Source organism: Aquabacterium parvum (genome assembly GCF_001447195.1).
Taxonomy (GTDB): Bacteria; Pseudomonadota; Gammaproteobacteria; order Burkholderiales; family Burkholderiaceae_C; genus Aquabacterium; species Aquabacterium parvum.
Window position 1 is genome coordinate 1 of record NZ_LFRI01000247.1, and the last position, 47,941, is coordinate 47,941.

Annotated in this window: 44 protein-coding genes, 2 tRNA genes, 2 pseudogenes and 1 riboswitch; of the genes and pseudogenes, 26 read left to right on the forward strand and 22 right to left on the reverse strand. The window is 64.9% G+C overall.

Features of this window, described 5'->3' with window-relative positions:
* Positions 1 to 261 precede the first annotated feature (261 nt).
* From ABG80_RS09380 to ABG80_RS09430, 11 genes are all read right to left on the reverse strand, one after another.
* Positions 262 to 337: transfer RNA gene (locus ABG80_RS09380), tRNA-Asn, on the reverse strand.
* A 152-nt stretch (positions 338 to 489) separates the two neighbouring features.
* Positions 490 to 2,769 carry a TonB-dependent siderophore receptor gene (locus tag ABG80_RS09385; RefSeq protein ID WP_058087456.1) on the reverse strand — a complete coding sequence of 760 codons (2,280 nt, stop codon included), beginning with the start codon at positions 2,767 to 2,769 and terminating at the stop codon, positions 490 to 492.
* Positions 2,770 to 2,910: 141 nt separating this feature from the next.
* A riboswitch (TPP riboswitch) is annotated at positions 2,911 to 3,013 on the reverse strand.
* A 15-nt stretch (positions 3,014 to 3,028) separates the two neighbouring features.
* Positions 3,029 to 4,156 carry an NAD(P)/FAD-dependent oxidoreductase gene (locus tag ABG80_RS09390; RefSeq protein ID WP_235513806.1) on the reverse strand — a complete coding sequence of 376 codons (1,128 nt, stop codon included), beginning with the start codon at positions 4,154 to 4,156 and terminating at the stop codon, positions 3,029 to 3,031.
* Between the two features lie 38 nt (positions 4,157 to 4,194).
* A complete protein-coding gene (gene fdxA, locus ABG80_RS09395; RefSeq protein ID WP_058087457.1) occupies positions 4,195 to 4,518 on the reverse strand; it encodes a ferredoxin FdxA in 324 nt (107 codons plus the stop codon).
* Positions 4,519 to 4,580: 62 nt separating this feature from the next.
* Positions 4,581 to 5,408: a uroporphyrinogen-III C-methyltransferase gene (cobA, locus tag ABG80_RS09400; protein ID WP_058087458.1), complete on the reverse strand. Its 828-nt coding sequence runs from the start codon at positions 5,406 to 5,408 to the stop codon at positions 4,581 to 4,583.
* A 30-nt stretch (positions 5,409 to 5,438) separates the two neighbouring features.
* Positions 5,439 to 6,779 (reverse strand): sulfate adenylyltransferase subunit 1, encoded by a 1,341-nt coding sequence (locus ABG80_RS09405; protein ID WP_235513807.1) that lies wholly within the window; start codon positions 6,777 to 6,779, stop codon positions 5,439 to 5,441.
* The gene (cysD, locus tag ABG80_RS09410; RefSeq protein WP_058087459.1) at positions 6,779 to 7,732 is read right to left on the reverse strand and encodes a sulfate adenylyltransferase subunit CysD; all 954 of its coding nucleotides are present in this window, start codon (positions 7,730 to 7,732) and stop codon (positions 6,779 to 6,781) included. Before cysD ends, ABG80_RS09405 begins: the two co-directional genes overlap by 1 nt.
* 33 nt (positions 7,733 to 7,765) lie before the next feature.
* On the reverse strand, positions 7,766 to 8,560 hold the full coding sequence (locus ABG80_RS09415; RefSeq protein ID WP_058087460.1) for a phosphoadenylyl-sulfate reductase: 795 nt from the start codon (positions 8,558 to 8,560) through the stop codon (positions 7,766 to 7,768).
* A 27-nt stretch (positions 8,561 to 8,587) separates the two neighbouring features.
* Positions 8,588 to 9,094: a DUF934 domain-containing protein gene (locus ABG80_RS09420; protein WP_058087461.1), complete on the reverse strand. Its 507-nt coding sequence runs from the start codon at positions 9,092 to 9,094 to the stop codon at positions 8,588 to 8,590.
* Between the two features lie 26 nt (positions 9,095 to 9,120).
* Positions 9,121 to 10,830, reverse strand: coding sequence for a nitrite/sulfite reductase (locus ABG80_RS09425; protein ID WP_058087462.1), 1,710 nt, complete (start codon positions 10,828 to 10,830; stop codon positions 9,121 to 9,123).
* A gap of 77 nt (positions 10,831 to 10,907) precedes the next feature.
* On the reverse strand, positions 10,908 to 11,882 hold the full coding sequence (locus tag ABG80_RS09430) for a sulfite exporter TauE/SafE family protein (RefSeq protein WP_058087463.1): 975 nt from the start codon (positions 11,880 to 11,882) through the stop codon (positions 10,908 to 10,910).
* Positions 11,883 to 12,119: 237 nt separating this feature from the next.
* Between ABG80_RS09430 and ABG80_RS09435 the strand changes: the two genes are divergently transcribed.
* Positions 12,120 to 12,926, forward strand: coding sequence for a patatin-like phospholipase family protein (locus tag ABG80_RS09435; protein WP_321166051.1), 807 nt, complete (start codon positions 12,120 to 12,122; stop codon positions 12,924 to 12,926).
* A 44-nt stretch (positions 12,927 to 12,970) separates the two neighbouring features.
* Here the strand turns inward: ABG80_RS09435 and ABG80_RS09440 are convergent, their stop codons facing one another.
* Positions 12,971 to 13,414, reverse strand: a complete 444-nt coding sequence (locus ABG80_RS09440) for a DUF192 domain-containing protein (protein ID WP_083505974.1) — start codon at positions 13,412 to 13,414, stop codon at positions 12,971 to 12,973.
* Positions 13,415 to 13,542: 128 nt separating this feature from the next.
* Between ABG80_RS09440 and ABG80_RS09445 the strand changes: the two genes are divergently transcribed.
* The 9 genes from ABG80_RS09445 to ABG80_RS09485 all read left to right on the forward strand — a co-directional run bounded on the left by ABG80_RS09445 (position 13,543) and on the right by ABG80_RS09485 (position 21,702).
* On the forward strand, positions 13,543 to 15,987 hold the full coding sequence (locus ABG80_RS09445; RefSeq protein WP_058087465.1) for a heavy metal translocating P-type ATPase: 2,445 nt from the start codon (positions 13,543 to 13,545) through the stop codon (positions 15,985 to 15,987).
* Positions 15,966 to 16,142: a cbb3-type cytochrome oxidase assembly protein CcoS gene (gene ccoS / locus ABG80_RS09450; RefSeq protein WP_058087466.1), complete on the forward strand. Its 177-nt coding sequence runs from the start codon at positions 15,966 to 15,968 to the stop codon at positions 16,140 to 16,142. The genes ABG80_RS09445 and ccoS overlap by 22 nt, the downstream gene beginning before the upstream one ends.
* A gap of 48 nt (positions 16,143 to 16,190) precedes the next feature.
* Positions 16,191 to 17,633: a cytochrome-c oxidase, cbb3-type subunit I gene (ccoN, locus tag ABG80_RS09455; protein WP_058087467.1), complete on the forward strand. Its 1,443-nt coding sequence runs from the start codon at positions 16,191 to 16,193 to the stop codon at positions 17,631 to 17,633.
* Between the two features lie 19 nt (positions 17,634 to 17,652).
* Positions 17,653 to 18,282, forward strand: coding sequence for a cytochrome-c oxidase, cbb3-type subunit II (gene ccoO, locus ABG80_RS09460; protein ID WP_058087468.1), 630 nt, complete (start codon positions 17,653 to 17,655; stop codon positions 18,280 to 18,282).
* A 12-nt stretch (positions 18,283 to 18,294) separates the two neighbouring features.
* Complete coding sequence (locus ABG80_RS09465) at positions 18,295 to 18,432, forward strand: cbb3-type cytochrome oxidase subunit 3 (protein WP_058087469.1); 138 nt, start codon at positions 18,295 to 18,297, stop codon at positions 18,430 to 18,432.
* A 14-nt stretch (positions 18,433 to 18,446) separates the two neighbouring features.
* Positions 18,447 to 19,382 carry a cytochrome-c oxidase, cbb3-type subunit III gene (ccoP, locus tag ABG80_RS09470; RefSeq protein WP_058087470.1) on the forward strand — a complete coding sequence of 312 codons (936 nt, stop codon included), beginning with the start codon at positions 18,447 to 18,449 and terminating at the stop codon, positions 19,380 to 19,382.
* 157 nt (positions 19,383 to 19,539) lie between these two features.
* Positions 19,540 to 21,006 (forward strand): cytochrome c oxidase accessory protein CcoG, encoded by a 1,467-nt coding sequence (gene ccoG / locus ABG80_RS09475; protein WP_083505970.1) that lies wholly within the window; start codon positions 19,540 to 19,542, stop codon positions 21,004 to 21,006.
* Between the two features lie 37 nt (positions 21,007 to 21,043).
* Complete coding sequence (locus ABG80_RS09480) at positions 21,044 to 21,292, forward strand: hypothetical protein (protein WP_058087471.1); 249 nt, start codon at positions 21,044 to 21,046, stop codon at positions 21,290 to 21,292.
* A 116-nt stretch (positions 21,293 to 21,408) separates the two neighbouring features.
* The gene (locus ABG80_RS09485) at positions 21,409 to 21,702 is read left to right on the forward strand and encodes a hypothetical protein (RefSeq protein WP_058087472.1); all 294 of its coding nucleotides are present in this window, start codon (positions 21,409 to 21,411) and stop codon (positions 21,700 to 21,702) included.
* A gap of 61 nt (positions 21,703 to 21,763) precedes the next feature.
* Here ABG80_RS09485 and fnr read toward each other — a convergent pair whose 3' ends face one another.
* Positions 21,764 to 22,480, reverse strand: coding sequence for a fumarate/nitrate reduction transcriptional regulator Fnr (gene fnr, locus ABG80_RS09490; protein WP_058087492.1), 717 nt, complete (start codon positions 22,478 to 22,480; stop codon positions 21,764 to 21,766).
* Positions 22,481 to 22,698: 218 nt separating this feature from the next.
* Between fnr and hemN the strand changes: the two genes are divergently transcribed.
* The 3 genes from hemN (at position 22,699) to icd (ending at position 26,421) form a co-directional block, all read left to right on the forward strand.
* Positions 22,699 to 24,132, forward strand: a complete 1,434-nt coding sequence (gene hemN / locus ABG80_RS09495; RefSeq protein ID WP_058087473.1) for an oxygen-independent coproporphyrinogen III oxidase — start codon at positions 22,699 to 22,701, stop codon at positions 24,130 to 24,132.
* An 18-nt stretch (positions 24,133 to 24,150) separates the two neighbouring features.
* Positions 24,151 to 25,002 (forward strand): sulfite exporter TauE/SafE family protein, encoded by an 852-nt coding sequence (locus ABG80_RS09500; RefSeq protein WP_058087474.1) that lies wholly within the window; start codon positions 24,151 to 24,153, stop codon positions 25,000 to 25,002.
* A gap of 165 nt (positions 25,003 to 25,167) precedes the next feature.
* On the forward strand, positions 25,168 to 26,421 hold the full coding sequence (icd, locus tag ABG80_RS09505) for an NADP-dependent isocitrate dehydrogenase (protein ID WP_058087493.1): 1,254 nt from the start codon (positions 25,168 to 25,170) through the stop codon (positions 26,419 to 26,421).
* 164 nt (positions 26,422 to 26,585) lie between these two features.
* Here icd and ABG80_RS09510 read toward each other — a convergent pair whose 3' ends face one another.
* Positions 26,586 to 26,873 carry a cold-shock protein gene (locus ABG80_RS09510; protein ID WP_083505971.1) on the reverse strand — a complete coding sequence of 96 codons (288 nt, stop codon included), beginning with the start codon at positions 26,871 to 26,873 and terminating at the stop codon, positions 26,586 to 26,588.
* A gap of 345 nt (positions 26,874 to 27,218) precedes the next feature.
* Here ABG80_RS09510 and clpS point away from each other — a divergent pair, with 345 nt between their 5' ends.
* Together clpS and clpA are read left to right on the forward strand one after the other, a co-directional pair.
* Entirely contained in the window at positions 27,219 to 27,572 is a 354-nt protein-coding gene (clpS, locus tag ABG80_RS09515; RefSeq protein WP_058087475.1) for an ATP-dependent Clp protease adapter ClpS, read from the forward strand.
* Positions 27,569 to 29,887, forward strand: coding sequence for an ATP-dependent Clp protease ATP-binding subunit ClpA (gene clpA, locus ABG80_RS09520; RefSeq protein WP_058087476.1), 2,319 nt, complete (start codon positions 27,569 to 27,571; stop codon positions 29,885 to 29,887). Before clpS ends, clpA begins: the two co-directional genes overlap by 4 nt.
* A 144-nt stretch (positions 29,888 to 30,031) precedes the next feature.
* Here clpA and ABG80_RS09525 read toward each other — a convergent pair whose 3' ends face one another.
* From ABG80_RS09525 to ABG80_RS09545, 5 genes are read right to left on the reverse strand one after another with little or no spacing between them, the layout of a single operon-like run.
* Positions 30,032 to 30,805 carry a UDP-2,3-diacylglucosamine diphosphatase gene (locus ABG80_RS09525; protein ID WP_058087477.1) on the reverse strand — a complete coding sequence of 258 codons (774 nt, stop codon included), beginning with the start codon at positions 30,803 to 30,805 and terminating at the stop codon, positions 30,032 to 30,034.
* Positions 30,806 to 30,809: 4 nt separating this feature from the next.
* Positions 30,810 to 31,310, reverse strand: a complete 501-nt coding sequence (locus ABG80_RS09530; RefSeq protein ID WP_058087494.1) for a peptidylprolyl isomerase — start codon at positions 31,308 to 31,310, stop codon at positions 30,810 to 30,812.
* A gap of 5 nt (positions 31,311 to 31,315) precedes the next feature.
* Positions 31,316 to 31,873: a peptidylprolyl isomerase gene (locus ABG80_RS09535; protein WP_058087478.1), complete on the reverse strand. Its 558-nt coding sequence runs from the start codon at positions 31,871 to 31,873 to the stop codon at positions 31,316 to 31,318.
* The gene (locus ABG80_RS09540) at positions 31,870 to 33,405 is read right to left on the reverse strand and encodes a L,D-transpeptidase family protein (RefSeq protein WP_235513808.1); all 1,536 of its coding nucleotides are present in this window, start codon (positions 33,403 to 33,405) and stop codon (positions 31,870 to 31,872) included. Before ABG80_RS09540 ends, ABG80_RS09535 begins: the two co-directional genes overlap by 4 nt.
* 1 nt (position 33,406) lies before the next feature.
* Positions 33,407 to 34,486 (reverse strand): tetratricopeptide repeat protein, encoded by a 1,080-nt coding sequence (locus ABG80_RS09545; protein WP_058087479.1) that lies wholly within the window; start codon positions 34,484 to 34,486, stop codon positions 33,407 to 33,409.
* A 338-nt stretch (positions 34,487 to 34,824) separates the two neighbouring features.
* Between ABG80_RS09545 and cysS the strand changes: the two genes are divergently transcribed.
* The 7 genes from cysS to ABG80_RS09580 all read left to right on the forward strand — a co-directional run bounded on the left by cysS (position 34,825) and on the right by ABG80_RS09580 (position 41,986).
* Positions 34,825 to 36,216, forward strand: coding sequence for a cysteine--tRNA ligase (cysS, locus tag ABG80_RS09550; protein ID WP_058087480.1), 1,392 nt, complete (start codon positions 34,825 to 34,827; stop codon positions 36,214 to 36,216).
* Positions 36,216 to 36,923: a DNA-3-methyladenine glycosylase family protein gene (locus tag ABG80_RS09555; protein WP_058087481.1), complete on the forward strand. Its 708-nt coding sequence runs from the start codon at positions 36,216 to 36,218 to the stop codon at positions 36,921 to 36,923. Before cysS ends, ABG80_RS09555 begins: the two co-directional genes overlap by 1 nt.
* Before the next feature lie 41 nt (positions 36,924 to 36,964).
* Positions 36,965 to 37,936 (forward strand): acetyl-CoA carboxylase carboxyltransferase subunit alpha, encoded by a 972-nt coding sequence (locus ABG80_RS09560; RefSeq protein WP_058087482.1) that lies wholly within the window; start codon positions 36,965 to 36,967, stop codon positions 37,934 to 37,936.
* Between the two features lie 35 nt (positions 37,937 to 37,971).
* On the forward strand, positions 37,972 to 39,300 hold the full coding sequence (gene tilS, locus ABG80_RS09565; RefSeq protein ID WP_058087483.1) for a tRNA lysidine(34) synthetase TilS: 1,329 nt from the start codon (positions 37,972 to 37,974) through the stop codon (positions 39,298 to 39,300).
* A 142-nt stretch (positions 39,301 to 39,442) separates the two neighbouring features.
* Complete coding sequence (locus tag ABG80_RS09570; protein WP_058087484.1) at positions 39,443 to 40,699, forward strand: aspartate kinase; 1,257 nt, start codon at positions 39,443 to 39,445, stop codon at positions 40,697 to 40,699.
* Between the two features lie 92 nt (positions 40,700 to 40,791).
* Positions 40,792 to 40,882 (forward strand) — tRNA-Ser (locus ABG80_RS09575).
* Positions 40,883 to 40,936: 54 nt separating this feature from the next.
* Entirely contained in the window at positions 40,937 to 41,986 is a 1,050-nt protein-coding gene (locus ABG80_RS09580) for a recombination-associated protein RdgC (RefSeq protein WP_058087485.1), read from the forward strand.
* On the opposite strand, the gene ABG80_RS21370 is transcribed toward ABG80_RS09580, so the two are convergent.
* Positions 41,868 to 42,689: an alpha/beta fold hydrolase gene (locus ABG80_RS21370; protein ID WP_235513809.1), complete on the reverse strand. Its 822-nt coding sequence runs from the start codon at positions 42,687 to 42,689 to the stop codon at positions 41,868 to 41,870. The genes ABG80_RS09580 and ABG80_RS21370 overlap by 119 nt on opposite strands.
* Positions 42,679 to 43,773 carry a M14 family zinc carboxypeptidase gene (locus ABG80_RS09585; RefSeq protein ID WP_083505972.1) on the reverse strand — a complete coding sequence of 365 codons (1,095 nt, stop codon included), beginning with the start codon at positions 43,771 to 43,773 and terminating at the stop codon, positions 42,679 to 42,681. The genes ABG80_RS21370 and ABG80_RS09585 overlap by 11 nt, the downstream gene beginning before the upstream one ends.
* Before the next feature lie 163 nt (positions 43,774 to 43,936).
* Here ABG80_RS09585 and ABG80_RS23765 point away from each other — a divergent pair, with 163 nt between their 5' ends.
* The 4 genes and pseudogenes from ABG80_RS23765 to ABG80_RS09600 form a co-directional block, all read left to right on the forward strand.
* The gene (locus ABG80_RS23765) at positions 43,937 to 44,065 is read left to right on the forward strand and encodes a hypothetical protein (protein ID WP_268760956.1); all 129 of its coding nucleotides are present in this window, start codon (positions 43,937 to 43,939) and stop codon (positions 44,063 to 44,065) included.
* Positions 44,066 to 44,113: 48 nt separating this feature from the next.
* A complete protein-coding gene (locus tag ABG80_RS09590; RefSeq protein ID WP_058087486.1) occupies positions 44,114 to 45,055 on the forward strand; it encodes an LD-carboxypeptidase in 942 nt (313 codons plus the stop codon).
* A 26-nt stretch (positions 45,056 to 45,081) separates the two neighbouring features.
* Positions 45,082 to 46,929: an extracellular solute-binding protein gene (locus ABG80_RS09595; RefSeq protein WP_058087487.1), complete on the forward strand. Its 1,848-nt coding sequence runs from the start codon at positions 45,082 to 45,084 to the stop codon at positions 46,927 to 46,929.
* A 28-nt stretch (positions 46,930 to 46,957) separates the two neighbouring features.
* A pseudogene (locus ABG80_RS09600) lies at positions 46,958 to 47,812 on the forward strand (ABC transporter permease subunit); the annotation flags it as partial.
* Positions 47,813 to 47,838: 26 nt separating this feature from the next.
* Here the strand turns inward: ABG80_RS09600 and ABG80_RS21375 are convergent.
* Positions 47,839 to 47,941: pseudogene (locus ABG80_RS21375) on the reverse strand (MerR family transcriptional regulator); the annotation flags it as partial.

Consider the following 47,941-nt stretch of genomic DNA (forward strand, 5'->3'; position numbering starts at 1 on the left):
ACAGGCATCCTCGGAGCTGAACCAGTCGAGGAAATCGTTCCAATTGGACGGGTGGTCTTTACCTGCCTCTGGGCTTGCGATATGCTGGATATCCATCCAGTACTCCGGGGCTGCTGGAGCTAAAAGGATACCCCTTGAGTTTATACAGTGTGCGGCCTGTATATGAGACGCGTCCCATACATGCGTCTCATAAGCCCAAAAGCAAAAAGCCACCGCTTGGGTGGCTTTCGCTGCTAAACGCTTGTCACGCTTAGTCTTTTTTGGCTCCCCGACCTGGGCTCGAACCAGGGACCTACGGATTAACAGTCCGGCGCTCTACCGACTGAGCTATCGGGGAATGTGTCGGTTTCTTGGTTGCTTTCAAGTTCTCTGAACTCGTCATCAACCGAGAACGCAACTATAGCACTTTTTGCCTGCCGGTCGCAAGTTCTGGCGTTTTTGGCGCGGGTGTTGAAGCTTTGCGACAGCCACGCGCCATGGGCGCCTTCATCAGAACGACACGCTGGCCGTTGCGCTCACGCTGCGAGCCGCCTGGGGCATCAGGTAGACGTGGTCGCTGTAGGTCGGGGCTTCGCGCCAGTTGCGCAGGTTGAAGAGGTTGTGCACGTTCAGGCGCCAGACGACGTTGCTGCCGGCCAGCGTTGTGGCGGTGCGCAAGCCCAGGTCGGTGCGTGTCCAGGAGGACAGGCGCAGGCTGTTGTCGGCGGTGATGGCGCGAGGGCCTTCGTGGATGACGTCGGTCTGCAGCCAGGTCGATTCCAAGCCCGGCACGCGCCAGGCCACCGATGCACGCAGGGTGTGTTCGGGCACGTTGGTGGCGGGCTTGCCATTGACGTTGACGTCGGTGCGTTGGCTGCCCCGGCGCTCGGTGTCGAGCAGGGCGCCCGCCAGCGACGTTTGCCAGGAGGCGCTGCGCCATTGCCACGAGGCCTCGATGCCGCGGTGAACCGCCTCGCCATCGTTGAGGTAGGTGTAGAGGATGCCGCCCAGGCCATCGTCCTGGGTGATCCGGTCGGCCACAGGGCGGTGGATCTGGAAGGCGTTGACGCCCCATTGGTGGCCACCTGCGGCCGACTTCAGGCCGACTTCGAGCTGTCGGCTGCGGCGAGTCGGCAGCACCTGACCCGCATTGGTGTAGGCGATGAAGGTCGAGGGTGCCGGGTTCTGTGCCGCCGTGGCTTCGATGCCTTGCCCCCAGCTGACGTAGGCCTGAGTCTGCTCGGCCAGTTGGTAGCCGATCGCGGCCCAGCCCGTGGTCACGCTCTCGTCGAGCGAGGCGCTGCGGTTGGCGCTGGTGTCGGTGAGCTCGGTGTCGCGTTGCAGTTGGGTGTGTCGCAGGCCCACCCAGGCGCGCCAGGGGCCATCGTGGCTGAGAGCGTCGACGACGCTGAACTCCGTGCTGCGCTCGCTGCGCAGGGTGTTGGCGTAGTCCAGAGGCAGGGGCGCCTCGGGGGTGGTGAACTGGCCGGTGATGTTGCCCTCGCCGGCGTAGTTGTATGCCGCCTGCTGCATGTCTGTGTCATGACGCGAGCGCAGCGCGCCCAGCGTGAGGTCATGACGGACGATGCCGGTTTCTACCCTGCCTTGCAGCGATGCCAGCCACGCACGGGTGCGACGGTGCTCACCTGGCGAGCGGAAGTCATACAGGTCAAAGGTGCCGTTCGAGCAATGTGCCGCGTAGTTCCCTTCGGCACCACAGCCGAACGTGAAGGCGCCTTGGTCCGTGGACTGCAATCGCTGCTCGCCGTAGCTCACCTGGCTGCGCCAGCCCTTGCCCCAGTTCTGGCTCCAGCGCAGGCTGCCCGTGTTGCCCTGCATCTCGACCGGCCGGCTCCAGGCCTGGTTGTTGAAGTTGGTGGTCGGATCGAGCGCTTTGGCGGACGGCAGCGCACGGCCCAGCAAGCTGTAGCCAGGCACGCTGGGTTGGGTCAGGAAGCTGTGCTCGAACTCGGCTTCGAGGCGTGCATCGGGGGTCAAGCGCCAGTCGCCAGCCACCGCAGCAAGGCGTCGTCGACCGTCGGCTGCCTGCGTGGTGGGGCGCAGTTCTTCGTGCGCAGCATTGACGCGCAGGCCGAACTCACGTTGCTGCCCAAAGCGCTCGGACAGGTCGGTGGCCATCAGCCAGCCACCGCGGTCGTTCAGCCCGAGGGTGACTTCCCTGAGGCTGACATCGGGTCGCTTGACGACGTAGTTCACCAAGCCCGACGGCGCGCTGGTGCCCGCCTGCATGCCGCTCGTGCCCTTGAACAGCTCGATGCCGGCCTTGTTGTCCAGAGCGATGCGGGTCTCGCCGCTGATCGGCAGGCCCTCGCGGCGGTAGTTGAGCGTGTTGTCCAGTTTGTAGCCGCGCACGTTCATGCTGTCCCAGTAGCCGATGGCGTTGTAGGCATCGGTCAGGCTGGCGTCGAGTTTGATCAGGTCGGCCAGGCGGGTGATGCCTGCATCGCGCAAAACGGCCTGACCAAAAGTTTGCGCCTGCACGGGCGCTTGCCAGCCGGGCGTGTCGCCCAGGCCGCTGATACGGGCGCGGGCCTGGCGGTTGGCCGGGGCGCTGACCGTGGTGCCAGGCAGCGTGCTTTCAGTCGCGTTGTTGTCAGTGGCCGTCTGGGCGACTGGCAAGGCAGCGCCATCCCGGGCTTGCTGGGCCATGGCTTCGAGGCCCGTCGCGCTCAGCGATGCCAGGCAGCAGGCCTGTAGCGCTGCGATCGCCAGCGGGCGTTGCAGGGTGGGGGCGGGACGTGAAAGGGAAGGCGACAGACGAGGGCTCATGCAGACAACTCCATGGCGTGGGAGCACCGGTTGGGGACACGGTCGTTCGCATGGGGTCTGCCTGGTCGCGGGCGCGGCCTGGGAACTGGCGGCACCCGGTCGTGGCCCGGTTGAGGGCGCTTGCGCCAGCGTGATGGCGCGTGCACGACGAACTGGCTTCCCTACGCGAGGACGACCTCGATCAGGTTCGAAGGGACTCTCTCAGCGGCGCCGCGCAACGCGGGCCGCACCCCTAGCAGGTCGAGATTGTAGGCGCGCCTCAGCCTTTGACGCCCAGGCGCTGGTGGAGCACCGGGCTCGTCGTGGTGTAGAGCAGGTGGGGCGGCGCATCCGGGTTGAGCGCCGTGGCGATGGCGTGCGCCGCCAGCGTGGCCTCGTGGAAGCCACACAGCAGCAGGCGCTTTTTACCCGGGTAGGTGTTGATGTCGCCAACGGCGTGCACGCCTGCCAGCGAGGTCTCGAAGGTGGCGGTGTCCACGCGCACCTGCTTGCGCTCGAGGGCCATGCCCCATTGCGTCAAAGGGCCGAGCTTGGGGCTCAGGCCCAGGCGCACCAGCAGGTGGTCCAGCGGCAGTTCGAAAGGGTGACCGTCGGCGCCCAGCAGTTGCAGGGCTTCGATGTGGCGGCCTGGGCCGGTGCTTGCCGAGCTCAGTCGAGCGCTTTGGGGCACGCCCAGCACCAGCTGCACGTCGCCCGATTGAATCAGCGCGCGCACCTCGGCCTCGACCTCGGCTTCGGCCTGGAAGGCGTCGCGGCGGTGGAGCAGGGTGATGCGAGCGGGACGGTGCGCGGGCTCCGCACGTGAGGCGATGAGCACGGCGTTCAGCGCTTCATCGCCACCACCTGCGATGACCAGGTGCTGGCCTGCCCAGGCGGGGGGCGATGCGTCGAGGTGGCGTTCTCGTCCGTCCCCCTGTGGCTCTGCTGCGAATTCGCCCGGCAGTTGGTGGCTGAGGTTGGCCGCGCCATCGAGTTCGGGCACGCCCAGGCCTCGTGGCACGAAGGCCCCCGCGCCAGCTGCGATCACCACCGAGTGCGCCTGGCAGGTCCATGCGGTGGAGGTTCGCACTTGCCAGCCACCATCGACCTGGCTCAGCGACTCGACTTGTTGGCCCAGGTGCAGGTGCGCTCGCTGGCCCGTGTTCGCATCGGGTGGCAGAAAAGGCGAAGCCTGCTGAAGCAGCAGGCTTGTGAGTTCGCGCCCGGTGCAGCGGGGCACGCCGGGCACGTCGTAGATGGGTTTGTCAGGGTAGAGGGCCATGCATTGGCCCCCCGCCTGTGGCAGCACGTCAACGACCTCGACCTTCAGGCCCAGCAGCCCAAGCTGGAAGGCCTGGAACAGGCCCACCGGGCCCGCGCCGATGACCAGGGCATCGGTCTGGGGCATCGAGGTCACCGATGGCATCAGCGCGCGAAGATCGGGGCTCAGCGGATCAACTGGTCCAGCTTGCCGGTCTTGTCCTTCCACTCGTCGGCTTCGGGCAGCGGCTCTTTGCGCTTGGTGATGCTGGGCCACTTCTTGGCCAGGTCGGCGTTGATCTGGATGTACTGCTGCTGGTTGCCGGGCACGTCCTCTTCAGGGACGATGGCGTTGACGGGGCACTCGGGGATGCAGACGGCGCAGTCGATGCACTCGTCGGGATCGATCACCAGGAAGTTGGGGCCTTCGCGGAAGCAGTCCACCGGGCAAACGTCCACGCAGTCGGTGTATTTGCAACGGATGCAGGCTTCGGTGACGACGTGAGTCATGACAGGTCTCGGGTGAGGGGGTTGATCTTGCGGGTGGGATTTTACCGGGGCTTGAAGGGGCATCAAGCCTCGGTGGCGCCTGTGCCTTCGCCGCACAGGGTGATGTGGGTCAAGGGCGCTTCAGGGATGGCGGTCGCGCCCGCGCCCACGATGACGAGCGTGGGGCGCCCGGCGTGCACCGAGGAAGCGTCATCGAGTGTCCCCACTGTGTGCAGGGTGTGGCGCATGTCGGGCCACCCTGCTCGGGAGACCACGCTGACTTGCGTGCCGGCAGGCCAGCCTGCGTCCAGCAGGCCTTTGCTGAGCGGGGCCAGTTGCCGGCCCGCCATGTAGAAGACCTCGGTGTCGGCGCGCTGGCCGGGGCCCATGCCGCATTGCAGGTCGCCGGTGCGGGTCATGGCCGTGGTGAAGCTCACGCTGCGGCCAGAGCCCCGGCGGGTCAGGGGCCGTTGGGTTGCCGCTGCAGCGGCGAGCGCCGAGGTCACCCCAGGCACCACCTCGCTGGCGATGCCAGCTTCGCGCAGGGCATGCAGCTCTTCTTCCAGTCGGCCGAAGAGGCTGGGGTCGCCACCCTTGAGGCGGGCCACCAGGCCGCGTTCACCATGGATGGCGCCCACGGCCAGTGACTGCTCGATGAGCAACTGGTTGATGCGGGTCTGGCCGTTGTAGTCGCTGCCTGGCTGGCCGGAGAAGCCTCGCTTGCCCACGTCGATCCAGTCGGCATGGGGAGCGAGCTCGCGCAGCGTCGGATCGGCCAGGGCGTCGAACAGCACCACCTGGGCCTGGGCCAGCAGGCGGCTGCCACGCACCGTGATCAGGTCGGCCTCACCGGGGCCGGCCCCGATGAAGACGACTTTGGCGGCGGTGAGCGAGCAGGGTTTGCTGTCCATGGTGGTGGTGCGGTGACGATGGCTGCCGGATCAGGCGGCCTTGACCAGCAGCGCGCCGCTGGTGCGGTTGGTCGTGGGGTCGACCACGATCAGTGCACCGCCGACGCGGTTGGCGGTGTAGGCCTCGACCGGCAGCGGCTGCTGGGTCTGCACTGTCACGCGGCCGATTTCGTTCACGGCCAGTTCTTGCGCGTCGGTGTCTTCCAGCGAGTGGATGTCCAGGCGGCTTTCGATGGCGGTGATGCGGGCCTGCACCCAACGGTTGCCGTGGCGCACCCAGTACTTGCGGCCAATGGCAGCAGGTTCGGTGTCCAGCCAGGCCAGGGTGGCGGTGAAGCTGTCGGTGGGCTTGATCGATCCGGGCGTGTGCACCCAGTCGCCGCGCGAGACGTCGACCTGGCGGTCCAGCACGATGCCGGCCGACTGGCCTGCTTCGCATTGGTCGACCACCAGGGCCGAGTGGCGCACTTCGGCCACGATGGCGGTCTGGCCGCTTGGGAAGATCTGTACCTCGTCGCCGGCCTTGACCGAGCCGTGAGCGATGCGGCCCCACAGGGCGCGGTATTGGTGGCCGGTGCCCGATGCCGAGGCTTCGCCTTCACCCACGCTGTCGCGGGTCACGTATTGCACGGGGTGGAGCAGCGAGCCGTCGTGGGCTTCATCGGCCACGGGCAGTTGTTCCAGCACCTGCAGCAGGGTCGGGCCCTTGTACCAGGGCCAGTTGGCCGAAGGCGTGGTGACGTTGTCGCCGCGCAGGGCCGACACGGGGATCACGCCCTTGTTGACGATGCCAGCCTGTTCGGCGAAAGCTTCCAGCGAGCCCTTGACCGCGTTGAAGGCGGCTTCGGTGTCCTGCTCGATGGCGTCCAGCTTGTTGACGGCGAACACGATCGAGGGCACGCGCAGCAGGTGGGCCAGCAGGCTGTGGCGCTTGGTCTGCGTCAGCAGGGGAACCGGCTTGGCCTTCCAGTCGATCTTGGTGATGTCGACCAGCACCACGGCGGCATCAGAGCCGGCGGCAGCGGTCACCATGTTGCGGGTGTACTGCTCGTGGCCCGGGGCGTCGGCGATGATGAACTTGCGGCTCTTGGTGGCGAAGTAGCGGTAAGCCACATCGATGGTGATGCCTTGTTCGCGCTCGGCCTCCAGGCCGTCGGTCAGCAGCGACAGGTCGATGGGCGCACCGGCGGCGCGCTTTTCCAGCGCATCGAGCTGGTCGGCCAGGATGGCGCGGCTGTCGAACAGCAAGCGGCCGATCAGGGTGCTCTTGCCGTCGTCAACGCTGCCAGCGGTCAGGAAACGCAGGGCCTTGTGAGCCAGTTCTTCGCCGGCTTCGCAGTGGGTGACGTTCGAGGTCATCGGGGTGCTCATCAGAAATAACCTTCCTTCTTGCGGCGCTCCATCGAGGCCTCGGACGTGCGGTCGTCCATGCGGGTGGCGCCACGTTCGCTCACGGTCACGTGCAGGGTCTCGGCGACGATGTCGGCCGGGTTGGCGGCATCGGATTCGACCGGGCAGGTGCAGGTCATGTCGCCCACGGTGCGGAAGCGCACGTCCACGGTTTCAACGGTTTCGCCTTCGAGTGCAGGCGTGACCTCGGTCAGCGGCACCAGCAGGCCCTTGCGGCGGATCACCTGACGGGCGTGCTTGTAGTAGATGTTGGGCAGCGGGATGCCTTCGCGGGCGATGTAGAGCCACACGTCCAGCTCGGTCCAGTTCGAGATGGGGAAGGCGCGGAAGTGCTCGCCCGGCTTGATGCGGGTGTTGAACAGGTTCCACAGCTCGGGGCGCTGCTCTTTGGGCTGCCATTGGCCAAAGCTGTCGCGGTGGCTGAAGATGCGTTCCTTGGCGCGGGCCTTTTCTTCGTCGCGGCGGGCGCCACCGATCAGGCAGTCGAAGCGGTTGTCTTCGATGGCTTCGAGCAGGGTGACCGTTTGATGGCCGTTGCGCGACTCCAGCGGGTGGGCCAGGCGCACGGTGCCCTTCTTGATGGACTCTTCCATGTGCGCGACGATCAGGCGCTCGCCGATCTCGGCCACGCGCTGCTCGCGGAACTCGATCACTTCAGGGAAGTTGTGGCCGGTGTCCACGTGCACCAGCGGGAAGGGCAGCTTGCCTTCGAGCTTGCCCGTGGCCGGGTTCTTCATCTTGAAGGCCTTTTCGGCCAGTTGCAGCACCACGCAAGAGTCCTTGCCGCTGGAGAACAGCAGGCCCGGGCGCTCGAAGGTGGCCGCCACTTCGCGCAGGATGAAGATTGCTTCTTCTTCCAGCGCATCCAGGTGGCGGTGGTCGACCTCCGCCAGCAATTGCTTCACATCACTCATGTTTTACTCGCTCTTGAATCTTGTCGCTGACGTTCACTTGTGAACGTGCAGGCCGCATTCCTTGGCCTTCTCGTCTTCCCACCACCAGCGGCCCGCGCGGAAGTCTTCACCCACGGCGATGGCGCGGGTGCAGGGGGCGCAGCCGATCGACGGCATGAACTGGTCATGCAGCGGGTTGTAGGGCACGTTGAAAGTCTTGACGTAATGCCACACGTCACCCCAGGTCCAGTCGATCATGGGGTTGAACTTGGCGCGGCCCTTGTCGTCCGACTCGCGGGGCAGCATGCCGCCCCGGTTGTTAGATTGCTCGCGGCGCAGGCCGGTGATCCAGGCCGTGCGGCCCTCGAGCATGCGCGCCAGCGGTTCGAGCTTGCGCAGGCCGCAGCAGGCCTTGCGCAGGTCGATGCTTTCGTACATGGCCTTCTCGCCGTTCTTGCGCACGAACTCGATCACGGCTTCGGCCACGGGCTTGTAGACCTCGACCTGGACGCCCTGGCCATTGAAGGCGTCGGCGTAGTGCCGCTCGATGGTGCCGATCAGCGCCACCGTCTCGGGGTGCAGGGCACCGGTTTCGAGCGTGCCCACGGCGATGCCGATGCCGTGGCGCGCGATCAGGTCGGTGACGATCATGTCTTCCACGCCCAGGCTGGTGGCTTGCACCACCTTGCCGGGGTGTTCAGCGGCGGCGGCCTTGAGCAGCGCGATGGTTTCAGCGAGCTTGGCCTCGAAGTCGGGGCTGGCCTTGGCGTACAGGCCGATGGCCGATGACGTGGCGGGTCCGCCGATCGACGAGACGGCACCGAAATCCAGGGAGGAGCTTTCACTCATGGGGGGTCTCCAGGGATGACGCGGAACTCAGGCGGCGCGACCGAACACGGGCTTGGTCGTGTTCACGTCGCCCTGGTAGTGGCCACGTGCGGCGAAGAAGCCCAGCTGACGCTCGGCGATGGCGCGGTCCTGGTCGCCTCGCAGCACCACAGAGCTGAAGCCGCAGCGCTTGAGCAGGGGCATCATGTCCACCAGCACGTCACCCGTGGCGCGGATCTCGCCGCCGAAGCGGTAGCGCGAACGCAGGATGTGGGCCTGGGTGTAGGCGCGGCCGTCCGTCCACTTCGGGAACTGAAGCACGACCAGCGACAGCTTGGGCACATCGGCTTCGATGACCTCGATGTCGGTGTCATTGGTCAGGATCACGCCCACGGGCTTGTGATCGGCAGCGTCCTTGGCGGGCCACTGGTCGCGCACGGCGTGCCACTGGGCCAGGGTCAGCAGGCTGTTGGCCTTGATGGGCGGGTGGGCCATGGGGCCGTCTTCGCCGCCCACGGTGCGCCATTGGTCGTGTTGGGTGTCGATGAATTGCATGGTGGGGTCTCCTTCAGGCGCTGCGCTCAGGCGGCCTTGGCGGTCGAGCGGCGGGTGGCGTTGGCCGCGGCCTTGAACGGGTCGATGCCGACGCGCTTGACGGTGTCGATGAACTTCTCGCCGGCTTGGCGCTGAGCCTGATAGGTCTCGATGACGGCCTCGATGGCGTCCTGCACTTCGTCTGCGGCGAACGAGGGGCCGATCACCTTGCCTGCCACGGCGGCAGGCGCGTGATCGGAGCCGTCCGAGCCGCCCAGCGTGATCTGGTACCACTCGGTGCCGTCCTTGTCGACGCCCAGGATACCGATGTGGCCGCTGTGGTGGTGGCCGCAGGAGTTGATGCAACCCGAGATGTGCAGGTCGATCTCGCCGATGTCGTAGAGCTCGTCGAGGTCTTGATAACGCTCGATCAGGGCGTTGGCGATGGGGATGGAGCGGGCGTTGGCCAGCGCACAGAAGTCACCACCGGGGCAGGCGATCATGTCCGACAGCAGGCCGATGTTGGGCGAGGCCAGGGTGTTGGCCTTGGCGGCTTGCCACAGGTCGTAGAGGTCTTCCTCACGCACGAAAGGCAGCAACGCGTTCTGGTCGTGCGTCACGCGCAGCTCGCCGCAGCTGAAGCGGTCGGCCATGTCGGCGATGGCGTCCATCTGCGTGTCGGTCACGTCGCCGGGGGCTTGGCCCACGCGCTTGACCGACAGTTGCACGCACTTGTAGCCCTGCACCTTGTGGCCTTCGACGTTGCGCTCGAGCCACTTGGCAAACTGCTTCTTGTCGGCGTCAGAAGCATCGGCGGGCAGGCCGTTGCCAGCCGGCACGTGGGCCTGCACCGCAGCGGGGAACGCAAAACCGGCGTTGACGCGATCGAACTCGGCCTGCGGAATCAGATGGGCTGCGCCATCGGCATCGCGCTCGAGGATGTCCTTGAACTCGGCGTTGACCTGGTCGAAGAACTTCTGGCCCTCGGCTTTGACCAAGATCTTGATGCGGGCCTTGTACATGTTGTCGCGCCGACCGTAGCGGTTGTAGACGCGAACAATGGCCTCGATGTAGACGAGGATCTGCTGCCAGGGCACGAAGTCGTTGATGACGGTGCCGGTGATCGGGGTGCGGCCCATGCCGCCGCCCACCAGAACCGTGAAGCCGACTTCACCGGCATCGTTCTTGACCAGGTGCAGGCCGATGTCGTGCCAGGCCACGGCGGCGCGGTCTTCCTTGGCGCCGTTGACGGCGATCTTGAACTTGCGCGGCAGGAAGGCGAACTCGGGGTGCAGGGTCGACCACTGACGCAGCACCTCGGCGTAAGGGCGCGCATCGACGATCTCGTCGTCGGCCACGCCCACCTTGGCGTCGGCGGTGATGTTGCGGATGCAGTTGCCCGAGGTCTGGATGCCGTGCATGTTGACCTCGGCCAGCAGGTCCATCACCTCGGCGGCCTTGGGCAGCGGGATCCAGTTGTACTGGACGTTCTGACGGGTGGTGAAATGGGCGTAGCCACGGTCGAACTCGCGGGCGATGCGCGCGAGCTGGCGCACCTGCTTGCTCGACAGCTCGCCGTAGGGCACGGCCACGCGGAGCATGGGGGCGTGGCGCTGAACATACCAACCGTTCTGCAGGCGCAGTGGGCGGAAATCGTCGTCGGCAAGTTTGCCGGCCAGGTTGCGCTCGAGCTGGTCGCGGAATTGGGCGGCGCGCTGGCGGACAAACTGTTTGTCGAATTCGGTATATTGATACATGGTGCGCAGCGTAGGAATAAACAAATGAGTCCGTGGACGCCGGTGGTGGAGGCGACGCACGGACGCTATCTATCGGGTCAGCCGAGGGCTCGGTAGAGATTGTAAAGGCTGATGCCGGAGATCACGCCCCCCACCAGCATCAGCAGGGTCTTGGTCTTGAGGTGGCGGGTGAGGTAGGCGGCGAATGGCGCGGCGAACAGGCCACCCACGACCAGGCCCGCCACCGTGGGCCAGGGGCCTTCTTCCACCAGTCCGGCGAACACGGCCGCACTGGTGAACGTGAGGAAAAACTCGGCCAGGTTGACCGAGCCGATGGTGGTGCGGGGGTCTTGTCCGGTGCCGACCAGGGTGGTGGTCACGACAGGACCCCAGCCGCCGCCGCCCACCGCATCGACGAACCCGCCAAACAGACCGAGTTTGGCCACGTGTTTCGGGGTTTCGCGGCGGGGGGTGATTTTCTTGAAAACCTTGCTGACAATATAAAGGCCCATCAGGAAAAGGTATCCTGAAACGATGGGTTTGATGATGGATGAATCCACACTGGAAACCACCCATGCACCCGCGCTGGCACCCAGAATGCCGGGGATCAGCAAACGCAGAAAAAGGGATTTGTTGACGTTGCCCAATTTGACGTGGGAAATGCCCGAAACCCCGGTGGTGAACACCTCGGCGATGTGCACGCTGGCCGAGGCCACGGCCGGTGAAGAGCCGGTGGCCAGCAGGAAGGATGTGGAGGTGATGCCGTAAGCCATGCCCAGGGCGCCATCGACCGTCTGGGCCAGCAGGCCCACCAGCACGGCCTTCCAGAAGGCTTCGCCCATCACGGTGGCGACGATCAGTTGCATCCCGGTCTGCTCATGCTGGCCGTTGAACAGCTTGGAGCCCAGGTAAGCCACCACGCCGATGAGCAGGAAGCCCACCGCCCACACGGCGATGCGCAGCACGGGGTGATCGGAGGGGTGACTGACGTCGTCTTCGACAGGCGGCAGACCAAGCGCGGTGTGCTCGGCGTTGATCGCGTTGTCGGTGAGGTCGAGGTTGCGGATCTTCATGGGGCCGGAAAATGCGGGGCGGACCACGTGACAATGGGGAAGCGCGAATGCTACAGATCGTCTTTATTCATGAGAAGAACATTTATGGAAGTTGTTAATTCCCAGGTGGAATTAAGAGGTGAGGCCGCTCTGCGCCGGGGGCTGATCCTCGGGGGGGCGGTTTGGCTGGCAGGGTGTTCCGTGCTGCCGCGCGAAGAGCCGCCTCGCACGACCGGTGCGACACCTGTTCCCCCGCCGGTGGCGCCCGCCGTCCCTCGCTTGGCTCCCCGCCCACCCCGCATCGGCCTGGCCCTGGGTGGTGGTGCGGCCCGTGGCTTCGCCCACATCGGCGTGCTGCAGGTGCTCGAAGAACAGGGCATCAAGCCCGACCTGGTGGTGGGCACCTCGGCTGGCAGCCTGGTCGCCTCGCTCTACGCAGCCGGCAAGACGCCCGCCGAGCTGCAAAGCATGGCCATGACCCTTGACGAATCGAGCATCACCGATTGGGTCTTCCCGGGGCGCTCGCTGCTCAAGGGCGAGGCGCTGGCGCGTTTCATTCGCACGCAAACGGCCGGCAAGCAGATCGAGAACATGCGCCTGCCGCTGGGCATCGTCGCGGCCGACCTGCAAAGCGGTGCCCCCATCTTGTTCAGGCGGGGCGACCCGGGTGTGGCGGTGCGCGCGTCGAGCGCCGTGCCGGCGGTGTTCGAGCCGGTTCGCATCAACGGTCGCGAGTACATCGACGGGGGCGCGGTCTCTCCGATTCCTGTGCGCTTCGCCCGTCAGATGGGCGCTGAGGTCGTCATCGCCGTGGACATCTCGGCCATCCCGCAGGGCCAGCCGACCAAGCGCGCGGTCGACATCCTGCTGCAGACCTTCAACATCATGGGGCACGCGATCAGCCAGCACGAACTGGCCGAGGCCGACGTGGTGATGCGCCCCAAGCTGGAAGGCATCGGCAGCGCCGATTTCTCGTCGCGCCGGCTGTCGATCCTGGCGGGGCGGGAGGCCGCGCTGATGGTGTTGCCGCAGCTCAAGGAGCGGATCACGGCGCGCACGCGCTGAATCCGCACCGCAGGGCCAGGGGCGCCGCTCCGGCCTGCCGTGCTTCAGCGAGCGGTTGCGGTGAACGGCTGCCCGGTCAGCTTCGAGCCGGGGCCCAGTCCGCGCTTCTTGAACCAGCCCGTGTTCATCTCCAGCACGTAGCGCACCGGCCGCTCAGAACAGTGCGAGTCCAGCGTCTGGGGCTTCATCTCGTCGGTGTTGACGATGGTGCCGTCGTCGTCAACGAAAGCAATCGCCAGTGGGATGAGGGTGTTTTTCATCCAGAAACACTGCACCCCAGGGCGCTCGAAGACGAACAGCATGCCCTCGTGGGTGCCCATCTGCGTGCGGTGCATGAGGCCGATGGCGCGTTCGCGATCGGTCATGGCCAGCTCGGCGCTGATGTTCTGCATGCCGGCACGCAACTGGATGGTGCGCAGCTTCTGCGGGGCGTCCTGGGCGGCTGCGCTGCCCATGGCCAGGCAGCCAGAGACCAACATGATCTGCATCAAGCCTGCGCGCAGGGCTTTGGACCTGACGCGCCACCGGCCGGGAGCGCTTTGACTGACAATGCCCGCTTTCGTCATCTCCGTGTCTCGATGAGCTGGTTCACGGGTCCGACTGTAGCAGCCGTCTCATGAATGCCTCCGCCCCCGCGACACCCCAGGCGCCCCTGCCTCCCTTGCCCGAACTGACGGCATCGCAAGCGGCCGGCCTGGATGACCCGGACCTGCTTGCGCAGTGCGTGGTGGAGTTGCCGATGGGGCCGCTGCGGCGCATCGGCCTGGGCATCTCGGGCATGTACTGCGCCGCCTGCACCATCACCATCGAGGACGCGATCAAGGCTGTGCCGGGGGTCAGCGAAGTGCAGGTGCAGGCCGCTTCGCAGCGCGCGCGCATCCTGATCGATCCGACCAAGGTGAAACTGTCGGACATCGTCGCCGCCGTGCAGCGCGTGGGCTACCGCGCCTGGCCCGACGCTGCCGCCCGCGCTGGCCACGAGCGTCTGCGCCAACGCCGCATGCTGCTGTGGCGCCTGTCGGTGGCGGCCTTCTGCATGATGCAGGTGATGATGATCGCCTGGCCCCAGTACGTGGCCGGACCGCAGGAGATCCCTCCCGACATCTGGCAGCTCATGAACTGGGCCAACTGGGTGCTCAGCCTGCCGGTGATGATCTTCTCGTGCGGGCCCTTTTTCACGGGGGCCTGGCGTGCGGCCCGCCAGGGCAGGGTGTCCATGGACACGCCCGTGGCCATCGGCATGCTGGCCACTTTCGTGGTCAGCACCGGCGTGACGATGGGCCAGACGGATGTCTTCGGCCACGAGGCCTACTTTGACTCCTTGACCATGTTCGTGGCCTTCCTGCTGATGGGGCGTTGGCTGGAGAGCAGCGCCCGCGAGCGGGTGACCCATTCGCTCGAAGCCCTGTGCGTGCGCCTGCCCGAGGCGGTCGAGCGGGCGGTGGCAGGCGAGGCCGAAGGCGAGGGCGTTGACCTGCGCGTAGCAGCGGTCGAGTCGGTGCCTTTGTCGATGTTGAAACACGGCGACCGGGTCAAGGTCGCCGTGGGCCAGGCCTTTCCGTCCGATGGCCAGGTGCTGCTGGGGCAGACCGAGGTCGATGAATCGCTGCTGACGGGCGAGTCGCGGGCTGTGGCCCGTCAGCCCGGTCAGATGGTGGTGGCGGGCTCGATCAACCTGGGCGCGCCGGTGTGGATCTCGGTCGAGCGCCTGGGGCCCGACACCCGCTACCAGCAGATCGTCTCGTTGGTGCACCAGGCCATGACGGAAAAGCCAGGGTGGATGCGCACCGCCGACCGCATGGCCGCGCCGTTCCTCTGGGGGGTGCTGGGGCTGGCGGCGCTGGGCGCGTTGGTCTGGCAGTGGATCGATCCGGCCCGCTCGGTGTGGGTGGCGGTGTCTGTGCTGGTGGTGACCTGTCCGTGCGCGCTGTCCCTGGCCGCACCTTCCGCGCTGCTGTCAGCGGCCGGGGCCATGGCCAAGCGCGGCTTGCTGGTGCGCCGCATCGACGCCCTCGAAGTGCTGGCCTCGGTGCGCCAAGTCTATTTCGACAAGACTGGCACGCTGACCGAGAGCGAATTGTTGGTGACGGGCCTGCAGCAGGCCGACGGCGTGAGCAGCCTGGCTCTGGTGGGCGCAGGGCCTTTGGCCGGCGGGCGCTTGGGTGGGCTTTGGCACCGAGCCGCCTCGCTGGCCGCGGCGTCCCATCACCCGGTGTCGCGTTCGATGGTGCTGGCGGCGCAATCGGCCCGCCCGCAGGGCTCGGGCTCCTGGGCGCCGCTGGCTTGGGTCGAGCTGCACGAGCGAGCCGGGCAGGGTGTCGAGGCGCGAGACGAATCCGGGCAAATCTGGCGCCTTGGTCGGCAGGACTGGGTGCTGGGAGCCGATGCCCCGGCCGTGCTGGGCAACTGGACCCAGCCCGATGCCCCCCGCGCCTGGCTGGCGGCCCGTTCGCCCGACGGTTCCCTCTTGCGGGACACGGTGGTGGGGGTGTTGCTCGATGAGGTGTTCCGCCAGGAGGCTGCCCCCGCACTGCACCAATTGAGGGAGCTGGGCTGTCAGGCCGCACTGTTGTCGGGCGATCACAACGATCGGGTGCAGGCCGCATCCCGCATCCTGGGGCCCCATGGCGAACTGCCTGTGGCCGCCGCGCAGGCCACGCCGGAAGACAAACTGCAGGTGATGTCGCAGGCCCAGCAGCGCGGCGAGCAGGTTGCCGTGGTGGGTGATGGCATCAATGACGCGCCTGTGCTTGCGAAAGCCGACGTGTCGGTGGCCTTGGACCAGGGCTCGGCGCTGGCGCAGTCGCAGGCGGACCTCATCGTGCTGAACGGACGGCTCACGGGTTTGCCCGAGGCGGTCGCGCACAGCCGTTTCGCCATGCGGATCGTCAAACAGAACCTGGCCTGGGCGGCGGTCTACAATTTCGCCTGCATTCCCCTGGCACTGATGGGCCTGCTGCCTCCTTGGGCAGCCGGATTGGGCATGGCATTGAGCTCGCTCGGTGTCGTGCTCAATTCCTTGCGGCTGGGAACCACCCGATGGAAATCCTCTACGTCCTGATTCCCGTGTCCGTGTTGCTCGTGCTGGCGATCCTGGCCGTGCTGGGCTGGGCCATCCACAGTGGTCAATTCGAGGACATCGAAGCCGAAGGCCATCGAATTTTGCAAGCCGGGGAAGCCAATTCCCAGGATAACGTTGAGCGGCATCAAGAATAGTTAATGGTTTGCCCTCACAATTCGCGCTGTAACAAAGGAGAACTAAAGATGGCAACCCCCCACTCTGCCACTTACAACGACACCGTTGTCCGGCAGTTCGCCGTCGCCGCGGTGCTCTGGGGCGTCGTCGGCATGGCCGTCGGCGTCCTGATCGCCTCGCAACTGGCGTGGCCGGAACTCAATTTCGGCATCCCCTGGCTGAGCTACGGCCGCCTGCGTCCCCTGCACACCAATGCGGTGATCTTCGCGTTCGGCGGCTGCGCCCTGTTCGCGACGTCCTACCACGTGGTGCAACGCACGTGCCAGACCCGCCTGTTCGCTGGCCCGCTGGCCTCGTTCACGTTCTGGGGCTGGCAACTGGTGATCCTGCTGGCGGCGATCTCGCTGCCGCTGGGCTACACCTCCGGCAAGGAATACGCCGAGCTCGAATGGCCGATCGACCTGCTGATCGCCGCCGTCTGGGTCTCCTACGCGATCGTCTTCTTCGGCACCGTCGGCACCCGCAAGATCCGCCACATCTATGTGGCGAACTGGTTCTACGGCGCCTTCATCATCGCCGTGGCCCTGCTGCACATCGTCAACAGCGCCGCGATCCCGGTGTTCTCCGACGGCCTGCTGGCGCCCAAGTCCTACTCGGCCTACGCCGGTGTGCAGGACGCGATGGTGCAATGGTGGTACGGCCACAATGCGGTGGGCTTTTTCCTGACAGCGGGCTTCCTGGGCATGATGTATTACTACATCCCCAAGCAGGCCGGCATGCCCGTGTACTCGTATCGCCTGTCGATCGTGCACTTCTGGGCCCTGATCTTCACCTACATGTGGGCGGGTCCTCACCACCTGCACTACACCGCTCTGCCTGACTGGACGCAGTCCGTCGGCATGGTGTTCTCGCTGATCCTGCTGGCACCATCTTGGGGCGGCATGATCAACGGCATCATGACCCTCTCGGGTGCCTGGTACAAGCTGCGCGATGACGCGATCCTGAAGTTCCTGATCGTGGCCCTGTCGTTCTACGGCATGTCCACCTTCGAAGGTCCGATGATGTCCATCAAGACCGTGAACTCGCTGTCGCACTACACCGACTGGACGGTCGGCCACGTGCACTCGGGCGCCCTGGGTTGGGTGGGCCTGATCTCGATGGGGTCGCTCTACTACCTGATCCCGCGCATGTTCGGCCGCACCACGATGTACTCCGTCTCGGCCATCTCGCTGCACTTCTGGGCGGCCACCATCGGCATCGTGCTCTACATCGCCGCGATGTGGATCGCTGGTGTCATGCAGGGTCTGATGTGGCGTGCAGTCAACCCCGACGGCACCCTGGTCTACAGCTTCGTTGAAAGCGTGAAGGCGACCTATCCCTTCTACGTGATCCGCGTCGCGGGTGGCCTGCTCTACCTGGGCGGCATGATCCTGATGCTGTGGAACACCGTGATGACCGTCCTGGCTGGTCGCGCTGTCAACGCGCCGATCCCCCAGCCGGCCCACGCCTGAGCCGCACAAGGAGAACAACATGGCTGACAACAACCACAAGCCTGCGCTTTTCTCGCACGAGAAAATCGAGACCAGCAACTTCCTGATGATCGTGCTGACGCTGATCGTCGTGTCCTTCGGTGCGCTGGTCGAAATCGTGCCCCTGTATTTCCAAAAGAGCACGACCACCCCGGTGGACGGCCTCAAGCCCTACACCGCGCTGCAACTGGCAGGCCGCGACATCTACCTGCGCGAAGGCTGCTACGGCTGCCACTCGCAGATGATCCGCCCCTTCCGCGCCGAGACCCTGCGTTACGGTCATTACTCGATGGCGGGCGAGTACGTCTACGACCACCCCTTCCAGTGGGGCTCCAAGCGCACCGGCCCGGACCTGCATCGCGTGGGCGGCAAGTACTCCGACGAGTGGCACCGCGCCCACCTGGAGAACCCGCGCAACGTCGTGCCCGAGTCGAACATGCCTGCCTACCCCTGGCTGGAGACCAACAAGGTTGATGCCGCAGGCGTGGGCCCTCGCATGCAAGCCCTGCGCACGGTGGGCGTTCCCTACACGGACGCCGAGATCAAGGCTGCTGCCGACGAGGTCAAGGACAAGACCGAGATGGAGGCCGTGATCGCCTACCTGCAGGTGCTCGGCACCTCGGTGAAATAAGGAGCAGCGCACATGGACGTCATCACCCTCAGAAGCATCTTCACCGTGGCGTGCCTGTGCGTTTTCGTGGGCATCGTTGTGTGGGCTTATTCGCGCCGCAACAAGTCCCAGTTTGAAGAGGCGGCCCGGCTGCCTCTGTCTGAAGATTGACTGGAGGCTCAGACATGAGCGACTTCATTTCGAGTGGATGGGCGTGGTACGTCACGGCCATCGTGGTGTTCGGCCTGGTTTACTGCGCCTTTGTGCTCATCGGCGCGGCCCAGCACAAGGTGGTTTACGACGCCCAGGGCAACGTGGACAAGACCACGGGCCACACCTGGGACGGTGACCTGCGTGAGTTGAACAACCCGCTGCCGCGCTGGTGGCTGTACCTGTTCATCATCACCCTGGTTTTTGCCGTGGCTTACCTGGCGCTGTACCCTGGCCTGGCTGTCACGGGTGGCAAGCTGAACTGGACCTCCAAGGGCCAGCTCGAAGCTGAAAACGCCAAGGCCAAGGCCGAGCAGGACAAGATCTTTGCCAAGTTCAAAACGGCTTCGATCGAAGACCTGGCCCGCGACCCCCAGGCCCACGCCATCGGTCAGCGCCTGTTCCTGAACAACTGCGCGGCCTGCCACGGCTCCGATGCCAAAGGCGCCAAGAGCTTCCCGAACCTCACCGATGGTGACTGGATCCACGGCGGCTCGCCTGAGAAGATCATCGAGACGGTCACGCATGGCCGCAACGGGCAGATGCCGCCTCTGGGCGCAGCTGTCGGCACGGCCGAAGAGGCTCGCCAGGTTGCGAACTACGTGCTGAGCCTCTCGGGTGCAGGTCACAACTCCATCCAGGCTGAACTGGGCAAGGCCAAGTTCAAGGCGGTCTGCGCGGCCTGCCACGGCGCCGACGGCAAGGGCAACCAAGCCATCGGTGCGCCGAACCTGAGCGACAAGATCTGGCTGCATGGCTGGGGCGAGCAGTTCATCGTCGAGATGATCAACAAAGGCAAGCTCAACGTCATGCCTGCGCAGAACGTCCGCTTGTCTGAAGACCAGATCCGCCTGGTGGCGTCTTACGTGTGGGGCCTGTCTCACCCGACCCAATCGGCCGATGCCAAGTGAGTCTGTGCTCACCTGGAGGTGACTCCAGGACGAGCGCGGCCCAGGTGTTGACATCGCTTAAGAACGGGCCAACAGTGAACCACTGCGGTGGTGGAGCGTGATACCCTGCCGGGTATGAGGTCCACCACCGTTTCACTTTGAGACTCAGAGTCTTTCCATGAGCGAATCCAACCCCCACCAGGATCCCGGCAAACGCGTCATCCCCATCCAGGCCGTCGGTGCGCGTGAAGAGATGGTCTCTCTCTACAAGAAGGGAGAGAAGGTTTACGCGCGCGAGGTCAAAGGCTGGTTCACGAAGTGGCGCTGGGCGCTTGTCTGGCTCACCCAGATCGTCTTTTACTGCACCCCCTGGCTGGTCTGGAACGACCGCCAGGCCGTGCTGTTCGACCTGACCACGCGGCGCTTTTACATGTTCAACCTGGTCCTGTATCCGCAGGACTTCATCTACCTGACCGCATTGCTCGTGATCTCGGCCTACGGGCTGTTCCTGTTCACGGCGGTGGCGGGGCGCTTGTGGTGCGGCTATGCCTGCCCGCAGTCGGTCTATACCGAGATCTTCATGTGGATGGAGCGCAAGATCGAAGGCGATCGCGTGCGCCGCATGAAGCTCGACAAGGCGCCCTGGAGCATCGACAAGGTCTGGCGCAAGACGGCCAAGCAGCTTGCCTGGATCACCTTTGCGCTGTGGACGGGCTACACCTTCGTTGGCTACTTCACGCCCATTCGTGTTCTCGCTGCAGAGGTCGTGGGGCTGAGCATGGGTCCGTGGGAGATCTTCTGGGTGCTTTTCTATGGCTTTGCCACCTATGGCAACGCCGGCTACATGCGCGAGCAGGTCTGCAAGTACATGTGCCCCTATGCGCGCTTTCAAAGCGCCATGTTCGATCGCGACACCTTGATCATCAGCTATGACACCAAGCGAGGAGAGCCGCGCGGTTCGCGCAAACGTGGCGCCGACGCCAAGGCCCTGAACCAGGGCGACTGCGTCGATTGCACCTTGTGCGTGCAGGTCTGCCCGGTGGGCATCGACATCCGCCAGGGCCTGCAATACGAGTGCATCGGTTGCGCGGCCTGCATCGACGTCTGCGACTCGGTCATGGACAAGGTGGGCTCACCCCGTGGGCTGATCCGCTACGCCACGCTCAACAGCATGGAAAACGGCTGGGGACGCAAGGAGATGTGGTCGCGCGTCACGCGCCCGCGCGTGCTCATCTACACGGCCATCCTGGCAGCCGTCGTCGTGGCGTTCCTCAGCAGCCTCTACAGCCGGCCACCGTTCCGAGTGGACATCGTGCGCGACCGAGGGACCCTGGCCCGCGTGGTCGATGAAGGCTTTGTCGAGAATGTTTACCGCGTGCAGATCATGAACGCCAGCGAGAACACGCAGCGTTACCGCGTCGGCGTGGAGCAGCTGTCTCAGCCCCTTGTCGATGGTGGGCAAGACCTGGTGCTCGGTCCCGCCGAGGCCCGCTGGGTGCCCATCGCCGTGAGGGTGTCCCCTGAGGCTGCAGCCCGCATGGGCTCGGGCGCTCACGGTGTGACCATCCTGGTCGAGCAGTTGCGACAGGGCAGCCAGCCCCAGGTCGATGTGAGAGAAAAATCCACCTTCATGGTGCCGCGCTGAGCGGCGCCTCAACCCAGAACCGATACCCGGAGCAACCATGTCCAACCCTGACACGCTCAATCCTGTCAGCAACCCGCCTTGGTGGAAGCTGCCCATCGTCTGGCTCGTGATCGGCGGCCCGGCGGTCGTGGTCGTGGCTTCGCTGTTCACCGTCGGCATCGCCGTCAAGCATGTCGATCCGGTGCTCGACACCTCCAAGGGGCACGTCAAGTCTGTGGTGGATACGCCAGCCGTGCAGGCGCGCAACCACGCTGCCTCGCCGTCTCAGCAGCCGGCTGATCGTTGATTCACCTCAAGGAGGTGCTTGGGGGCGACCCTTGGTCTCGGGGTAATTCCTCGTGGTGATGGCGCTTCGTCGTCGGAACATGAGCCTTGTGTGCGGTTTGCCTCAAGGAGATCTCAATGTCTCGCCGGTCCTTGCACCTCGCCCAGATCCTCTGGCCTGCTTTCCTGTTTGCGGGTGTTCTTGAAATGGTCGTGTTTGCGCTGGTCGATCCCACCGGCCTCACGATTGGCGGCTGGGCGCCCGATGCACGCACGGTCTACAGCCTGACGTTCTTCGTCTTCTGGGGACTGGTCGCCACAGCCTCGGGCATCAGTCACGTCATGATGCGTCAGCCTCGCAGTGTGACCCTGTCCAGGCGAGCGGCTCGCCGGCAAGCCCGTCGCGCCCTGGTCGTTCAGCACCAGCACTGAGTTCGGCCCAAACGAAACGGCCACCTGATCGGTGGCCGTTGTGCCTGACGCTTTGCCGCGTTCAGCAGCGCACGCTGTTGACCAGTGCGCGCAAACCAGCCTCGTCGGTGATGCGGATGTCGCGCTGCTTGACCTCCAGGAGGCCCTCTTCCTGGAACTTGGAGAAGGTGCGGCTGACGGTCTCGAGCTTGAGGCCCAGGTAGCTGCCGATTTCCTCGCGCGTCATGCGCAAAACCAGGGCCGAGGCCGAGAAGCCTCGCGCATGCAGGCGCTGGGTCAGGTTGAGCAGGAAGGCGGCCAGGCGCTCTTCGGCGCGCATGCTGCCCAACAGCAGCATCACGCCATGGTCGCGCACGATCTCGCGGCTCATGATCTTGTGGAACTGGTGCTGCAGGTCGGAGAACTCACGAGAGAGCTCCTCCAGTTGGCCATAGGGGATCACGCAGACCTGCGAGTCCTCGAGTGCAATGGCGTCGCAGGCGTGGCGGTCTGTGCTGATGCCATCGAGGCCCAGCAACTCGCCTGCCATCTGAAAGCCCGTGACCTGGTCGCGACCGTCTTCCGACGAGATGCGGGTTTTGAAAAAACCCGTGCGCACCGCGTAAACCGATTTGAAAGGGTCGCCCGTGTGAAAGAGGGCGTCTCCGCGCTTGACGGACTTGCGCGTGGCCACTAGCGTGTCGAGCTCGGTGAGCTGGGGCTGGCTCAGCCCCACGGGCAGGCACAGCTCCCGCAGGTTGCAGCTGGAGCAGGCGACTTTGAATGAATCGAGTTTCATGGGAATGACGGGCGAGGCCGTTGGGCCATTCGAGCCTGCGGGCTGGGCGCAGTTCGTGGTGGAACACGGCGTGTTTCCGGCCTGGGTCAGTTCGATCGATCGGGCGGTCTGGTTCAACATGAGCAACCTCAAACAATGCCTGGATTGTTGCCGGATTCCTGGTGCCGCCCTTGATCCAGGTCAACCCTGTTGGCGAGCACTTTGGCACATTCGGGTGAATGACTGAACAGGCCCTGCACCCACCGTCCGCCCCGTCCGAAACCCCAGTGGTTTCTCGGGAGACCTTGTCGCGTCTCGATGTCCAGGGGCCGCGCTATACATCCTATCCCACCGCAGACCGCTTCGTCGAGGCGCATGGGGCCGATCAGTATGTGCAGGCCCTGCGCCAGCGCGGACAGGGGGTGGGGGCGCTCACTGGCGGGGCCAGCGCGCTTTCACTGTACATCCACATCCCCTTCTGCGAATCGGTTTGCTATTACTGCGCCTGCAACAAGGTCATCACGCGCCACCATGAGCGCGCCGAGGCCTACCTGGCCGACCTGCGCGAGGAAATCCGCCTGGTGGCTGAGCAACTCGGCCCTGGCCAGACGGTGTCGCAACTGCACTTTGGCGGCGGCACGCCCACCTTCCTGAGCGACGACGAGCTTGCAGGATTGCTGGGCGCCTTGCGCAGCACCTTCCGCTTCGTGCCGGGAGGCGAGTACGCCATCGAAATCGACCCGCGCACCATCGACGTGACTCGCCTCAAGCGCCTGCATCAGATGGGTTTCAACCGCTTGAGCTTCGGCGTGCAAGACTTCGATCCCGAGGTCCAGAAGGCGGTGCACCGGGTGCAGCCGCACGACCAGGTCCGTGATTTGGTGCAGGCCGCGCGCGAGGAGGGCTTCGAGTCCCTCAACATGGACCTCATCTACGGCCTGCCCAAGCAGACACCGGAGGGCTTTGCGCGCACCCTGTCGCAAGTGGCCGCGTTGCGCCCCGATCGCATCGCGCTGTATGCCTACGCTCACCTGCCGCAGCGCTTCAAGCCGCAGCGGCGCATCGAGGTGGCCGACCTGCCCAGGGCGGAAGAGAAAGTGGGCATGCTGGCCTCGGCCATCGACGTGTTCGGACAGGCGGGCTACGACTACATCGGCATGGACCACTTCGCCCTGCACCACGACAGCCTGGCCGTGGCCAAGCGGCAAGGACGGCTGCACCGCAACTTCCAGGGCTACAGCACGCACCCCGACTGCGATCTCATCGGCTTGGGTGTCTCTGCCATCGGGCGGGTGGGCGCACACTACGTGCAGAACGCCAAGACGCTCGACGAGTACCACGATGCGCTCAAGCGGCATCAACTGCCCGTGGTGCGCGGCCTTGCGCTGTCGCGCGATGACCTCGTTCGCCGCGCGGTGATCATGGCCATCATGTGCCAGGGCAGGGTGGACTTCGAATCCATCGAGCTCGCCTACCTGCTCGATTTCAAGCAATACTTCGAGGCTGAATTGCACCTGCTGGAGCCGCTCGTCGAGTCGGGGCTGGTGAAGATGGAGTCGGATGGGATCCGTGTCACGCCGCTGGGATGGTATTTCGTGCGGGCGGTGGCCATGGTGTTCGATCGTCATCTGCAGGCCGACAAGGCCGTCGAACGCTTCTCCCGCATCATCTGACAGCGGCCGGAGGCGTTTGTGCTGACCAACCTGCTGGTCACCGCCTTCCTCATGGGCCTGGCGGGCATTCCCCATTGCACCGCGATGTGCGGTGCAGCCTGCGCCGCGGCGTTCCCCAGGGGCGTGTCTGCCTGGACATTGCTGGGGCGCGCGATGGGTTATGCCTGCCTGGGGGTGGTTGCGGCCACGGCAGCTGGCCTCGTGTCCCGCTGGGGTCAGCAGGTCGCGATGATCAAACCCCTGTGGATGATGGCGCAGTTGGCCATGGTGCTGCTGGGTGGTTTCATGCTGCTGCGTGGCGTCATCCCCGAGCGGGTGGATCAGGCCGGCAAGGGTCTTTATTTGCGCCTGCGGGCAAGCTGGCAGGCCCGCTCGGCAGGCTGGCCACAGGGGGTGCGAAAGGTCTGGCCACTGCTCGCCGGCCTGGCCTGGGCCTTGCTGCCGTGTGGTTTGCTTTACTCTGCCCTGATGGTGGCGGCGCTGGCCTCCCAGCCTTGGGAGGGGGGGCTGGTCATGCTGGTTTTTGCGCTCCCAAGTGCATTGGGTGTGTGGGCTGCGCCGGCCATGCTTCGTTGGCTCAAGGGGCGGGGCAGGCAAGGTGAGTTGGCCAGTGCGGGCGCGCCCGTGCCAGTCATCTGGATGCGTGCCGAGGGCTCGGTGGGAGAGGGTGCTGCCGCCATGCGTGTCCCCGCGCCTGCTGTGCTGAAGCCCGCCGAGGTGAGGCCGCCGGACGGGGCATCGACTTGGTCTGCACCAGCCTGGCTGGACCAGCAACTGGCGGTGCGCATCGCCGGTTTTGGCCTTGCCTCGATGGCCGCATGGGGCCTTTGGCACCAGCTCTGGGCGCAGTGGCAGGCGTGGTGCGCCTGATGTGTCGCAGGTTTGCGCCGAATCACGCTGAATTACCCGCCATCAGCGGGAAACCAGGGTGCTGGCGGCGCCCCTGATTCAGGTGGTCGCGTAGAATCCGTTCACACGTTGCCGACATCCATGGCAATGTTTTTCACGGAAACGCCAAACGCGGAGACCACAGTCATGTATCAGCACATCAAGGTGCCCGAAGGTGGGCAGAAGATCACGGTCAACCCGGACTTCTCGCTCAACGTCCCGAACAACCCCATCATTCCCTACATCGAAGGGGATGGCACTGGTTTCGACATCACGCCCGTGATGATCAAGGTGGTCGATGCGGCTGTGGCCAAGTCGTATGGTGGTCAGCGCAAGATCCACTGGATGGAAATCTACGCCGGTGAGAAGTCCACCCGCGTGTACGGCCCCGATGTCTGGCTGCCCGAAGAGACGCTGACGGTCCTCAAGGACTACGTCGTGTCCATCAAGGGCCCGCTGACCACTCCCGTTGGCGGCGGCATCCGCTCGCTGAACGTGGCCCTGCGTCAGGAACTCGACCTCTACGTCTGCCTGCGCCCCGTGACCTATTTCAAGGGCGTGCCTTCCCCCGTGAAGGAGCCCGAAAAGATCGACATGGTGATCTTCCGCGAGAACTCGGAAGACATCTACGCCGGCATCGAATTCGAAGCCCAGAGCGACAAGGCCAAGAAGCTGATCAACTTCCTGCAGACCGAATTCGGCGTCAAGAAGATCCGCTTCCCCGAGACCTCCGGCATCGGCATCAAGCCCGTGTCCAAGGAGGGCACCGAGCGCCTGGTGCGCAAGGCCCTGCAGTACGCCATCGACAATGACAAGCCGAGCGTGACCATCGTCCACAAGGGCAACATCATGAAGTACACCGAAGGTGGCTTCCGTGACTGGTCGTACGCCTTGGCCCAGAAGGAATTCGGCGCCGAGCTGATCGACGGCGGCCCATGGTGCAAGTTCAAGAACCCCAAGACGGGCAAGGACATCATCGTCAAGGACGCCATCGCCGACGCCTTCCTGCAGCAGATCCTGCTGCGCCCGGCCGAGTACAGCGTGATCGCCACGCTGAACCTCAACGGCGACTACATCTCTGACGCGCTGGCCGCTCAGGTCGGTGGCATCGGCATCGCCCCCGGTGCCAACCTGTCGGACAGCGTGGCCATGTTCGAAGCCACCCACGGCACGGCGCCGAAGTACGCTGGCAAGGACTACGTGAACCCCGGTTCCGAAATCCTGTCGGCCGAAATGATGCTGCGCCACATGGGCTGGACCGAAGCGGCTGACTTGGTCATCACCGCGATGAACAAGGCCATCCAGAGCAAGAAGGTCACCTATGACTTCGCTCGCCTGATGGACGGCGCCACCCAGGTGTCGTGCTCGGGCTTTGGTCAGGTGATGATCGACCAGATGTGATCAGTAAGCGGCGGCCGATGATCGGTCGCGCCCATGAAAACGGCCCGCCTGATGGCGGGCCGTTTTCATTCACTGGCAGCTTCCTTTTCCAAGGAGGCCGAACCCGGGGCTGTGGGCGTGAGGCGATCCTGCGACGCCCCAAGGTCTCCAGGGCAGTCCAGTGTTCAGTGGGGCAGGCTGTGCCCGGCTGAAGACTGCTCCAGAAAATGCAGATCGCCGATGGCGTCAGCGACCAGCTCACCGCTTTGCGGCAAGGGCTGGATGTTCTGAGCGAGCATGCCTTTGGGGCCCGCGACCAGCTCATAGCTGACCTTGGAGCCTTGTTTCAAGGTGCGAAATCCGTCCATCTGGATGGCGGAAAAATGAGCGAAAACGTCACCGCCGCCCTGATCGGGTTCGATGAATCCGAAACCTTTTGCGTCGTTGAACCATTTGACAGTGCCGGTGGCCATGCTGTCCCTCCAAGTTAGTTTGTGACGATTTTCACGTTGTGCGCTCGGCGCTGTCAAGCGCAGAAATGCCCGGTATTGAATCGAGTCGCCCATATTTGACCGACTTGAGGCGAGGTCTGGCGAGGGCTCCGGTGAGCTTGTGACAGACTGTCGCGATCTGTCATAGGAGGGGGTTCCCGGTCAGGCGGCGGTTTGTGTCGATTGAAACAATTGCAAGCGCGCCTGGATGGGTGTGGTGCTCGCGAGAAAAGTGCGGTCTCAGCCGTGAATTTCCTGACCTTGAACCGGGGTAGGAGACCCCAAGATGACATGGCATGAGCAAGACGCCTCCTCTAGAATGGATTCATGACATTGAGGTTGAATCCACAACTGGCCACCGGGCCGCAAGGACCTGCCGAAGACGGGCAGGGGTCGGTTGTCGCCGAGAAACAGGCGTTGGCCCTCGAGCCTCCGCGCCTGTACCAGGTCGTCATGCTCAACGACGATTTCACGCCCATGGAGTTCGTGGTGTTCGTGCTTCAGGAGCACTTTCACCATGACATCGACGCGGCCACGCAAATCATGCTGAAAATCCACCACGAAGGCCGTGGTGTGTGCGGCGTCTTCACGAAGGACGTCGCGGCCACGAAGGTCGAACTTGTTCTTGCCGCCGCCCGCCAGGCCGGGCATCCCCTGCAGTGCATCCTGGAGACCGCATGATTGCGCAAGAGTTGGAAGTGAGTCTGCACATGGCCTTCGTCGAGGCCCGACAGCAACGCCACGAGTTCATCACCGTGGAACACCTGCTGTTGGCGCTGATCGACAACCCCTCTGCTTCCGAGGTGTTGAAGGCCTGCGCCGCGAACCTGGATGAGCTCCGCAAGAACCTCGACCAGTTCGTTCGCGACAACACGCCCACGGTTGGTGGCACCGACGAGGTCGACACGCAACCCACGCTGGGCTTTCAGCGCGTCATCCAGCGGGCGATCATGCACGTGCAATCTTCCGGCAGCGGCAAGAAGGAAGTCACCGGTGCGAACGTGCTGGTGGCGATCTTCGGCGAAAAGGATTCTCACGCCGTGTATTACCTGCACCAGCAGGGCGTCACGCGCTTGGACGTGGTGAACTTCATTGCTCACGGCATCCGCAAGGCCGACCCGCCGGAGGCTGCCAAGCAGGCGTCCGAGCAAAGTCCTGCCGAGGCCGAAAAGGAAGAGGCCGAAGGCAAAGCCTCGCCCTTGGAGCAGTACACCCAAAACCTCAACCAGATGGCCCGCGACGGCAAGATCGACCCGCTCATCGGTCGTGACACCGAGGTCGAGCGCGTGATCCAGGTGCTGTGCCGCCGCCGCAAGAACAACCCGCTGCTGGTGGGTGAAGCGGGCGTGGGCAAGACCGCCATCGCCGAGGGCCTGGCCTGGCGCATCACGCAAAACGATGTGCCCGATGTGCTGGCCGATGCCGAGGTCTATGCCCTGGACATGGGGGCTCTGCTGGCAGGCACCAAGTACCGCGGTGACTTCGAGCAGCGCCTCAAGGCCGTCATCAAGCAGCTCAAGGAGCAGCCGGGTGCCGTGCTGTTCATTGACGAAATCCACACCTTGATTGGCGCTGGCGCGGCTTCGGGCGGCACGCTGGATGCCTCCAACTTGCTCAAGCCCGCACTGAGCTCTGGCCAGCTCAAGTGCATCGGCGCGACCACGTTCACCGAGTACCGCGGCATCTTCGAGAAGGACGCGGCGCTGTCGCGGCGTTTCCAGAAGGTCGAGGTGGCCGAGCCTTCGGTCGAGCAGACCATCGAGATCCTCAAGGGTTTGAAGTCGCGCTTCGAAGAGCACCACAGCGTGAAGTACGCGCTGGGTGCCTTGCAGGCCGCGGCCGAGCTGTCGGCCAAGTTCATCAACGACCGTCACCTGCCGGACAAGGCCATCGACGTGATCGATGAAGCCGGTGCCGCGCAGCGCATCCTGCCCAAGAGCAAGCAGAAGAAGACCATCACGCGGGCCGAGGTCGAAGAGATCGTGGCCAAGATCGCGCGCGTGCCTTCGACCAGCGTGTCCAACGACGACCGCAGCAAGCTCAAGACGCTGGACCGCGACCTCAAGAGCGTGGTGTTCGGCCAGGACAACGCCATCGACGCCCTGGCTGCGGCCATCAAGATGGCTCGCTCGGGCCTGGGCAAGCCGGACAAGCCGATCGGCTCCTTCCTGTTCAGCGGGCCCACCGGTGTTGGCAAGACGGAAGTCGCCAAGCAACTGGCCTACATCCTGGGCATCGAGCTGATCCGCTTCGACATGTCCGAGTACATGGAGCGCCATGCGGTCAGCCGACTGATCGGTGCGCCCCCGGGCTACGTGGGCTTTGACCAGGGTGGTCTGCTGACCGAGGCCGTGAGCAAGAAGCCGCATTGCGTGCTGCTGCTTGACGAAATCGAAAAGGCCCACCCGGACGTCTTCAACATCCTGCTGCAGGTCATGGACCACGGCACGTTGACGGACAACAACGGTCGCAAGGCCGACTTCCGCAACGTGCTGATCATCATGACGACCAACGCAGGCGCCGAGACGCTGCAGAAGTCGACCATCGGTTTCACCAACCCGCGCGAGCTGGGCGACGAGATGGCCGACATCAAGCGCATGTTCACGCCCGAGTTCCGCAACCGCCTGGACGCCATCGTCGGCTTCAAGCCGCTGGACGAGGAAGTCATCCTGCGCGTGGTCGACAAGTTCCTGCTGCAGCTCGAAAGCCAGTTGGCCGAGAAGAAGGTCGAGGTCACCTTCACCGATGCGCTGCGTCGTCACCTGGCCAAGCGCGGCTTCGATCCGCTCATGGGTGCCCGCCCGATGCAGCGCCTGATTCAGGACACGATCCGCAAGGCGCTGGCCGACGAGTTGCTGTTCGGTGGCTTGGTCGACGGTGGCCGCCTGACGGTGGACATCGTGGACAACGACAAGGGCGAGCCTGAGGTGAAGCTGGACATCCAGCCGAACAAGAAGAGCGATCGCACCAAGCCCGAGGCAGCCACGGCCGAGTGAGGCATTCGGCGCGGGCCCTGTTGATCAGGTCGCCAGCCGGGCACAAGAAAAGGGCCTGCAGACGCAGGCCCTTTTTGCTTGGGCGTGGCCTGCGCTCGAGGTCGCTCTAGGCCTTGTTGGCGCAGGTCTCGTTGGCCGTTGGTGTCAGGCCAAAGCGATCCGTTGCAGCCCACTGGCTTGCCAGCGCAGGACTTCAGCTCGCGGGTGCCCATGGTCAAGGTCCCAGTCGGACAGCACGTGGCGCACGTGGCCCGCGAAAGGCTGGCTCCCGGGGCGGTGCGTGTGGCCGTGGATGAGCATGTCGCAGCCCGATGCGTTCAGCCAGGCGGCTGCGCTTGTTTCATCGACATCGGCGTACAAGGCCTGTTCGCTGGCCTGCTGATGGGCTTGGCTGGCAGCTCGCATCTGCCGGGCCTGTTCCAGCCTCGCCGCCAGCGGGTTGGCCAGGAAGGCTTGTTGCCAGGCGGGCTGGCGCACCTGGGCGCGGAATGCGAGGTACTTGCTGTCGGCCAGGCAGAGCTCGTCGCCGTGAATCAGCAAGGCGTGCTGGCCGAACGCGTGCAGCATGGTCGGGTCCGGCAAGGGGTGGGCCCCGCAGTCGCGCAGGAAGGCTTCGCCCAGCAGGAAGTCGCGGTTGCCGACCATGATGCCCAGCCAGCGTTGGCTGGCGAATTCGCGCAGCAAGCCCAGGCAGCGGGCCTCGCAGGGCTCGTTGCGCATGTCGTCGCCCACCCAGGCTTCGAACAGGTCGCCCAGGATGAACAGGGCGTCTGCGGGGGTCTCGGACAGGAAGCACTCAAGCGCCGCCGTGGTGTTCGGCAGGCCGTCGTGCAGGTGGATGTCGGAGATGAAATCAATGCACCGCCACGAGGGCGGTGCTTGCAGGGGGTGGGCGCCGGGGAAGGCAGGCTTCCCCATGGCTTCAGACCTCGGTGGCCTGGGTGATGACAACGTCTTCCAGGGGCACGTCGTCGTGGAAGCCCTTGCGGCCGGTCTTGACCTTCTCGATGGCGTCGATCACCTCGGTGCCGGCCACGACCTTGCCGAAGACGGCGTAGCCCCAGCCCTGCGGCGACTCGGACTTGAAGTTCAGGAAGTCGTTGTTGGTGGCGTTGATGAAGAACTGGGCCGATGCCGAGTGGGGCGCGCTGGTGCGGGCCATGGCGATGGTGTACTTGTCGTTCTTCAGGCCGTTGTTGGCTTCATTCTGGATCTCGCCCTGGGTGGGCTTTTGCTTCAGACCAGGCTCGAAGCCGCCACCCTGGACCATGAAGCCCTTGATGACGCGGTGAAACACGGTGCCGTTGTAGTGGCCGGCATTGACGTAGTTCAGGAAGTTGGCGACGGTGATGGGCGCCTTGGCTTCATCGAGTTCCAGGCGGATGACGCCGGCGGTGGTCTGCAGTTCAACGGTCTTGGTCATGGTGATCACTTCTCGATGGTGGCTTTGGTGATGACGACGGCTTGCACAGGCACGTCGCCATGGGGAGGTTTGGTGGTGGTGGGCACCTTGCGGATTTTGTCGACCACGTCCATGCCCTCGACGACCTTGCCGAACACGGCGTAGCCGTTGCCGTCCGGCGAGCGGGCGGCGTCCAGGAAGGCATTGTCCTTCACGTTGATGAAGAACTGGGCGGTGGCCGAGTCGGGCACGCTGGTGCGGGCCATGGCGACGGTGCCGCGGGTGTTGCTCAGGCCATTGCGGCTCTCCAGCGGGATGGGCGCGCGCGTGGTTTTTTCCTTCATGTCGGGCGTCATGCCGCCGCCCTGGATCATGAAGCCGTCGATCACGCGGTGAAAGACGGTGCCGTTGTAGTGGCCAGCCTTGACGTACTCGACGAAGTTGGCGACCGTCTTGGGCGCCTTGGCAGCCTCGAGCTGCAAAACGATGTCGCCTTGATTGGTGCTCAGGCGAACGTTCTGGGCTTGTGCGCCCAGGGCCAGCAGGGCGGTGGCAGATGCCACCAGCAGTGTGCGAATCGTCATCCAATCACTCCTTCGTAGAAGATTTTCCAGAGGCCGCCTTCCTTGCCCCAGTATTGACGCTTGATGGCGCCGGTTCGTTGACCTTCGGCCACTTCTCCGAAGGTGACCACGAGCACATCGCTCTGGTCGCGCCAGCCCAGGATGGAGACATCCTTGAGTTGCAACTCGCGACCACGGGTCTGTTGCACGTCGCGCTCGATCATCTGGCGCCATTGGCTCAGGTCTTTGCCGCCATTCGAGAACTGGGTCGAGTAAAACGCCATGAGACGGTTGATGTCTCCACTGGCGCGCGCAGTGCGCCACCCCTCGAGCAAATTGCCGAGGCTGCGGCGTTCGGGCTCTTTGACCGCAGGGCTGACCCATTGCAGGCTGCGTGCGATGACCACCGGGGTGTTGCGTGGCTGGACCCGATCGATGATGGATTGCAGCTCAGGGTTGGCCAGCACCACGCATCCGTCGGTGCTTTGCGGGCTGCGCGCGTAGTTCTCGGTGGGCACACCATGCAGCCAGATGCCGCTGCCGGTGCGGCCCAGTCGTCGGTCGTACTCGTTGGGGTAGTTCAGGGTGAGGGCCCCCACACCATAGAAGTCGGTCAGCTGGCGGCCTTCGAGTCGGCTGGTGATGAAGTAAACCCCCAGCGGCGTGCGCTGATCACCTTCGATGCGTTTGTCCGAGCCGAGTTTGCCAATGGAGGCGTAGTGGTCGGCCACCAGCTGAAGGCCCTTGGGGCCGTTTTCGAACAGGTACAGCCGCGAGCGGCTGGCATCCACCGCGATGGCGTGCCGGGTGGTCGGGGGCAGGGTGATGAACTGCGTGGGCAAGGTGCCGGGGGGCGGGCGCTCGCGCAGAGCGGCCAAGCGCTTTTCTGCCTCCTGGCGAAGTTGATCGAGGCGCTGGGGGGCCTTGGCCGCGATGTCGCCCGGAGCCAAGCCCATGCTGGGCAGCGCCCGTGTCTGGGCGAGCAGGAGGTCGCCATAGACCAGTTGGGCCAGCTGGAAGTTGGGCACGTCTCGAACGAGGGCTTCGGCCTGCTCCAGGGCTTGCCTGCCCTGACCGCTGCCAATCAGGCGGTAGATGTCGAGCAGGCGGGCCTCGGCTGCCAGCCCTGCCGATGAACTCAGCGCGCCTGATTCTGGTGGCAGGGAGGCGCGGCTGAACTGTGCGCGGTTCGACGCGTTGGCCAATGGCAGGGCCATGGCGCCAGCGGCGACGCCGCCCACCAGCGCGCTCTGACGGTTGCGCTCGGCGCGTCGATTCGGCGTGCTGGCATCGGCCTGGCGAGACTTGGCTGACTTGCGGTCCTTGAGCTGTCTCGCGTCGGCCTTGCGTGAATCGAGCTTGCGCTGCGCTGCGCGCTCGCTCGCCTGGTTCTTCTTCAACCGGCTCGAGGCCGCGGCGCGCCCCTTGTCTGACTGGGCCTGAGCCGCAGGCGCATGCAGGCCCAGCAGGCCGATCGACACAAGCAGGGCGGTCAGCCAGGAAAGGAAAAGGCCGCCCCTGCAGAGGGGCGGTGCGCCAGGATCACGGGGCATGTCAGGAACCGGTGCTTTCCTTCACGATCACCCAGTTGCCACCATTGCGAACCAGGTCCAGCCGCTTGCCGCTGCCGACGCTGAGGTTGTCGGCCTTGTACTCCTGGCGGAACTGGGCGGTTGCCTTGTTGCCGTTGACGGAGACCTTCAAGCCGGAGACCTTGACGGAGATGCTGCGCTTGCCGGTGATGCGTTCGCGACGCTCTTGCTCCCAGGCCTTGCGTGACTTGCCGCCATCGAAGTCTTTTGCGTAGGCGGCAAAGTAGTCGCCCATGTCCTTGCGGCTCCAGGCTTCGGCCCAGGCGCGCACGGCGGAGGCGACATCGCGCTCAGCTGCGGAATCCTCGGATTCTTGCTTGGACGGGGCGGGAGCTGGCGCAGGTGCCGGCACAGGTGCGGGGGCCGGCGCCGGTGCGGGCTTGGCAGCTTGAGCGGGCGCTGGTGCCGGAGCCGGCGTCGGGGCAGGTGCCGGAGCCGGTTTGGCCACCGGTGCAGGTGCTGGCGCGGGTGTCGGTGTGGCGGCTGCCACGGCGATCTGGTTGCGCTCCTTGGGGAACAGGTCGCGGATCATGGCCAGCTTGGGTGCAACGGCCGACCGAGTGTCGATTTGCAGCGCCTTGGAATAGGCCTGGCTGGCCAGCTTGGCGTAAACATCACCCAGGTTTTCGTACGCGGTGGCGTAACTGGGGTTGGTGCGGATCGCCATTTCCAGGGCGTTGCGCGCCTTGTCGTACTGACCTTGCTGCGCGTACAGCACCGCCAGGTTGTTGAAGGGCTCGGGCAGTTCCGGGTAGTCCTCGGTGAGCTTCGTGAAGGCGGTGATGGCTTCGGGCGCACGACCTGCCTGGGACAGGCTGATGCCTCGCAGGAAGCGCATCATCGGGTCGCGCGGTTTGGCGGTCAGGAATTGATCGGCCTTTTGCAGGGCTTCGGCGTTCTTGCCGGCGGCCAGCAGCTTCTGCACGTCGGAGACGTCGTCGGCCTGCGCACCCATCACCGTCAAAGACAGCGCGGCGGCGGCGATGCAGCGAGCCGCGATGGCGGTCAGGCGGGTTCCGATGTGAAGCACTTCAGTCTGCATGGATGGTGGTGTCAGAAGAGGTTGTTCGGGCTGGACAGGAACACATGGGACCGCTGGCTCGGGCCATCCACCGTCGCGGCGTGGTCGCTCCCGTGGGCTCCAGCCGTGAAGGATAACAGCCACCGTCACATGAAAAGCGGCGGTCTGACCCGCAGTTCGGGCCTTGTTGTGGCCCGGCCGCTATACTCGGCAAATTGTATCTGAGCGTCGCCTCGGGCCACACCGCGCTCTGCCGGTGGCCGGTGTGCCGCGCAGGCCGTGCCTGCAAGCCTGGCGCCTCCACCTGACCCGCCTCTGGCGTCCCTGCCACGGGGCCGGTCCTGATCCATTCATTCCCCATGAGCCTGCGTCTTTTCAACAGCCTGTCGCGACAGGTCGAAGCTTTTGTCCCCATGACGCCGGGGCAGGTCCGCATGTATGTGTGCGGGATGACCATCTACGACCTTTGTCACGTTGGCCACGCTCGCATGATGATGGCGTTCGACGTGGTGCAGCGCTGGCTCAAGGCCAGTGGCTACGAGGTCACCTACGTGCGCAACATCACCGACATCGATGACAAGATCATCCGTCGTGCGGTCGAGCGTGGCATCACCATCCGACAGCTCACGGACGAAATGACGAAGGCGATGCACGAAGACATCGCCGCGCTGGGCATCGAGCCGCCCACGCACGAGCCGCGTGCCACCGAATACGTCGGGCAGATGCTCGACCTGATCGGCAAGCTCGAAGCCAACGGTCTGGCTTACCGTGCTTCGAACGGCGACGTGAACTACGCGGTGCGCAAGTTCCCCGGTTACGGCAAGCTCTCGGGCAAGAGCCTGGACCAACTGCGTGCGGGCGAGCGCGTGGCCGTGGACGATGGCAAGCAAGACCCTCTGGACTTCGTGCTGTGGAAGTCGGCCAAGCCGGAAGAGCCGGCCGATGCCAAGTACGAGTCTGGCTACGGTCCCGGACGGCCGGGCTGGCACATCGAGTGCTCGGCCATGAGCTGCAGCCTGCTCGGTGAGCAGTTCGACATCCACGGCGGTGGCCTGGACTTGCAGTTCCCTCACCACGAAAACGAGATCGCGCAGAGCGAAGGCGCCTCAGGCAAACGTTTCGTCAACTACTGGCTGCACAACGGCTTCGTCAACGTCGACAACGTCAAGATGTCGAAGTCGCTTGGCAATTTCTTCACCATCCGCGACGTGCTCAAGCACTTCGACGGTGAAGCCCTGCGCTTTTTCATGCTGCGCACGCAGTACCGCAGCCCATTCAACTTCAGCGACGCGGGCATCGATGACGCTCGCAACGGCTTGCGGCGCCTGTACACGGCACTCGAAGGCCTGGAAGTGGGCCAGGTGGGCCTGGGCGACATCGATTGGGCACACCCGCAGGCGGCGCGCTTCAAGGCGGCCATGGACGAGGACCTGAACACGCCGATGGCCTTGTCGGTGCTCTTCGACCTGGCTGCCGAGCTCAATCGCTCGCGCTCGCTCGACGTTGCGCGTCTGCTCAAGGCCCTGGCTTCGGTGCTGGGCGTGCTGCAGCAGGCGCCTCAGGCGTACCTGCAAGCGGGCTCCAGCGCCGGCGCCCCGGACGCAGCGGCCATCGAGGCCTTGATACAGGCCCGAGCCGACGCCAAAAAGGCGCGCAATTTCGCCGAGGCCGATCGCATCCGCGACGACCTGGCGGCCCAGGGCATCGTGCTCAAGGATGGCCCGCAGGGCACGACCTGGGTGAGCGCCTGATGCCCGGCGCCTCCAAAGTCAGCCCTCGCAGCGGGGCGGCAAGTCCCTCTTCGGTGCCTGAACTGGTGACGCCTGCCTACTGGCAAGACGCCTGCAAACACCTGAGCAAGCGCGACCGTGTCATGCGCAAGCTGATCGCCGACCACGGCTCGGCCGGGCTGCAGAGCCGAGGCGATGCGTTCACGACCCTGGCGCGTTCCATCGTCGGTCAGCAAATTTCGGTCAAGGCTGCGCAGTCCGTCTGGGAGCGCCTGGTGGTGGTGCTGGGCGGCAGCGCCGAGGCCCACCGCGAGCCGCTGTCGCCGTTGAACATGTTGAGCAAGACCACCGACGAGCTGCGTCAGGCTGGGCTGTCGGCCCGCAAGGTCGAATACATGCTCGACCTGGCTCGGCATTTCGCCGAAGGCCGGGTGCATGTGGCACAGTGGCAGGAAATGGAAGATGAGCTGATCATCGAGGAGCTCATCGACATCCGTGGCATCGGCCGCTGGACGGCCGAGATGTTCCTGATTTTCCACCTGATGCGACCGAATGTGCTGCCCCTGGACGACCTGGGGCTCATCAAGGGCATCAGCCAGAGTTATTTCAGTGGCGAGCCGGTTTCGCGCGCAGAAGCGCGGGACGTGGCCGAAGCCTGGTCGCCTTACCGCACGGTGGGCACCTGGTATCTGTGGCGCAGCCTTGACCCGCTGCCCGTGGCGTACTGACGGGTGATCCTCGTCTTTGCGCCCTCTAGAAGGACCTCACCATGAGCAAGCGACACTTCCTGGAGTTCGAACAACCGATCTCCGAGCTGGAATCCAAGATCGACGAACTGCGTTACGTGCAGAGCGAGTCTGCTGTCGACATTTCCGAAGAAATCGACCGACTGAGCAAGAAGAGCACCCAGCTCACCAAGGACATCTACGCCAACCTGACGCCGTGGCAGGTCACGCAGATCGCTCGGCACCCGCAGCGTCCCTACACGCTGGACTATGTCAACGAGCTGTTCACCGACTTCCAGGAGATGCATGGTGATCGCCATTTCGCCGACGACCTGTCCATCGTGGGTGGCTTGGCGCGATTCAATGGCCAGCCCTGCATGGTCATGGGGCATCAAAAGGGCCGTGACACCAAGGAGCGCGCTGCGCGCAACTTCGGCATGTCGCGCCCTGAGGGCTACCGCAAGGCCCTGCGCCTGATGGAAACCGCCCAGAAGTTCAACCTGCCGGTGTTCACCTTCGTGGACACGCCGGGCGCTTACCCCGGCATCGGTGCCGAAGAGCGCAACCAATCTGAAGCAATTGGCCGCAACATTTTCGAGATGGCGCGCCTGGAGGTGCCCATCATCACCACCATCATCGGTGAAGGCGGCTCTGGCGGTGCGCTGGCCATCAGCGTGGCCGACCAAGTGTTGATGATGCAGTACTCGGTGTACTCGGTGATCTCGCCCGAGGGCTGCGCTTCCATCCTCTGGAAGACCGCCGACAAGGCCTCCGATGCCGCTGAAGCGCTCGGCATCACGGCGCACCGCCTCAAGGCGCTGGGCCTGATCGACAAGATCATCTCGGAGCCTGTGGGTGGCGCTCACCGCGATCACAAGCAGGCCTGTGCCAACCTCAAGCGTGCGCTCAACGACGCCTACCGCCAGGTTGCCGACCTGAAGGTCAAGGACCTGCTGCAGGCCCGCTACGAGCGCCTGCAGGCCATGGGCCGCTTCAACGACACCACCGAGCACTGATCGCTCGGGCCGAGCCAGCGAACCAAGGCCTGCCGATGCCAGCCCTGGCGGTGGCCTACAGCTGCGGGCGCGACTCGACGGCTTTGCTGCACGTCACGGCGCGCGCCGCTGCGCAGGTGCCGGGCATGCACGTTTTTGCCCTGCACGTGCATCACGGGCTCAGCCCCCATGCCGACGCATGGCTGGCGCACGCCGAAGCGACCTGCCGCCAATGGGCCGATCAAGGCCTGCCGGTGAGCCTGCTGAGTCGCCGTGTGTCGATCTCCCTTGATGCGGGCCTCAGCGTGGAGGCCGAGGCGCGCAGGCTGCGGCATGAGGCCCTGGTCGACATGGCCCGCGAGGCGGGTGTGGACCTGTTGCTGCTGGCCCAGCACCGGCGCGACCAGGCCGAAACCTTCTTGCTGCAGGCCCTGCGTGGCGGCGGCGTGGCCGGCCTGGCCTCGATGCCCAAAGATGACTGGCGCGATGGCGTGCGCTGGGTTCGGCCTTGGTTGGACCTGCCGCGAGAGGCCGTCGAGGCCTATGCCCTGCAGCACGACCTTCGCTTCGTCGATGACGAAAGCAACGGCGATCGACGCTTTGCCCGCAACCGGTTGCGGCTTGACGTCTGGCCGGCCTTGCTGGCGGCCTTTCCGGATGCTGAGGTGACCCTGACTCAATCTGCCGCGCGCGTGGCCGATGCCTTGCCTGCCTTGCGCGCCTGGCAGGCCGATGCCTTGCAGCGCTGGGGCGGTGAGGCCGAATCGGGTGCCCTGAACGCGGTGGCTTGGTCTGCCATGCCGGATGCCGAGAGGCGGCAGGTGCTGCTGGCTTGGTTGGGGCAGCATGGCGTGGGCGGCGCCAGTTGGATCGATCGGTTGAGCCACGAGGTGCCCAGGGCGTTGGCGGGGCAGGGCAGCGCCCGATGGCCCGAATTGGGCGTTTCGCTCTACCGGGGCGTGCTGCGCTGTGTGCCCGATGGTGGTGAGGCTGGGGGGGCTCCTGGCGAAACGGATGGGTTCGCGCCCAGGCCTGCGGTGGTGCTGAGCATCGATCGCCCTGGGGACTGGCCGGTGCCTGGCTGGCGAGGTTGCCTGCGGGTCGAAGAGGTCTCTCATGGCGGCGTGGCGCCACAGCGCCTTCAAAGTGGACTGCAGGCCCGTGCGCGCTCGGGCGGCGAAGGCTTTCAGATGGGGGCAGGACGCCCGGTGCGTGACCTCAAGCGCCAGTTTCAATCCGCCGGGGTGCCAGCCTGGGCCCGCTCGGCGCCGCTGTTTTTTTCGGGCGAGTCTCTGGTTTTTGTGCCCGGGCTGGGTGTGGATGGGCGCTTCCAGGCGCCTCGAGGGGTGCTGCAATGGGGCTTGCGCTGGCTGCCTGACGCGTGAAATGCCCGCGAGGGCGCCTGTCTCGCGTTAAAATCGCGGGTTCGACCGTGCGTCGGGATTTCAAAGCGGGCTTTTTGCAGGATGTGCGCCAGCATGTCGGCATGACAGCCCCACGCGCACGGTGGCATCACCAACCTCTGACATGGCACTGATCGTTCACAAATACGGCGGCACGTCGATGGGCTCGACCGAGCGCATCCGCAACGTGGCCAAGCGCGTGGCCAAGTGGGTGCGGGCGGGTCACCAAATCGTGGTCGTGCCCTCGGCCATGAGCGGCGAGACCAACCGACTGCTGGGCCTGGCCAAAGAACTCTCCGACCGCGCCAACCCGCGCGAGCTCGACATGATCGCCTCGACTGGCGAGCAGGTCTCCGTGGGCCTGCTGTCGATCGCGCTGCAGGCCGAAGGCATGGACGCCGTCAGCTACGCAGGCTGGCAGGTGCCCGTGAAGACCAACTCGGCCTTCACCAAGGCCCGCATCGAGAGCATCGACGACGCCCGCGTGCGCGCCGACCTCAATGCCGGCAAGGTGGTGATCGTCACGGGCTTTCAGGGTGTTGACCCGAACGGCCACATCACCACCCTGGGCCGTGGCGGCTCCGACACCTCGGCCGTGGCCATCGCCGCGGCGCTCAAGGCCGACGAATGCCTGATCTACACCGACGTGGACGGCATCTACACCACCGACCCGCGCGTGGTGCCTGAGGCGCGCCGCATGAAGTCCATCAGCTTCGAAGAGATGCTGGAGATGGCTTCGCTGGGCTCGAAGGTGCTGCAGATCCGCTCGGTTGAATTCGCCGGCAAGTACCGCGTGCCGACCCGCGTGCTCTCCAGCTTCACCCCCTGGGACATCGACCTGGAAGAAGAAGCCAAGTCGGGCACGCTCATCAGTTTTGAGGAAGACGAGAACATGGAACAAGCCGTTGTTTCCGGCATCGCGTTCAGCCGCGACGAAGCCAAGATCACCGTGGTCGGCGTGCCCGACACCCCCGGCATCGCCTACCAGATCGTGGGCAAGGTCGCCGAGGCCAACATCGACGTGGACGTCATCATCCAGAACGTCTCGCACGACGGCAAGACGGACTTTTCGTTCACCGTGCCGCGCGGTGATTACGCCAAGGCGCTGGAGCTGCTGCAAACGGACGTGCAGCCCAAGCTGGGTGCTCGTGAAATCGTGGGCGACCCGAAGATCTGCAAGGTCTCGATCGTGGGCATCGGCATGCGCAGCCACGTGGGCATCGCCTCGACCATGTTCAAGACGCTGTCCGACGAAGGCATCAACATCCAGATGATCACCACCTCGGAGATCAAGACTTCCGTCGTCATCGACGAGAAGTACATGGAGCTGGCCGTTCGCGCGCTGCACAAGGCGTTTGGCCTGGACGAAGCCAAGGCTTGATCGGTTGATCACACGCTGTGTTCGTGCGGCGTGTGTTTTGTTCAACACGCCGATGAGCTCAGGTTTTCTGGGCTAGAATCCGCGCTGTTGTTGGAGACGTGGCCGAGTGGTCGAAGGTACTCCCCTGCTAAGGGAGCATACGCCAAAAGCGTATCGAGGGTTCGAATCCCTCCGTCTCCGCCAAAACAAGAGCGCCCCTGATTCGTCAGGGGCGTTTTCTTTTGTCTGGATCCCATCATGTTCAAGAACCTCATCGTCTACCGCATCGGCGAGGGTTGGTCGGCCTCGGCCAGCCAGCTGGAGGCCGAACTGGACAAGGCGCGCTTCGTGCCCTGTGGCCTCACGCAACAGAAGTCGTCCGGCTGGATCGAGCCGCGTGGCGAGAAGCACGGGCCGCTGGTCGAGGCCATCGGTGGGCAATGGGTGCTGCGCCTGATGACGGAGCAGCGCGTGGTGCCGGGCTCGGTGGTCAAGCGACGCACCGACGAGATCGCCGACCAGATCGAAGAGCAGACCGGTCGTCGCCCTGGCAAGAAGCAGACGAAGGAGCTCAAGGAGCAGGCCCTGCTCGAGTTGCTGCCGATGGCCTTCACCAAGGTGGCCACAAGCTGGGTGTGGATCGCGCCCAAGCAGCGCCTGCTGGTGCTCGACTGCGGCAGCCAGGCCAAGGCCGACGAAATCGTGACCCTGCTGGTCAAGGCCATGGACGGCCTGGCCTTGAGCTTGATCCAGACCGAGATGTCGCCTGCGGTGGCGATGTCCCACTGGCTGGGCACGGGCGAGCCGCCCTATCAGTTCAGCGTGGACCGCGAGTGCGAGCTGAAGTCGCCTGACGAGATGAAGTCGGTGGTGCGCTATGCGCGCCATCCGCTGGACACCGATGAGGTCAAGCAGCACATCCAGGCGGGCAAGGTGCCCACGCGCGTGGCGTTGAGCTGGCGCGAGCGCGTGTCTTTCGTGCTGACCGAGGCGCTGCAACTCAAGAAGCTGGCCTTCCTGGACGTGGTCTTCGAGAGCGAAGGCACGCCGTCCAGGGGAGGCAAGGTCGACCCGTCGGAGGCCTTCGAGGCCGACGTCGCGATCTCGACCGGCGAGCTGATTCAGCTGATCCCCGACCTGCTCGAAGCGCTGGGGGGCGAGGCGCTGAGCATGGGCTCGGTGGGCACGCTCAAGCCTCAGGACCTGGTGGGTGATCGGCCTGGCGTTGTGTCAACCACTGCAGCACCTGCCGCCTCACCCACGGCCCCGCATCCAGTGGCAGATCATGCCCCGCCGTGGGATGCCTGACGATCTGCGCACCCCAGCGCTCGGCCAGCACGGTCGAGCAATGGGGGTGCACCAGTTGGTCTTGTGAGCCATTGAGCAACAGCACAGGCACCGGTGGTGCCGAGGGCGGCGCCTGGTATCGCGCGGCGGCCCACAGTTGACGCAGGCCATTGATCGGCTTGACGGGGTGGGCCTCTCGCAAGTGCAGCCAGTGAGCCAGCGTGGCGTCGGCGTCCGGTGGGTGTCGTGTGGTCATGGCCAGGATGGTCCGTTCCCATTGCGTGGGCGGCGCACGACCGATCAGCAATCGCAGGATCACGGGCCACCAGCGCGGTTGCAGCCGGTGCCACATCGGGCTGTGAGGCTTCAAGCTGGTGTTGATCAGCACAGCGTCCTTGAGCTCACTGGGGTATCGGTGCGCCCACTCGACCGTCACCATCGCGCCCAGCGACATCGCGATCACGCGGTAAGGCGGCTCGACACCTTGCGCGAGCAAGTCCTGACGCAAAGATGTCAACAGGCCAGGCACCGAGGCTGGGCTGCGGTCACGACAACGCGCGCCATTGCCGGCCAGGTCGGGCGTCAGCACGCGCGAGTTGGTGGGCAGATCGGCGCGCCATCGCTCGGCAAAGTCGCCCCAGTGGCCTTGTTCGCGGGTCAGGCCACGCAGCAGCAGCCAGGTGCCGGCTGCGCCGGGCGCACCCATGTTGAGGTCATGGGCCATCGCGGGTCTCTGATGAGGGGGCCGTTGCAGGTTTCGGGCCGTGACCGGTACTTCGCCGCGGCCTGTCCTGGTACCAGCGGGCGCGCGCTTGCCGTTCGTGGAGATCGCGGTCTTGCGGCTCGGGCAGCCAGCGCCCGTGGCTGGCTGCGGCGCGCCCGAGGAAGTCGAGCAAGGCCATGTGCCGGCGCAGCACGCGTTGCTGTCGGTGAGCAATCAGTGGGTTGAAGATGCCGTGGCGGCTGAAGAGCTGGCGCGGGTTCTTCTTGACCCACATCCATGAGCCCATCTCCAGAGTCAAAGGCAAGAAAACGTGACCCGGTTGTTCACTGCCGTGGCGCAGGTAGAGGTGGTCCCAAAGGTCGCCGTGCGTGAGGTACTGCATGTTCTGCGGCTCGAACACGTAGTTGTGGTGTGAGTGCGTTTGCTGGAAGACGCGGTGCAGGGCGTGCAGCTCCGCCAGGTGAGGCAGGGGCTGGCAGGTGTGGGCGTAGGGGAACCAGATGCGGTCCTGCAGGCCGAAGCCGGAGTGACAGTCCAGCGCCAGGCTGAAGGGGCGACCGAAGAGCTCTTCGTCCACCAGCCAGCACAGGGCCTGGCTTTCAGCCTCCATGGGGGCGCCATGCGGGCCACGGTACCAGGGCAGGGCGGGGCTCAGGCGGTGGCCGCTCAGCAGCCAAGGCACCGGTTCGGTGGCTTCGATCGGGGCGTTGCGCATCAGGTCCACCCCGCTGGGGTTGGCGCGCGTGCCAAGCCAAAGGCCGCCAGGGTTGACCAGCGGCATGAAGACCATTCTCAGCTGCGAAAGCTGGTGGTGCAGCACCTCGTCCCAGCGCAGGCGCTGCACCAGGCTGGTCAGGTAAGCAATGACCACCTCGGCGCCTATGCGCTCCAGGCCATGAACGCCTCCGAAGTAACCGATGGCAGGCACCTCTCGCGAAGGATTACCCAGGGAGATGGAAGGCACCTCGAAGACCTTGCCTCCCACTTCGACGCGGCACAGCGTGCGTGCCTGCACATGCTCACCACCCAGCTCGATGAGGCGGAGGATGTCGTCGAGTTCGGGCAGTGCTTGCTTTGGGCTCACGGCGGAGGGGCGCGGTGGAGACCGGCTCACCTTAACGAGTCCAGGGCGGCATTTGTGTGACGGCGGCTCATGCCCGTGTCATGGGGCTGACACGCGCGCCGCATACTGTGGCGTTTTCGCAGCAAGCCCGCCCCGAACGATGCGCGTCACGCCCCCTCGCACCATGCCCGGCTCCACCGTGTGGCGTTGGGGCGCCATCACCTTTGCGCTGGTCGCCGGCCTGGGGGAGTGGCTGGCTTTGCTGCGGGCCCGCCGTCGTCAGCAGGTGGCGCAACACCTGGTGCATCACTGACGGGATCGCACCCGGGCTGAATCGGCCACGCTCGGTCACAATGGGGGCATGAGCCAATGTCCTTCTTTGATCATCCACAGCCCAGCCGGTGTCGTTGCGCAGGCCGCCTCGGTTCGCAAGGCAGCCAAGCGGCTCAAGGCCTTGGGCTTCGACGTCTCGGTTGACGCGTCCGCCCTGAAAAAGCACCAGCGCTTCGCTGGCGAAGACGCCGAGCGCCTGCAGGCCATCCACCGAGTGGCGGATGCGGCACCCCAGGTGGCCTTGGCAACGCGGGGTGGTTATGGCCTCAGCCGCCTGCTGGATCAAATCGATTGGCCCAAGCTGGCGCGCAGCATTGAGCAGGGCACGGCCTGGGTCGGTTACAGCGATGTCACGGCCCTGCAGTTGGGGGCCATGGCGCACGGCGCTGCCGGTCCGCTCAAGCCGGGCGAGAACGTGTCTGCGGGCTTCTGGGCCGGCCCCATGGCCTGCGGCGATTTCGGGCACGCCGACATGGCCGAGGGGGGCGATGACGTCACCCAAGCCTGCTTTGTCGAAGCCGTGACCGGTGACCTGGAAGCGGTTGGCTTTCGCACCGAGCTTGGCTTCGATGGCATCGAGGTCACCGGGCGCCTGTGGGGCGGCAACCTGGCTGTGGTGCAGGCCCTGCTGGGCACGCCGCATTTCCCGAAGGTCAAGGGCGGCATCCTCTTCCTGGAAGACGTCAACGAGCACCCGTACCGGATTGAGCGAGCGCTGTTGCAGTTGCATCAAGCGGGTGTGCTCGGGGCGCAAAAGGCCGTTGTGCTGGGGGCTTTCACCGAGTATCGCAAGTCTCCGCTGGACCGTGGCTACACGCTCAAATCGGCCATCGCCCACCTGCGCAGCGTCTGCCCGGTGCCCATCCTGACCGGCCTGCCTTTCGGGCACGTGCCGACGAAGGTTTGTGTTCCGGTGGGGCGCCAGGCCACGCTTTCGGTGCAGGGGCGTGACGCCTTCCTGCTTTGGTGATCGGAGCGACAAGCGTGAGCGGGTGCATGGCGGCCAGGAGCCGGGTGTGGGCGGCAGCCCGATCAGCCGCGCGGGGCACAGCGGCGTTGCTGGCCGTGGTGTGCATGTCGCATGCGGCGCCCTCATGGGGGGCGCACGCCTACGCACAGTTCGGCGACATCAAGTACCCCTCCGGCTTCAGCCATTTCGATCACGTCAACCCCAAGGCGCCCAAGGGCGGTGACTTTTCGCTGGTCGCGCCGGTCATCGCCAACAGCTTTGACAAGTTCAATCCGTTCACGCTCAAGGGCACGTCACCACCGGGCCTGAACGCGTTGGTGTTCGAGACCTTGCTGACCGGTAACTTCGAGGAGCCCACGACCGCCTATGCGCTGTTGGCCGAAGACGTGAGCGTGGCACCGGACGCCATGTCGGTCACCTTCCGCCTCAACCCGAAAGCGCGTTTTCACAATGGCGATGCGGTGCTGGCCCGAGACGTCAAGCACAGCTTCGACATGTTGACGAGCAAGCAGGCATCGCCTCAGTACGCGGCTTACTTTGGGGGCGTGGCGCGGGTTCAGGTGCTGGGCGAGCGGCTGATTCGCTTTGACTTCAAGCGGCCCGATCCGGACCTGCCGCTCCTGGTCGGCAGCCTGCCGGTCTTCAGCCACAAGTGGGGCATGGTCAAGGGCCAATCCAAACCTTTTGACCAGGTGGTGGGAGAGCATCCCATCGCCTCGGGACCATATCGCATTGGCAAGGTGGTGCCCGGTCGGGACATCACGTACGAGCGAGACAAGGCTTACTGGGGTGCTGAACTCAATGTGCGGCGTGGACAGTTCAACTTCGACCGCATCACCTACAGGATGTACCTCGACAACGTCACGGCGTTTGAGGGCTTCAAGGCGGGTGAGTTCGATTTCATCGAGTCCTACATCTCCAAGGACTGGGTTCGGGCCTACAAGGGCAAGCGCTTTGATTCGGGTGAGCTGGTCAAGAAGACGCTCCCGCACCGCAACGCGGCCAATTTCCAGGGCTTCATCTTCAACACGCGCCTGGACAAGTTCCAGGATGCGCGCGTGCGTCAGGCCATTGGCCTGGCCATGGACTTCGAGTGGATGAACCGCCAGCTCTTTTATGGCATTTACTCGCGCATCACCAGCTACTTCACCAACAGCGATTACGAGGCCAAGGGCCTGCCAACGCAGGAAGAGCTGGCCTTGCTGGCGCCCTGGCGGCGCAGCCTGGATCAGGCCGTGCTGAACGCAGCGGTGCCCCTGCCACCGAGCACCAGCCCGCCAGGTTCGTTGCGCGCGAACCTGCGGCAGGCCCGCGACCTGCTCGCCGCTGCCGGCTGGAAGCTGCAGGATGGCGTGTTGCGCAATGCCAAGGGTGAGGCCTTCACCATCGAGTTCCTGGACAACTCGCCCAGCATGGGGCGCGTGATCACGCCGCTGTTGCGCAACCTCGAAAAGCTCGGCATCCAGGCTCAGTACCGCGTGGTCGATTACGCCGTCTACGAAAAGCGGATGAAGCGTTTCGAGTACGAGATGGTCAGCCTGGCCCTGCCGGGGCAGGAGGTGCCGGGCGCCGAGTTGAGGCAGTACTACCATTCATCCCAGCGGGACCTCGAAGGGTCGAGCAACCTCATTGGCGTGAAGGATCCGGTGGTCGATGCCCTGCTCGAGCGGGTCGCTCAGGCCAAGACACGGGGTGAGCTGGTGGTGGTGCTGCGCTCGCTCGATCGGGTCATGCGTCACCAGCATTACTTCGTGCCGCATTGGTACTCGCGCACCTTCCGCGTGGCCTGGCGGGGCGGCCGTTTCGGCATGCCTGAGCCGCCGCCGCACTACCGCCCCGATGCCTGGGCGCTGAGCAGTTGGTGGCGCCCATGAACACGAGCCCGGAAAGCCATTGACGACCATGTGGGCCTACATCCTCAAACGCATCTTGCTGATGGTGCCGACGCTGCTGGGCGTGCTGCTGGTGACCTTTGCCATCATCCAGTTCGTGCCCGGCGGGCCAGTCGAGCAGGTGATGTCGCAGCTGACCAGCCGCACCTCGGGTGGCGAGCGTGCCGGAGCCGACAGCGCCTACCGCGGCCGTCAGGGCGTGGACCCCGCGCAGATCGAGGAGCTCAAAAAGCTCTACGGTTTCGACGAGCCTGCGCATGAGCGTTTCATCAAGATGGTGGCCGATTACGCACGCTTCGACCTGGGGCAAAGCTTCGTGCACCACAAGGACGTCTGGGGCCTGATCCAGGAAAAGCTGCCGGTGTCCATCAGCCTGGGGCTGTGGACGTTTTTCTTGAGCTACCTGGTTTCGGTGCCTCTGGGCATTGCCAAGGCGGTGCGCGCTGGCAGCCGGTTCGACCTGGTCACCAGCATCATGGTGCTGATCGGTTACGCCATCCCGGGCTTCGTGCTCGGCGTGGCACTGCTGGTGCTCTTTGGCGGTGGCAGCTTTCTGCAGTGGTTCCCGCTGCGCGGTTTGACCTCCGCCAACTGGGATGAGCTCAGCCTGGGCGCCAAGGTGGTGGACTACCTGTGGCACATCACACTGCCGGTGACGGCCAGCGTGGTTGGCAGCTTTGCGGTGATCACCATGCTGACCAAGAATGCGTTCCTCGACGAGATCCGCAAGCAGTACGTGCTCACGGCACGCGCCAAGGGCCTGGACGAACGCAAGGTGTTGTGGAAACACGTTTTCCGCAACGCACTGATCCCGCTGGTGACGGGCTTTCCGGCGGCCTTCATCGGCGCTTTCTTCACGGGGTCGTCTCAGAAAACGGAAAATAAAGCACGCTAAGGCATAGCCGAACCTGCCAAGCTTGCTCCACCCTGTAGTGACGCGATCAGCGGGCAGGAAACGTTCCCCCTTCGCGCATGGCAGGCGCACACCAACTCA

Excerpts from the sequence above, each read along its gene's own strand:
- ABG80_RS09385 (WP_058087456.1), bottom strand. The coding sequence starts at position 2,769 with ATGAGCCCTCGTCTGTCGCCTTCCCTTTCACGTCCCGCCCCCACCCTG.
- ABG80_RS09390 (WP_235513806.1), bottom strand. The coding sequence starts at position 4,156 with ATGCCCCAGACCGATGCCCTGGTCATCGGCGCGGGCCCGGTGGGCCTG.
- fdxA (WP_058087457.1), bottom strand. The coding sequence starts at position 4,518 with ATGACTCACGTCGTCACCGAAGCCTGCATCCGTTGCAAATACACCGAC.
- cobA (WP_058087458.1), bottom strand. The coding sequence starts at position 5,408 with ATGGACAGCAAACCCTGCTCGCTCACCGCCGCCAAAGTCGTCTTCATC.
- ABG80_RS09405 (WP_235513807.1), bottom strand. The coding sequence starts at position 6,779 with ATGAGCACCCCGATGACCTCGAACGTCACCCACTGCGAAGCCGGCGAA.
- cysD (WP_058087459.1), bottom strand. The coding sequence starts at position 7,732 with ATGAGTGATGTGAAGCAATTGCTGGCGGAGGTCGACCACCGCCACCTG.
- ABG80_RS09415 (WP_058087460.1), bottom strand. The coding sequence starts at position 8,560 with ATGAGTGAAAGCTCCTCCCTGGATTTCGGTGCCGTCTCGTCGATCGGC.
- ABG80_RS09420 (WP_058087461.1), bottom strand. The coding sequence starts at position 9,094 with ATGCAATTCATCGACACCCAACACGACCAATGGCGCACCGTGGGCGGC.
- ABG80_RS09425 (WP_058087462.1), bottom strand. The coding sequence starts at position 10,830 with ATGTATCAATATACCGAATTCGACAAACAGTTTGTCCGCCAGCGCGCC.
- ABG80_RS09430 (WP_058087463.1), bottom strand. The coding sequence starts at position 11,882 with ATGAAGATCCGCAACCTCGACCTCACCGACAACGCGATCAACGCCGAG.
- ABG80_RS09440 (WP_083505974.1), bottom strand. The coding sequence starts at position 13,414 with ATGCAGATCATGTTGGTCTCTGGCTGCCTGGCCATGGGCAGCGCAGCC.
- ABG80_RS09445 (WP_058087465.1), top strand. The coding sequence starts at position 13,543 with ATGAATGCCTCCGCCCCCGCGACACCCCAGGCGCCCCTGCCTCCCTTG.
- ccoS (WP_058087466.1), top strand. The coding sequence starts at position 15,966 with ATGGAAATCCTCTACGTCCTGATTCCCGTGTCCGTGTTGCTCGTGCTG.
- ccoN (WP_058087467.1), top strand. The coding sequence starts at position 16,191 with ATGGCAACCCCCCACTCTGCCACTTACAACGACACCGTTGTCCGGCAG.
- ccoO (WP_058087468.1), top strand. The coding sequence starts at position 17,653 with ATGGCTGACAACAACCACAAGCCTGCGCTTTTCTCGCACGAGAAAATC.
- ABG80_RS09465 (WP_058087469.1), top strand. The coding sequence starts at position 18,295 with ATGGACGTCATCACCCTCAGAAGCATCTTCACCGTGGCGTGCCTGTGC.
- ccoP (WP_058087470.1), top strand. The coding sequence starts at position 18,447 with ATGAGCGACTTCATTTCGAGTGGATGGGCGTGGTACGTCACGGCCATC.
- ccoG (WP_083505970.1), top strand. The coding sequence starts at position 19,540 with ATGAGCGAATCCAACCCCCACCAGGATCCCGGCAAACGCGTCATCCCC.
- ABG80_RS09480 (WP_058087471.1), top strand. The coding sequence starts at position 21,044 with ATGTCCAACCCTGACACGCTCAATCCTGTCAGCAACCCGCCTTGGTGG.
- ABG80_RS09485 (WP_058087472.1), top strand. The coding sequence starts at position 21,409 with ATGTCTCGCCGGTCCTTGCACCTCGCCCAGATCCTCTGGCCTGCTTTC.
- fnr (WP_058087492.1), bottom strand. The coding sequence starts at position 22,480 with ATGAAACTCGATTCATTCAAAGTCGCCTGCTCCAGCTGCAACCTGCGG.
- hemN (WP_058087473.1), top strand. The coding sequence starts at position 22,699 with ATGACTGAACAGGCCCTGCACCCACCGTCCGCCCCGTCCGAAACCCCA.
- icd (WP_058087493.1), top strand. The coding sequence starts at position 25,168 with ATGTATCAGCACATCAAGGTGCCCGAAGGTGGGCAGAAGATCACGGTC.
- ABG80_RS09510 (WP_083505971.1), bottom strand. The coding sequence starts at position 26,873 with ATGGCCACCGGCACTGTCAAATGGTTCAACGACGCAAAAGGTTTCGGA.
- clpS (WP_058087475.1), top strand. The coding sequence starts at position 27,219 with ATGACATTGAGGTTGAATCCACAACTGGCCACCGGGCCGCAAGGACCT.
- clpA (WP_058087476.1), top strand. The coding sequence starts at position 27,569 with ATGATTGCGCAAGAGTTGGAAGTGAGTCTGCACATGGCCTTCGTCGAG.
- ABG80_RS09525 (WP_058087477.1), bottom strand. The coding sequence starts at position 30,805 with ATGGGGAAGCCTGCCTTCCCCGGCGCCCACCCCCTGCAAGCACCGCCC.
- ABG80_RS09530 (WP_058087494.1), bottom strand. The coding sequence starts at position 31,310 with ATGACCAAGACCGTTGAACTGCAGACCACCGCCGGCGTCATCCGCCTG.
- ABG80_RS09535 (WP_058087478.1), bottom strand. The coding sequence starts at position 31,873 with ATGACGATTCGCACACTGCTGGTGGCATCTGCCACCGCCCTGCTGGCC.
- ABG80_RS09540 (WP_235513808.1), bottom strand. The coding sequence starts at position 33,405 with ATGCCCCGTGATCCTGGCGCACCGCCCCTCTGCAGGGGCGGCCTTTTC.
- ABG80_RS09545 (WP_058087479.1), bottom strand. The coding sequence starts at position 34,486 with ATGCAGACTGAAGTGCTTCACATCGGAACCCGCCTGACCGCCATCGCG.
- cysS (WP_058087480.1), top strand. The coding sequence starts at position 34,825 with ATGAGCCTGCGTCTTTTCAACAGCCTGTCGCGACAGGTCGAAGCTTTT.
- ABG80_RS09555 (WP_058087481.1), top strand. The coding sequence starts at position 36,216 with ATGCCCGGCGCCTCCAAAGTCAGCCCTCGCAGCGGGGCGGCAAGTCCC.
- ABG80_RS09560 (WP_058087482.1), top strand. The coding sequence starts at position 36,965 with ATGAGCAAGCGACACTTCCTGGAGTTCGAACAACCGATCTCCGAGCTG.
- tilS (WP_058087483.1), top strand. The coding sequence starts at position 37,972 with ATGCCAGCCCTGGCGGTGGCCTACAGCTGCGGGCGCGACTCGACGGCT.
- ABG80_RS09570 (WP_058087484.1), top strand. The coding sequence starts at position 39,443 with ATGGCACTGATCGTTCACAAATACGGCGGCACGTCGATGGGCTCGACC.
- ABG80_RS09580 (WP_058087485.1), top strand. The coding sequence starts at position 40,937 with ATGTTCAAGAACCTCATCGTCTACCGCATCGGCGAGGGTTGGTCGGCC.
- ABG80_RS21370 (WP_235513809.1), bottom strand. The coding sequence starts at position 42,689 with ATGGCCCATGACCTCAACATGGGTGCGCCCGGCGCAGCCGGCACCTGG.
- ABG80_RS23765 (WP_268760956.1), top strand. The coding sequence starts at position 43,937 with ATGCCCGGCTCCACCGTGTGGCGTTGGGGCGCCATCACCTTTGCGCTG.
- ABG80_RS09590 (WP_058087486.1), top strand. The coding sequence starts at position 44,114 with ATGAGCCAATGTCCTTCTTTGATCATCCACAGCCCAGCCGGTGTCGTT.
- ABG80_RS09595 (WP_058087487.1), top strand. The coding sequence starts at position 45,082 with ATGGCGGCCAGGAGCCGGGTGTGGGCGGCAGCCCGATCAGCCGCGCGG.